We start from the raw sequence: 57,671 nt of genomic DNA, 5'->3' as shown, positions 1-57,671 counted from the left end.
GCACTTTTCTTTTTTAGTCTTGTGATGTTGGTGATGTCCTGGGAAGGGCAAATGGTCGATACCGCCGCTGCGGCGGAGTCTACAGGAGTTATTCCGCAAAATTCCATTCGCTTGCGCATTCTGGCTAACTCGGATGGGGCTAGCGATCAAGTGGTGAAGCGTCGTGTTCGCGATGCTGTTGTTGAGCAAATGAACGAATGGGTGGGCCAGCTTGAAAATCCGCAAAGCCTGGGAGAGGCTCGCCGGGTCATTCGTGAAAATATGCCAGCGATCGAGGCGCAAATTGCCAGGACGCTGGAGGATAATGGAAAGAGTTACGGTTACAAAGTAGAACTGGGGACGGTACCGTTTCCAACCAAAATGTACGGTGGTGCGGTTTACCCAGCCGGAGATTACGAGGCGCTGCGCGTCACGCTTGGGCAAGGAAAAGGAGCAAACTGGTGGTGCGTATTATTTCCGCCACTGTGCTTCATCGATGCAGGCAGCGGAGATGCGCTGACTCAGAAGGATACGGGGGTAGTTCAAGCCTCGGCAGATGCCCCCTCCGGCGCCATTCAGGCAGACCCGGAAGACGCGGAAGTACGCTTCTTTCTGTGGGACATGCTGGTGAAGCTATGGGACTGGGTAGCAGGTTTGTTTTCTTAATTAAATTGCTCGTTGGAGTGGGGGCCGAGTAGACGGCGCCTAGCGGAGCCAACAGATCGCACTGTGCGCTGGATTAACGGACGGTGCTTCGTTGCATGACGGCTGTTGGTTGAGCCACATGCTCAACACTGATAATGATATTTAGGATGATAAAAGGTAAAAGTGGTACGCGAAATGGGCAGTATATTCGTTCGAGGATATTTGTAGGTGGAAAGCGAGAAGGACTTGAACTGCACGGGGAGTTAGGCGTGGGGTGAGAAGTCCTTTTGTTTTGCTTTTTTGTCTTAAAGCTAGACACCAGTCAAATAGCTAACTCCTCAAAACCAACCGCATAACTAAACATCAATAAAATCGGATGAACTGGGAGTAATGTCCAACAAAAATGACAAGGAGATTTGGATGAGTGATGTGTATCGTGAAACATGAAACATGAAGAGGTCTTTGCGGGCTAGTGGGAAATTCTCCCGCTAATTTGCGCAAATGGGCTGATTTTTGATATTTAACTGGAAAAGCTCCCTACAAATCGTTGCTTTGGCTCCATTTCTGGGGAATGAGGCAATATTAGCTGGAGGAATTCCAGTTAATCCTGTGAAATGGGGTGAAGAGTGAATTTTAGCTGGAGGATTTCCTGTTAAATTCGTTTTGGCATCCAGTCTAGCATTGAGTAGCAGTAGCGGTAGCCGTCACGTGCAATCCGTAATATGAAATTCGCAATTCGTAATTCGCAATTCCCAAATGGTAATGTTAGTTGGTTAATTGGTAATTCAGTAATCCATATTGTAATTAATAATCCTTAGTCCTTAAACCGATATGCGCATTCCCTAACAGGGGCGCTTTCCTGGGCTTGTTCGGTTATAATAGACCATATACTTTGATGTTTGGGATGAGAAATAATGAAGATCAACGAAGATTGGCTTAAGAGTGAGGAGCAAAAGAATGATAAGGGCTTGCCGCCTTTGACAGAGGGAGAACATAAGCATACTCGTTGGTGGACGCTGGGGGTAGGCGAGTCTGTTGCTGGCATGGTGGAGGAAGTGTACTCCGCTTCGCCCGCAACTTCGGTGGAGGACGAGCGGAGCGCCTTGGCGGAAGCTGCTGGTCTTCTGGCGTCTGGCGGGACGGTGGCCTTCCCGACGGAGACGGTGTATGGGCTTGGTGCGGATGCGCGGAATACGGCGGCGGTGGAGGCGATCTTCGCCGCCAAGGGCCGACCGTCGGATAACCCGCTCATCGTGCATATTGCCGACATTAGCCAGCTAGAGGGTCTCGTCACAGAGGTGAACGAGACGGCACGGCGGCTGATGGAGGCGTTCTGGCCCGGGCCGCTGACGTTGGTGCTGCCCGTGGCCCCGGGCGCCGTCTCCCCACGGGAGCGCCTCCCGTCCTACCGCGCGGACTGCGCGCTCTCGCTCGGCCGCGAGTCCGAGCTGGAGACGGCGGCGCACCGTCTTTATGCAGCGCTCCGCCGCTTCGATGAATGCGGCGTCACTTACATTCTTGCCGAGTCCTGTCCTGAGAAAGGACTCGGCTCAGCCGTGATGAACCGGCTACTGAAAGCCGCCGGTCATCAGGTCATTGATGCCGGCGAATCATCATAGAAGCGGGGTGAGCAAGTAAGCCATGATCCAGATCGGGTTAAGCGGCTGGGGAGATCATGACGATCTATACCCTCCCCGGTTGCCCGCTAGAGATAAATTGTCGATGTACGCGCGTTATTTTTCTATGGTAGAAGTAGATAGCTCTTTTTATGCCATCCAAAATCAGACGGTGTACGAACGCTGGCTTGCCGAGACTCCAAAGAATTTTACTTTCGTGATGAAGGCCTACCAGGGGATGACTGGACATATGCGCGGGAAATCGCCATTCGCTACCCCAGGCGAGATGTTTCAGGCGTATCTTGATTCGATTCAGCCAATGGCTGACGCGGGGCGTTTGAAAGCAGTGCTGTTTCAGTTTCCGCCATGGTTCGATTGTGTACCGGAACATATTCGCCAGCTTCGTGCTGTCCGCAAATGGATGGGTGATTTGCCGCTCGCCCTGGAATTTCGTCATCAGAGCTGGTTTGCCTCCGTAACGAAAGAGCGTACCTTGGAATTCATGCGTGAGGAAGGCTGGATTCACGTTGTATGCGATGAGCCTCAAATTGGCTTGGGTTCAGTGCCTATCGTGCTGCAACCGACCTCTCCGGCATTGACGCTGGTGCGGCTACACGGCAGGAATGCCGCAGGCTGGAGCCAAGGAAGTTCCCCGCGCTGGCGGGAGCTTCGCAATCTGTACCGGTATTCGCGCGAAGAATTGTTGGAATGGCAGGAGCAATTACAGGAGTTACTTGCCAAGGGGACACGTGAGATTTGCATGGTGTTCAACAATAACTCTGGCGGGGATGCCGCAGGCAATGCGCTGGAAATGCGCGAGATTCTTGGTATGCCGCCCCGCGAGCTTCCGCCCCGGCAGATGGATCTGTTTGCAGGTTGGGAGACAGAGTAGGCATATCTCAAGTCATGATCTTGTCCTTGTCCGCATATGGTTGTACAAACTACTCGGACATGGGGGACATGGGTTATGGCGGAGGCTTATGAGCGTCTCGGGGAGCTGCTGACCATTCTGTTAATGGCGGTCGCCCTGGGGATGGATGCCTTTTCTCTGGGAATCGGCATGGGCATGAAGGGAATTCGGCGGCAAGTGGCGCTACGCATTGGATTGATGGTGGCACTGTTCCATGTGCTGATGCCGCTCCTTGGTATCGTGGCGGGACAGTATGTTGGCGTGCTCCTGGGCAACCTTGCTCAATACGTTGCAGGTGGACTTCTCTGCCTGCTGGGTGGCCATATGGTCATCAGCTCGATTCGTGGGGGAGGCGTGCAGCGGGTCAATCCTCATTCCTGGGTGGGGGTCATTTTGTTCTCGCTCAGCGTCAGCCTGGACTCATTTTCCGTGGGTGTCTCATTGGGGATGTTCCGCGGGGACTGGTTGTTTACGGTACTCGCTTTCGGCTTCTTTGGCGGAGTGATGTCGCTCGCGGGTTTGGCTATGGGCAGGGGAATGGGCCGAAGATTTGGAGAATATGGTGAAGCGGCGGGAGGAGCTATTTTATTGGCTTTTGGTCTGCTCTTCATCTTTTGATACAATACTATATAAGTTGAATCAAAGAAAAAGCATAACAAGCAAGCGAGAAAAATGATTCTGAAGAAGCGGAGCGTTCGCCTTTGTGAACGGATTTCTACCCTATAAGAATTTATTGAATAAAAGAAATCTGTGAGCAACAGCGATCGTAAGAACATTTTCTCGTCTGCTTCTTTGCGTTAAATATAAGTTCAACTTATATACTTACAGAATACAACATGGAGGTGATAGGGCATGCGCATTTTATTTGTATGCACAGGGAACACCTGCCGCAGCCCTATGGCAGAGGCGCTGCTGCGCAAGCTGGCTCATGAACGAGGGGTTAATGTGGAGGTGCGCTCTGCCGGAGTAGCGGCGGTGTCGGGCGCTTCCATATCCCGGCATGCTGAAGCGGTGCTTCGCGATCATGGGATTGCCGAAGCTTTTGCATCTACGCCGCTCCAAGCCCAATTGACGGAATGGGCGGATTTGATCTTGACATTGACTCAGGGACATAAGCGGCAGGTCGTGCAGGCTTTCCCTGGGACGGCTGAGAAAATTTACACTTTAAAGGAATATGCCGAGGATAACGCCAAAGTGTTGGCCGATCTGGAAGAGTTGCGGCGCTTGACTGCGGAATGGGAGCTGGCTCGGGCGCTTGGCCGTGAATGGACGGAGGAACAGGCGCGTCAGGTGCGTGAATTGCAGCAGCGGATGCCGGCTTATGATATCTCTGACCCGTTTGGCGGGTCGCGCCAGGATTATGACCGAACAGCAGCGGAAATTCGGCAGGCCTTGGACAAGTTGATAGACAAGCTTGAACGGGGAGAAAGCGGGCTTTGAAGAGCAGCAATGCTTGAGTAAAACATGGTTGCATTTGTCGGGTTGTTGTTTTATTCTTAAAGCAGCAAGAGTTGTTCCGATGTAACTGGCGACGAGAGTGGATCAAACCACGATGGAGCATCGGAGAATACGGCCGGTCGCCTGGGCAAAGAGCACGACACACCTGTGTGTGTTATGCTCTTTTTTTGTTGGTAGGAATGAGGCTCTGGTTGATCATGCTTATCATTTTAAGGTACGTCATGGACTGCTTTTAGGTATAATAAGGACAGGCTGTTATGACTTCTAAGCGGAAAGAGGCGTCAAGGTGATGGAGCAGGATGTACTGGGAACTATTCGGACGCAAGTGGCGGCGGTAGTGGAGGAAGTGGCACTTGCTGCCAAGCTGGGTCCGGGCAAGCTGATGGTTGTTGGAGCGAGCACAAGTGAGGTCGCAGGCAAGCGGATCGGGACCGCCGGTGCAGAACTGATCGGGGCTGAATTGTTCGCGGGCATCTGGGAGATTCGCGGCAAATATGGCTTCGATCTGGCGTTTCAGTGCTGCGAGCATCTTAATCGGGCGTTGGTGCTTGAGCGGGAAGTGCTTGAGCGCCTGTCTCTGGAAGAAGTAGCGGCTGTGCCTGTGCCGTCTGCGGGCGGATCGATGGCAGCGGCGGCCTATCGTCGGCTGGGCTCTCCTTGCCTGGCGGAAGAGGTGCAGGCTCATGCTGGTATTGATATCGGGGAAACGCTGATAGGCATGCATTTGCGACGTGTAGCCGTACCTTTTCGACCGGTAATCCGTGAGATCGGGTATGCGCGGGTAACGGCGGCCATCACTCGCCCTAAGCTGATTGGCGGAGAACGGGCGGTATATGCCTTGCCGCCACAGCAGGATTCCCACACTTGTGATTAGTGGCAGAGGTTATGTGTAGTAAAGGCAATAATTAAACAACAGCGCGGGAGTGCGAATGAGGAGGATTATGGAACATGGAAAAGTTGAGAAAGCAAGATCCGGCAGTGCTGGAGGCAATGGACCTGGAACTCAAGCGTCAACGGAATAATATTGAACTGATTGCATCAGAGAATATTGTTAGCGAAGCGGTTATGGAAGCCATGGGCTCTGTCCTGACCAACAAGTATGCAGAAGGTTATCCGGGCAAACGCTATTATGGCGGCTGTGAAAAGGTGGATATTGTAGAAGACATCGCTCGTGATCGTGCTAAAGAATTGTTTGGAGCCGAACACGCCAATGTGCAACCTCACTCTGGAGCGCAGGCCAACCTTGCGGTATACCTGGCTGCTCTCAAGCCTGGCGATACTGTACTTGGGATGAACCTGGCCCATGGCGGGCATTTGACGCACGGTAGTCCCGTGAACGCTTCTGGCTTATATTATAATTTCGTAGCTTATGGCGTACAGGAGGATACCTTCCTGATCGATTATGATGAAGTGCGCAAGACGGCGTTCAAACATCGTCCACGGATGATTGTGGCTGGTGCGAGTGCTTATCCGCGTATCATCGACTTTGAAAAGCTGGCTTCCATCGCCAACGACATAGGTGCGTTGTTCATGGTTGATATGGCTCATATTGCGGGTCTTGTTGCTGCAGGCCTACATCCTAGTCCTGTGCCTCATGCGCATTTTGTAACAACTACAACACATAAGACGCTGCGCGGTCCACGTGGTGGTATGATCTTGTGCAGACAACCTTGGGCGGCTGCTGTTGATAAAGCGGTATTTCCAGGTACACAAGGCGGTCCGCTGATGCACGTCATCGCTTCCAAAGCGGTAGCTCTTGGCGAAGCCCTTGAGCCTTCCTTCAAGACTTATGCGCAAAACGTAGTCAACAATGCTAAGGTGCTGGCCGAAACGCTGATCGGTGAAGGGCTTAACATCGTATCCGGTGGTACAGACAATCACCTGATGCTGGTGGATACACGTAACCTGAACATTACCGGTAAAGAAGCTGAGCATGTGCTGGATGCTGTCGGCATCACGGTCAACAAAAATGCGATTCCGTTTGACCCAACCAGCCCGTTCGTGACCAGTGGTATCCGTATTGGTACTCCTGCGGCTACTTCTCGCGGCATGGATGAGCAGGCTATGCGTGAAATCGGACAGATTATTGCAGTGGTATTGAAATCGACGAAGGATGAAGGGGTTCTTGATCGTGCCCGCAAGCAGGTGTCTGCGTTGACGGACCGCTATCCACTGTACCCTGAATTAAAATACTAATAAAACTTTTACCATCCTCCGGCCTGGAGGGATGCCTTAATAGGGCTTCCCTCTGGCCGGAGGTTTTGTTCTATTATCGGGATTGGTTACATGGTATAATTGCTTATATACAGGGATATGGTAACGATGGTCATATTTCTTGAAGAGCTGAATACTGGAGGTTGGCACTATTGAAATTATTAGGAGCCATTGAGGCTGGGGGGACCAAGTTCGTCTGCGGAGTTGGTCATGAGGATGGAACGATACTGGATCGTGTAAGCTTTCCGACAACGACCCCGGAAGAAACGATGAAGCAGGTCTTTTCATATTTTGAGGATAAGTCCGTGGAGGCTATCGGAGTGGGTTCATTTGGTCCGATCGATCCGATTCCGGGCAGTCCGACTTATGGATATATTACAACTACACCTAAACCGCATTGGAGCAACTTTGATATCGTGGGTGCTATCAAGCAGGTCAAGGATTGTAAAGTAGGGTTTGATACGGATGTCAACGGTGCAGCTCTTGGTGAACTGCGTTGGGGTGCGGCTCAAGGTCTCGATAACTGTCTGTATATTACGGTGGGCACTGGTATCGGTGCAGGGGCAGCGCTTGGCGGTGGCTTGATCCATGGACTCTCCCATCCCGAGATGGGGCATATTCTGGTGCGGCGTCACCCGGAAGATACGTATGAGGGAACTTGTCCATATCATGGCGATTGCCTGGAGGGGCTCGCTGCGGGTCCGGCTCTTGTGAAGCGCTGGGGTGTGAGGGGTGGTGCCGATTTGCCACCCGAGCATCCGGCTTGGGAGATGGAGGCCTACTATCTCGCGCAAGCGCTGATGAGTTATGTTCTGATTCTCTCCCCGCAAAAGATTGTGATGGGCGGCGGGGTCATGAAGCAAAGTCAACTCTTCCCGCTGATCGGGAGCAAGCTGCAAACGTTGCTGAACGGTTACATCCAGCATCCAAGCCTGCAGGAGAATATTGGCGATTATATCGTTCCGCCGGGTCTTGGCGATAATGCTGGGCTGGCAGGAGCCTTGGCTCTGGCTGAACTGGCACTCAGAAGTTAACCTTCTACCGGAGTGGTTAATTCTTAATTTGACCAAATTGCAATACGAAAGAGTCGGCACTGTCCGCCATAGTCTGGCGCGGCGCCGGTTCTTTTTTTACAAGGATAATGCGGGTGTGTATAGTGCAGATGGGATGCCAGGAGATCGAGCGTTTTGTGCACAGTCCGGGGAAAGGCGACAAGGTTCGTGGCAATCGAAAAAAGACAGTGATATAATAGATGGGATTTGTAGGACGTACGAGGCAAAAAGAAACGAACTGGCAAGTCGATACTGAGCAATAAAAGCGGAGGGACGAACGGATTATGGCAAAATTGGTGGTATGCGATCACCCCTTGATTCAACACAAGCTGACTTTTATCCGCGATATGCGGACGAACACGAAGGACTTTCGTGAGTTGGTCGATGAGGTAGCCACTTTAATGGCTTATGAAATTACGCGGGAGATCCCGCTGGAATCGATTAAAGTACAAACCCCGGTTGCTGAAGCGGAATCTAAAGTGATCTCCGGCCGAATGCTGGGACTTATTCCTATTTTGCGTGCAGGGCTAGGAATGCTGGATGGCGTGCTTAAGCTGCTCCCGGCAGCGAAGGTAGGTCATGTTGGATTGTTCCGTGACCCGGATACATTACAACCGGTTGAGTATTATATTAAACTGCCGACGGATGTGCAGGAACGTGAACTCATTGTCATCGATCCAATGCTGGCCACTGGCGGCTCTGCCATTGCGGCAATTACGGCCTTGAAGAAACGTGGCTGTACGCAGATTAAGATGATGAATCTCATCGCTGCTCCGGAAGGCGTGAAGGCCGTGCATGATGTGCACCCTGACGTGGATATTTATGTTGCCGCAATGGACAGCCATCTAAATGAGCATGGTTATATCATCCCTGGTCTTGGCGATGCCGGCGACCGTTTATACGGCACGAAATAAGCTGTATGACCGGATGAAGATTTGAAAGTTAGGTTTTCAGCGTCAAGTAGGCCCCAAACCACATCGCGCTGGGAAGCTAACTTTTAAATTACGTTGAGATGAAGATTTAAAAGTTTGGTTTTCAGCGTCGAGAAGGTTGGATGAAGCTAGGGACTGAGTAGCGGAGCGTAGATAGATCTACGTGAGCAACGGAAGGCCCGGCTGAGTTCAAGATTCGATGCCGAATTATCTTCTCCGAAGTTACATCGCGCTGGGAAGCTAACTTTTAAATTACCTCTAAAAGGAAGGAAATGAGCATGGGGAAGATTAAGGTAATGACCATCTTCGGCGTCAGACCCGAAGCGATCAAAATGGCTCCATTGATTCTTGAATTACAGAAGCATCCGGAGCAAATCGAATCGATTGTTTGCGTGACGGCACAGCATCGCGAAATGCTGGATCAGGTGCTGGACGTATTCAAGATCGTGCCGGACTATGATCTGGATGTCATGAAGCCAAATCAGAGCCTGAATGAAATTACGATTCGTGTGCTGGAAGGACTAGAGGGAGTGCTGCGTGAAGCCAAGCCGGATATCGTACTTGTGCATGGCGATACGCTGACAACGTTCCTGGCCAGTTATGCGGCATTTTTGCAGCAAATCAAGGTGGGCCATGTGGAAGCGGGACTACGCACCTGGAACAAATTGTCCCCTTATCCAGAAGAAATGAATCGTCAGTTGACTGGCGTTTTGGCGGATATACATTTTTCTCCTACCGAGTGGTCAGCAGGGAATTTAAGGAAGGAGAATAAGCAAAAGTCAACTATATATGTCACAGGCAACACAGTTACCGATGTGTTTCAATATACAGTACAGTCTGATTATCATAACCCTGTGCTGGATTGGGCCGCCGGAAAGCGGCTTATTCTAATGACGGCTCACCGCCGCGAATCGCAAGGCGAACCACACATGAACATCTTCCGTGCCGTAAGAAGAATCGCCGATGAGTTCGAGGATGTGGCCATTGTTTATCCGGTCCACCTGAGTCCTGCGGTTAAAGAACCGGCTTACAGAACTTTGGGGGATCATCCTCGAATTAAGCTTATCGACCCTTTGGATGTGGTGGATTTGCATAATTTCTATCCACACACGCATTTAATACTTACGGACTCGGGTGGTTTGCAGGAAGAAGCACCTTCTTTTGGCGTGCCTGTTTTGGTATTGCGGGATACCACGGAACGTCCGGAAGGCATCGAAGCGGGAACGTTGGAGTTGGTCGGTACAGATGAGGAGATGGTTTATGAACGGACAAAGGTGCTGCTCAGCGATTCTCAGGTCTATGAATCCATGAGTCGGGCAGCTAATCCGTACGGTGACGGTAAGGCATCGCAACGAATCGTCAATGCGATTTATCACCATTTCGGAGTTTTGGACGAGCGTCCCGAAGATTTTCACAGAAAATTCACAGGTTCAAGTGAAGAATAATTGTGTTTTTAAGCAAGATAGCATACAGTTATACTGTATGGTTTAGCGCTTTCTTTAAGATTGCGGGCCTGAAGATGCACTATTTCGCTTTACTGCTTCGTTGACAAAAAGTCGACACATTCAGTAAAATAAGTTGGGATTGCAAAGATGAGAAGAAATGATAACAATGTAAACCCTTGGTTTATGAGCGCCTATATTGGAGGCGCAGGTGTTATGCTTGCGGTTTATATCGTTGCCGGCTATTGGGGCTCAAAGTGGTTGGCGGAATGGCTTGGTGGTCCTAGGTATTGGATTGCAATCGGGACAATCACGGGGCTATTGTTAGGTATCGCCAATTTATTTATCCTCATCTATAAAGTTGTGGGGGAGAAGGATGGATGACTTGAACTCTATAGTGGCCACGGTGACGCGGACAACGCTAATGTTATTATCCGCTTTGCTGCTTGGATGGGTATTACTCCCGGAGCAAAGACCTCTGTTTGCGGGCTTGCTGCTAGGCTTGGTAGGCGGACTTTCGTACACGCGGTTTCTATCCGTCAAGGTACGCCAGTTGGCTGAAATAGCAGTTAGCACGGAGAAGAGTCGCTTCAGTTTCGGGTTGCTCACGAGGATATGTTTGGTTTTGCTGACTGTCATGGTTGCGGTTAAGCTGGAGCAAGTCTCATTGGCAGGCACGCTTATCGGTTTTTTCGTTCCGCAATTGTTGACGATTCCGACCAGCATTGTGGTCGGGCTTAGAAACAAGTCTTGAACAGCCTAACGCCAGAAGGGGGGGAGTACATACTATGCATGATGCGCCAATAATCAATCTTGGAGGATTCAACTTAGATTTATCCGCAGTGCTAATGCTCCTGGTTACGATGGGAATCGTGTTCTTGGTCTGCCGATTGGCTGTGGCTAATGTCTCTGTCGAGAACCCGACGAAAATGCAAAACTTTATGGAATGGGTTGTCGAATTCGTTCAGGGCATTATCGGGGGCACCATGGATTTGAAGAAGGGTAAACCTTACGTTTCCTTGGGACTCACACTGATTCTTTTTATTTTCGTTTCTAACTTGCTTGGATTGCCAATGGGCTTCATTACCGAAGCGCATAAGCCGGAAATGATTTTTGGTCATGTGATTGAAGCGACAAGAACATTGTCGAATGGAGCACATGCTGAAATTCTATGGTGGAAATCACCGACGGCTGATATCTCGGTTACAGCAGGACTTGCCCTCGTCGTCTTCATTCTGATGAACTATCTTGGACTGCGTAACAACCGTAAACATTATCTCAAGCATTACATTGAACCGTTCCCGATCTTTCTTCCACTTAATATTATTGAGAATTTGGCCAAGCCGATCGCGCTGGCGATCCGGTTGTTCGCCAATATCTTTGCGGGTGAGGTATTGATTACGGTCATACTGAAGATGGGATATTACGGAATTCCGTTTATGGGAATCTGGCAGGGCTTCAGTGTCTTCGTTGGTGCGTTGCAGGCATATATCTTTACCATCCTGACGATGGTGTATATCTCGCAGACGACGATTCACGAGGAAGAGCATTAATAAACTCTGGGACGGCAGTCTTTGCTGATTAGCCTATCAGAGGTCTATTATATGATTAAAAAACTATCAAACAGGTCTAGAGGAGGATAATAAAGATGGAATTTTTGGCAGCAGCTATTGCAGTAGGTTTGGGTGCGCTTGGCGCAGGTCTTGGTAACGGTATGATTGTAAAAAGTACGGTGGAATCCATTGCTCGTCAGCCAGAAGCAGCGAACAAACTACAAACCACAATGTTTATCGGTGTCGGTATCGTCGAAGTTGTTCCGCTCGCGGCAACAGTTATCGCGTTCCTGATCATGTTCTCCTAATAATAGTAACAGGTTTGGCGGGGAGGGCCGGTGCCATCCGCGCCTTCGCTTTATGAGGACATTTTCGACGGGCGAAATGCCAGTCGTGCTTAACGGAAAGGAGTGACAACGTTGACAGTACTGTGGGAAAATATTGTGATTACCATGCTTGCATTCGGTATCCTTTATTGGCTGTTGAATAAATTTGCTTTTGGCAAGCTTTTTGCAGTAATGGAGAAACGCCGTGAGTTGGTACTTGGCCAGTTGGAAGAGGCAAAGCAAACCCGGGAGCAGGCTACGGTCTTTGTGGAAGAGCAGAAAGCAGCACTTCAACAAGCTCGCCAGGAGGCTTATGGCATTATCGAGCAGTCCAAGCAAAGCAGCAGCAAGCAAGCGCATGAATTGCTGGAGCAAGCCAAGCATGATGCAACGCGCCTGAAAGAAGAAGCCATTCGCGATATCGAAAGCGAAAGAAAGAAAACATTGGATGCCCTGCGCGGCGAGATTGGCTCTTATTCCGTAAATATCGCTTCCAAGCTGATTGGGCGTGAGGTAGAGAGTAATCCGGCCGAGCAAGAGAAGCTCGTCAATCAGTATTTGAGCGAAGTGGGTACTAAATCATGAGCCGCAATACGGTTGTAGCTGGCCGATATGCTAAGGCACTGTATGAAATTGCCGCTAAAGAGGAACGTACTTTGGAAGTGGAACAAGAGCTTGGTGCTCTAGTAGCTGCGCTCCATGACGATTCTGATGTGCGGAAATTTCTGCTGAGTCCGAAGTTCTCGGAAGTAGATAAATGGAATGCCCTTCAAGGTGCATTGGAAGGGAAATTATCAGAGTCCGTTGCTTCTCTAGCTAAATTGCTGGTGGAGCGCGGCAGACTCGATATTTTGCCCGACCTTCTGGATAGCTACGTGAAGGTTGCGAGTGATGCGCTCGGATTGGCCAACGCTACCGTGTATACCGCATTTCCGCTTGGTGAGGAAGAACAGCAGGCGATTGCCAAGGAGTTCGGTGAACTGCTGAAGAAGAAATTGCGTGTTCAGGTACAGCTTGATAAGAGCCTGCTCGGCGGCATCAAAATTCGTATCGGCGATACGGTCTATGACGGAAGTCTTGCAGGCAAGTTGGAACGGCTCGAAAAGTCTTTTCGAAGACAAGCACTGTAGATAGGGGTGAAACACTTGAGTATCAGACCTGAAGAGATCAGTACACTGATTAAAAGTCAGATCGAACAATATAAATCAGAAATTGAAGTGGCCGAAGTCGGCACCGTTATTCAAGTTGGTGATGGTATCGCCCGTGTCCACGGACTAGAGAACGCCATGGCAAACGAACTGTTAGAGTTTGAGAACGGCGTTTTTGGTCTTGCTCTTAACCTGGAAGAAAGTAATGTCGGTGTCGTTATTCTTGGTCCTTACAGCGAAATTCGCGAAGGTGACGAAGTAAAACGTACAGGACAAATTATGCAGGTCCCTGTAGGGGACGCTTTGCTGGGTCGTGTTGTTAACCCACTGGGTCAGCCGGTAGACGGCAAGGGACCTGTGGAAACGACAGAATTCCGTCCAGTAGAAAACAATTCTCCTGGGGTTATCGACCGGAAATCCGTTCATGAACCGATGCAAACCGGGATTAAAGCGATCGACTCGATGGTTCCGATTGGCCGTGGCCAACGGGAACTGATCATCGGCGACCGTCAAACGGGTAAAACGGCGATTGCCATTGATACAATTATTAACCAAAAAGGTAATGGCGTGAAATGTATCTACGTCGCTATCGGCCAAAAGCAATCCACTGTTGTTAACGTAGTGGAAACATTGCGTCGTTATGGTGCACTGGACTACACGATTGTGGTTACCGCTGCAGCTTCTGACCCATCACCATTATTGTACATTGCTCCATACGCAGGTGTTGCGATGGGCGAATACTTCATGTATAAGGGCGAGCATGTACTTATTATTTATGATGACTTGTCGAAGCAAGCTGCGGCTTACCGCGAATTGTCCTTGCTGCTTCGTCGTCCACCGGGTCGTGAAGCATTCCCAGGTGATGTCTTCTACTTGCATTCCCGCTTGCTTGAACGTGCTGCAAAACTGAGTGATGAGCTTGGTGGCGGATCGATTACGGCGCTGCCTTTCATTGAAACGCAAGCTTCTGACGTATCGGCCTATATCCCGACCAACGTGATATCGATTACTGACGGACAAATCTTCCTTGAAGCTGACTTGTTCCATGCGGGTCAACGTCCGGCGGTTAACGTAGGTATCTCCGTATCTCGGGTAGGGGGTTCCGCACAAATCAAAGCCATGAAGAAGGTTGCAGGTACGTTGCGTTTGGATCTGGCTCAGTATCGGGAACTTCAAGCGTTCTCCCAATTCGGTTCCGACTTGGATAAATCGACACAAGCCCGATTGACTCGTGGATCGCGCATGATGGAAATCCTGAAGCAAGGTGTCAATCAACCGCTGGTTGTTGAACTTCAAGTTGTGAGTTTGTATACCGCAGTCAAAGGTTATCTGGATGATATCCCGTTGACTGATGTTCGCCGCTTTGAGTCAGAATTCTTGTCCTTCATTCAACATCAGCATGATGATGTACTGCAATCGATCCGCGATACCAAGGATCTGACGGCAGACAACGAAGCGAAGTTGAAGGAAGTCATTGAGCAATTTAAACGCGGTTTCGCGACGCTGGCATAATATGAGCTGCATAAACCGGCTTTGGCCATAGAGCAAAATGCCGGTCTGCAGTTGTATAAAAAGATAGCTTTGGCACAATGATGTTTTGCCAAAGTTCTGAGGTGGTGAAATCATGGCAAAAGGGATGCGCGAGATCAAGCGTCAAATCAAGAGCGTTCAGAATACCCGGCAAATCACCAAGGCGATGGAAATGGTAGCTTCGGCGAAGCTGCGGAAGGCTCAGGAGAGAGCGCAAGCTTCCCGGCCTTATGCAGATAAGCTGAAGGAAGTGGTTTCCAGCATTGCGGCAGGGACCCAAGAGGTTACCCATCCGATGCTTGAGTCGCGTCCGGTGAAGAGAACGGCTTACATTGTAATTACCTCGGATGGTGGACTTGTAGGCGGTTATAATGCCAATATCCTGCGAAGAGTGACGGACTTGATCCAAAGCCGGCATTCATCCAAATCCGAATACGATTTGTTTGTCATTGGACGCAAAGGTCGCGATTACTTGAACCGCCGTAATTATCCGGTAATTCATGAAGTGACTGAGCTCTCTGATGCGCCAAAATTTGCGGATATCAAATCTCTGACTTATGCAGCGGTCCAAGGCTTTGAAGCTGGACAGTTTGACGAGATCTATATCTGTTATAACCGTTTCGTAAATGCCATTACGCAATTACCGACGGTAGAGCGCTTGTTGCCATTCGATTCCGTTGAGCATGACGGACCAACCAGCAGCTATGAGTATGAGCCTTCAGCGGAGGGTGTATTGGGAGTATTGCTTCCGAAATATGCCGAGACGCTTATTTTTGGCGCGTTGCTTGATGGCAAAGCCGGCGAGTTGGCTGCAAAGATGACGGCAATGGGTAGTGCAACAAAGAACGCAAGCAAAATGATCGGGGAATTGACCTTGACTTATAACCGTGCGCGTCAAGCGGCGATTACGCAGGAAATTACGGAGATTGTTGCTGGGGCGAATGCGCAAGGCTGATCGTACCGGGTAGCACTATTAGGAGGGAAACGAAGATGAACAAAGGACGCGTTGTCAGCGTAATGGGTCCGGTTGTCGACATCGAGTTCGAACGTGGTCAACTGCCGGAAATCTTCAACGCAATAAAAATCGAGAAACCAGACGGTGAAGCGGCATTGATGCTGGAAGCTTCCAATCATCTCGGCGACAACTTGGTTCGTTGTATTGCCATGGCATCAACGGATGGTCTGGTTCGCGGAACGGGAGCGTTCGACTTGGGCGCGCCAATCTCGGTTCCGGTTGGAGAAGCAACGCTTAGCCGCGTATTTAACGTGCTTGGCGAAACGATTGATAACAAGGGAGCAGCCAATACGGAGCTTAGATTCCCGATTCACCGGGAACCGCCAAAATTCGAGGACTTGTCCACGCAAGCAGAAATGCTGGAAACCGGGATTAAAGTTATCGACCTTCTGGCGCCTTATGCCAAGGGTGGTAAGATCGGCCTATTCGGTGGTGCCGGTGTAGGTAAAACGGTAACCATTCAGGAACTTATCCGGAACATTGCCCATGAACATGGCGGGATTTCCGTATTTGCCGGTGTAGGGGAACGTACTCGTGAGGGTAATGACCTTTATATGGAAATGACAGAGTCTGGCGTTATTGAAAAAACGGCAATGGTGTTCGGACAAATGAACGAACCTCCAGGTGCTCGCTTGCGCGTAGCCTTGACCGGTTTGACGATGGCCGAATATTTCCGTGATGAAGAAGGCCGCGACGTGCTGCTCTTCATCGACAATATCTTCCGCTTTACCCAAGCGGGTTCTGAAGTATCGGCCTTGCTGGGCCGTATGCCTTCCGCAGTAGGTTACCAACCAACGCTGGCAACGGAAATGGGTCAATTGCAAGAACGGATTACCTCCACCAAGAAGGGGTCTGTTACTTCAATTCAAGCCATCTACGTACCTGCCGATGACTATACTGACCCTGCGCCAGCAACGACGTTTGCTCACCTTGACGCAACGACCAACCTGGAACGGAAAATTTCCGAAAAAGGGATTTTCCCGGCCGTAGATCCGCTGGCTTCCAGCTCCCGGATTTTGACGCCAGAAATCGTAGGCGAAGAGCATTACGCTGTAGCTCAAGGCGTTAAGCAAATTTTGGCTCGTTACAAGGAGCTTCAAGATATCATTGCCATCCTTGGTATGGATGAGTTGTCGGATGATGACAAAACGCTCGTAGCTCGCGCACGGAAGATTGAACGCTTCTTGTCGCAGCCTTTCAACGTGGCCGAGCAATTTACCGGTATTTCGGGTAAATACGTACCGATTACTGAGACGGTTCGGAGCTTCAAGGAAATTCTGGAAGGCAAGCATGATAACCTGCCGGAAGCCGCGTTCCTGTTCGTAGGAACCATTGAAGAAGCTGTTGAGAAAGCTAAGACGCTGTAATACCGCGCCGTGAATGCGGATGTTTCAGAAATGAACGGTCCCGCGAACAGGAGGGATAAACTTGAGCACCTTATTATTGGAAATTGTTACGCCGGAGCATGTGGTGTTCTCTAAAGAGGTGGACAGTCTGACTGTCCGCGGTATTGAAGGGGAACTCGGTGTTCTGCCAGGGCATATCCCATTGGTAACACCGCTTCAGGTTGCCCCAGTGGTAGCCAAGAAGGGGAATGAAACAACGACGATTGCGGTGCATGGTGGCTTCGTTGAAATACAGGGCGATAAGGTCATTGTATTGGCCGAAAGTGCCGAGCTTCCAGAAGAGATCGACATTGAGCGGGCTATTGCAGCGCGCGAACGTGCCGAACGTCGTCTGGCAGCGCGCAGCAACCAGGACCGAATTGATCATCGTCGGGCTGAATTAGCGTTGCAAAGAGCAGTTACCCGGATCACCGTATCCAGCCACGATAAACCGTAAGGCTGCAGGAATCCGGCTTTCTTAACGGGTACCTCATGGGGTGCCCGTTTTTTTATCCCAGGAATAGTTCGTTAGTCTGATTTTTATAGGCTAGAGCAAAATGAAAACCCTTGCACAGGAAAGAAAAGCTGGATTATTTGCGTGGTGGCAAGTATGATATAAAGGGTCTATATTTTTACATGTTTGTGACCGATATATATTAACAGATTGTGAAATTTAACTCAAAAGGTTATAATTGGCGGATTAACCGATTAGAGGCTTGCAGCATAAATATAGAACGTGATGGGGGATTAGATTATGAATCCGATCGACCTGGCATCTGCTTCGGTCGGCGCGGGTGGCCTGACGGCTATCCTGGTATCACTGGCCTGTGTCGCCGCTTCATGGTGGGCGCTGCAAAACTTAAAGCTGGATTTATTTATTCGAAATCCCAAGGGGCCGCAGGGAAAGTTGCTGCAGCTTCTGCTGGCCGTCGTGCTAGGGCGCTATGTCGCTTTATTTGTATTGGATTATTGGGGGTACACCCAGATGCTGAGATATATGTTCTGAATGAAGCTTAGCAGAGAAAATGTCGAATAACATCGATTCATTGTGTCAACAATGGTGAATAGGAACTACAACTCGAAAGCAGGTCCATTTACGGGACTGACGGCGGATTCTGAGCCAAAACACGCTTTTTCGACAGGATTAGAGCCTTGTGTGCCTTAAATGACCGGTGATATGATGAAATTTAGGGAATGAACGGGTTAATCTTTTTCCATATCGGGAAAAAAGTGAAAATGAACGCGCGGAGGGAAACATGATGAGCAAATTTATCGTCCGCGGTGGCAATGTTTTGGCCGGGAACGTGAAAGTCAGCGGAGCTAAAAATTCAGTGCTGCCGATTATTGCAGCGTCTTTATTGGGTGAAGAAGGGGTTAGCATCATTCGCGATGCCCCTCCATTAGACGATGTGATGACCATTAATAAAGTGTTGGAATCACTTGGGGCGAGTGTTACATATGACCGTGAAGTGATAACGGTTGATGCACGCAAAATCGCTTCATGTGAAGCGCCTTATGAGTGGGTGCGAAAAATGCGGGCATCTTTTCTTGTCATGGGCCCGCTATTGACACGGACGGGATTTACTCGTATCTCCTTACCGGGAGGATGCGCGATCGGTACAAGACCGATTGACCAGCATCTCAAGGGCTTTGAGGCGATGGGCGCCGAAATTAACCTCGGTCACGGGTTTATAGAAGCGAAATCAAATGGCCGCCTCCGCGGCGCAAAAATATATTTGGACGTTGCCAGTGTAGGTGCTACGGAAAATATCATGATGGCAGCGACGCTTGCTGAAGGAACCACATTGATTGAGAATGCGGCTAAGGAGCCGGAAATTGTGGACCTGGCCAATTATTTGAACAGCATGGGAGCCGTTGTGCGTGGTGCCGGTACGGGAATGATTCGCATCGAAGGTGTGGAGAAGCTGCGTGGTTGCGAGCACACCGTTATTCCTGACCGAATTGAAGCGGGGACATTTATGGTTGCCGCTGCAATCACAGGCGGAAATGTGTTTGTGGAAGGGGCTATTGCCGACCATTTGGGTCCAGTGATTGCCAAGCTGGAGGAAATGGGCGTTAAAGTGGAAGCCAAGGAAAATGGCGTCCGCGTCATCGCAGATAAGCCACTAAAGTCAGTGGATGTGAAGACTTTGCCTTATCCTGGGTTCCCAACCGACATGCAATCGCAGATGATGGCTTTGCTATTAGTATCAGAGGGCAGCAGTATCATCACCGAGACCGTATTTGAGAACCGCTTCATGCATGTGGATCAATTCCGGTTAATGAACGCTGATATTAAGGTAGAAGGACGCAGTTCGATTCTGGGCGGTAAAGCCAAGCTGAGTGGGGCTAAGGTCTGCGCGACGGATTTGCGTGCGGGAGCAGCCCTCATTATTGCTGGTCTTGTGGCTGACGGAACGACAGAAGTAAGTGGCACACATCATATTGATCGTGGCTATGTGGACCTGGCGGAGAAACTGACGGGTCTGGGTGCGGACATATGGCGTATTTCAGCAGAGGAAGCTGTGGTGGAGGCCGATAAGGTAACGGCTAACGTCAAGGAAGAAACTCCAATATTGAAAATTCAGCCGTCTTGGGCTTAAATTACTTATACGTTTGTCTATATTCGGGAGAAGAAGTTCCTTCACGGTGTATGTGTGGGAGCTTCTTTTTTTACATAAATGGAGAAGGTTGTGTATCTCAAGGATATCTCCTAAAATGAAGAGTACGAACTTAAAAGCATGTAGATTGCATTTATATACTATTAGAAGGGGAGAGTGACATGGCGAGTCGTGTCAACGGAGATGAGACCCATTTCAGAGGGGATGGCTGTCCTGTAGAATTTACACTGCATATTATTGGTGGCAAGTGGAAGGGGTTATTGCTCTATCATTTGATGGACGGGCCGGTTCGATTCAACGAATTTCGGAGGATTTGTCCAACCATTACCCAGCGGATGCTGACCTTGCAGCTTCGTGAATTGGAGCAGGATGGTATTGTGCATCGTGAGGTGTACCGTCAGGTACCGCCCAAGGTAGAATACTCATTAACTGAATTTGGTACTACGCTAGTACCGATCATTGAAAGAATGAAGGAATGGGGAGAGCTGTACAAGAAAGAGGCTCCACATCGAAACAAAGATCAAGTAGAAGTATAATTGGCTTGGAGCGAACGATTCGGTATTTCCGGGTCGTTTTTTTTGTGCGCAAAAATGAACTGATCCTGGGAAGCCTGTGTTTGAGAGGGCGCATTTATTGAGAGACTGGGATGAAGTCGGGTTCTAGCATCTGCGACAAACTCATATCTATAAGTATAGCGGGGAAAAGGTATAAGAGAGAAGACGCAGGGGAGTGCAGTGGGAATGATGCAGCAGCATAGACTGACCGATGAGCAGAAGAGGAAAGGAACGACAGATTCTTTGAAAATAAATGTAATGCCTAGAGTGGCACAATCAGCAGGTAGTGAACAGGAGGCCAAGAAGGAGCAAGTAAGACACAGCGCGCAAGCGCCGGAGGGTACCGGGATTGGAAGGGAAACGAAGAAGCCTGTAGGGCGAGGACTCGTGGCCGTGGCCGATGCTAAGAACGGCCCGGTTGTAGGGATGGGGCAGCCTGGCCAAGCATTAACGGGCCCTCAGCTAAGAGGAGGGCCCATGGTGGGGGCGGCACGGGAGGGTCCAGGCCGAGCTGTTCGGCCTGGGCTGCCCGCTGCTCCGCCAGCGCCCCCTGCGGGTGCGGAGCTGGCGGAGGGGGTGCCGGTGCGCGTCCATCTTACACGCACCGGCAAGATCGAGACCGTGCCGCTCGAACAATACGTCACTGGCGTGCTCGCCGCGGAGATGCCGGCAGACTTTGAACTTGCGGCCCTGAAGGCGCAGGCCATTGCCGCGCGTACCTATATCGTCCGGCGCCTGGCTAGGGACGAGACGGGGGATATGGCCGGGCGGGCTGCCGACGTCAATGATACGACGGCCCACCAGGCGTATTTATCCCGCGCGGTTCTGTTGGCCTGGCCGGAGCAAGGCAAGGCGGCTCAGCTTGCCAAGCTGCAGGAAGCGGTACGTCAGACCGAGGGGATTGTGATGACGTTTCGCGGGCAACCTATTACGGCGGTCTTCTTCTCATCCAGTGGAGGGTATACCGAAAATTCAGAGGAATATTGGTCGCTGAAGGTACCCTATTTACGTAGCGTCGCTAGTCCATGGGATGCTCAGATTCACCCGGAAAGCAAGGAGACAATAGAGTTGCCACTTACGCAGCTTTACCGCAAACTGGGTCAGCCCGTTCCCAAGACGGTTCAGTCGGCCATTGCTGTTTTTGCTCAGGAAGAGGGCAAGAAGGAAATGAAGCTGAAGGTCGATAAACTCTTTCAAATACTTTCCTGGACGACTGGCAGAAGAGTGAAAGAAATCCGCATCGGAGAGAAGACCTATAGTGGACGAGAATTACGAGAGAAGCTGGAGCTTCGATCCAGCCAGTTCACCTTGGCTCTCAGTGGTGACAAGGTAAAGATTACAACCTATGGATACGGGCATGGCGTCGGGATGAGCCAGTGGGGCGCCAACGGTATGGCGAAGCAGGGATTCACGACCACACAGATTCTCAAACACTACTATACAGGGATCGATTTTGAGCAGGCCTCTTCCTTTTTGAAAAAAATTTAATATAAACGAAGTATAAAAGAGTTGACCCCGGTAACACTGGTTACTGAGGTGATGAACAAATGAATGAAAATCAGAACAAACAACCCCACGAGGAATCTTCTAAAAATGGATTGGGAGAGCCGGTAGCCCCGGTATCCGCGTGGAAGAGACTATTGTCCAAGAGATGGGTTTACCCGGCAGCATATGTGGCGGCAGCGGCAATTATACTAACCTTAGTGTGGGTCTACCAGGATGCGAGCAACAAGCCGATGGATTCGACCCCCGCCAGCGTGACCGATGCCGTCGACCTGTCCGGCGAGGAAGCTGGGACACAACAAGGGATGAACGGGGAAGAAGCGACGGAAGTGATTGCGTCTGCCGAAGACCTGGCCTGGCCGGTAGCTAACAGTGCTGAAGTATCTGTCGTCAAGCCTTTCTATGAGAAAGAAGGTACGGCAGAACAGCATCAAGCCGCTTTGGTTCAGTACAATGATACGTTTACGCCGAATACAGGGATTGACCTGGCGCGTGAAGATCGCAAGCCATTTGAAGTGACCGCCGCGATGAGCGGTAAGGTAACTCGCGTGGAAGAAGTACCGCTGCTGGGGTATGTGGTGGAAATTACACATGCCAGCAATCTAAAGACTTTGTATGAAAGCCTGTCGGAAGTCACGGTGAAGCAGGATATTGAAGTCAAGCAAGGTGATGTCATCGGAAGTAGCGGGCGCAATGAAATCGAGAAGGATCTCGATAACCATTTGCACTTCGCCATTTACGAAAACGACCAATTGGTCAATCCGGAAACGGTGCTTCCGAAGAACTGAGTTAAACCCATCTAACCTATAAGGCAGGCGCGTATTTTTGAAGCAAGAATACGTTAATGCTGCCCACGGAGAGCGAAAGCTCTCCTTTTTTTGCGTAGTTATTCACCACGCTCTCCAAGGTTGTCCGTAAAATAAATGGCCTCGCCCAGGCTTGTCAGGCTTGGAAACAAAGAATATATAGGCCCGCCCCTCATATAATGTACCAAACTATCTCGAGTTGAGGGAGGCGGGAGCGTGCACGATTACATCAAGGAACGGACGATTAAAATAGGGCGGTGCATCGTGGAGACGCGGCATACGGTTCGGACGATCGCCAAAGAGTTTGGCGTATCAAAAAGCACGGTGCACAAGGATTTAACGGAACGCTTGCCGGAGATTAATCCGGATTTAGCCGATCAGGTCAAGCACATTCTCGAATACCACAAATCCATTCGCCATCTACGCGGAGGAGAAGCGACGAAGATTAAGTACAAAAAAAAAGGGGAACCTAAACGAGAGGTGATCAGCTCCTTAAATTAGTGGTGTGTATGGCAGCGTTCTATCGGACGATTATCATTGAATACATCCCCTAAAGTATGGTATTTTTAAATATGGTATAAGATTATGTGGATTTTCATCCAATTATCCCGAAAATCAACGATTTGCATCGACTTTTGTCGAATTTCAACTTCTGCGCTAAGGGACACTTTTACCATATGGCATGGAAATAGGCAGCACTTCCTTTCCGTGATCTACAAAAATACGCTTTGGGGGATCAAATGATGAGCAAGGATATTGGTATTGATTTGGGCACAGCCAATGTGCTGATTCATGTCAAAGGAAAGGGAGTCGTTCTTGACGAGCCTTCTGTTGTTGCGATCGATAGCGACGGGAGACGAGTGCTGGCCGTAGGTGAAGAGGCGAGACGCATGGTAGGCCGCACGCCTGGAAATATCATTGCGATTCGTCCCTTGCGCGATGGGGTTATTGCCGATTTTGAAGTTACGGAAACGATGCTGAAATATTTTATAGATCGGGTAGGGGGCCGAAGCTGGTACAGCCACCCGCGAATTTTGATCTGTGCTCCAACGAATATTACATCTGTTGAGCAAAAATCAATTCGGGAAGCTGCTGAGCATAGCGGTGCCAAGGAAGTATTTCTGGAAGAAGAGCCAAAGGCCGCTGCCATCGGCGCTGGCATGGATATCTATGAGCCTAGCGGCAACATGGTTGTCGATATCGGCGGTGGGACGACGGACGTGGCGGTGCTCTCTATGGGAGATATCGTCACGGCCTCGTCTATTAAAATAGCGGGGGACAAGTTCGACTCGTCCATTATCAAATATATCAAAACCAAATATAAGCTGTTGATCGGGGAACGTACCGCAGAGGACATCAAGATTGGAATTGGGACGGTATATCCGAACGGACGCGTGGCCGAAATGGATATTCGTGGTCGCGACATGGTATCCGGACTTCCGCTAACGATTACAATTACGGCTAATGAGATACAAGAGGCGTTAGCTGATCCAATCTCCTCTATTGTATCTGCGGCAAAATCGGTGCTCGAGCGCACTCCGCCGGAATTATCCGCTGACATTATTGATCGAGGTGTCATCCTGACAGGGGGAGGCGCTCTGCTGAATGGATTGGACGAGCTACTTGCCGAAGAGCTGCGGGTTCCTGTATTGATTGCCGAAGACCCCATGCATTGCGTTGTGAAGGGGACGGGCATCATGCTTGATAATTTGGACAAGGTGCTTAAGAAAAAGTTCTGATCCGCCGATATATAAAGAAGGAATGAATCGCCTCTTAGGGGCGCTGAATATATAGATAGTTTGGAGGGAAGGCCATGTTAAGAGGTCTCTATACCGCAGCCTCCGGCATGATAGCGGAGCAGCGGCGTCACGATACGGTGACGCAGAATATTGCTAATTTGAACACCCCGGGTTATAAGCAGGTGAACACGGTAGCCCATTCTTTTCCCGAAATGTTGATTTCTTTGGTGGGCGATAAGCAGACGGGTGGCAAGCTTGCGATCGGGAAGCTCATGAACGGAGTGTTTGCGGAAGAGAGCATGGCCTCGTTTGCGCAAGGAGATCTGAAGGAGACCGGTAAACTGACCGATTTCGCATTAATCTCTAGCCTTGGTCTGGTTGATCCAGCTACTGGGGAAGCGATCCCTTTTGATGCCTCCGGGAAGTTTATAACGGAGGATGGCGAAGTGCTCTATCAGCCACAGGCCTTTTTTGCTGTGGAAGATCAGGAAGGCAACGTCCGCTATACGCGGGACGGCAGCTTTCGGGTAAATACCGAAGGCGAACTGAGAACTTCTGCTGGTCATCAGGTGCTTGATGTGGATGGTGACCCTGTTATTTTACCTGTGGGTGTAGCAGTTGATACTTTGATTAGTGACAACGCAGGAAATTTGACAGGAATCGACGCTGCCGGAGAACAGGTGGACATTGCTACCTTGGGCATTACCGTTGTGGAGCAGCCCCATCAGATGATCCGGGATGGCCACGGGGTCTACCGCATCGACAATGAGCAAGCAGCGGGCGTTCGGGCTTTGGCCGCAGGTGATGCAGCCGAGGTACGGCAAAGATATCTGGAAGTATCCAACGTGGATACGGCCCAATCAATGGTGGATCTCATGACGGCCCAACGGGCTTATGAATCGAACCAAAAGGTCATCCAATATTACGATAGAAGCCTGGATAAAGCGGTTAATGAAATTGGCCGTGTATAATGTAAGGGCTGCTTAAAACAGGAGGTGCGACATGAATAACTCTGTCATCGGCGCGATGGTAACCATGAGTGGGATACAGCAACGGCTGGATCTGCTTGCTGACAATATAGCCAATGTGAATACAGTAGGATATAAGCGCAAGGAAGCCAGCTTTGAGGATACTTTAACCCGAGTGCAGCAGCATACTTCGGATTTGTCCTTGCCTGGGCGGGCAACTCCTTCGGGCTTTAACCTTGGATTTGGTTCGAGAATGTCTCATATAGGTTTGAGCTTTGAGCAAGGCTCATTCAAGGAAACAGGTAACTTTACGGATCTGGCCATTGAAGGGAATGCTTTGTTTAGTGCTCTGACTCCTGATGGCACAGTGGTCTACACTCGTGCGGGGGATTTTCATGTCCAGCCTGATCCGGATGATGAGGAAGCCGCTTTTCTGGTGAATAATCAAGGTTATGTCCTGCTCAATGCGGAGGGTGATCCGATCACCTTTTCTGCGAATGCAGCACTAAGCATTGATGAACAGGGAAACATTCTGGCTACAGAGGGAGAAGAGACCACTGCTCTCGGGCGGATTGCCTTGCTTACTCCTGAACGGCCTGAAGCCCTGCAGCAAAGAGGAGATAACTTGTTTGTTTTGGCTGAAGGTGTAGATCCAGCGGCGGCTTTGGTGGATACGCTAACTTTGCCGCAGAATCGTCAAGCGCGTGTACGTCAAGGGATGTTGGAAGAATCTAACGTGAATTTAACAGATGAAATGGCTGAGATGGTGCAAGTGCAGCGCGCGTACCAACTGGCGGCCCGGGCATTGACTTCTGGTGAGACGATGATGGGCCTGGCCAACAACTTGCGCGGATAGGTGGTAATTTGCATGAGTAAGGAGAATGAACCGGTGGTAAGACGTGCGGCATGGGTCTCAATCCTGCGCATTGTCATTATATTGCTAATTCTTGTGCTGGCATTGGCCGGAGGTACGGTCGTCGGCTACGTTGTATTTGGTAAGCAGGACCCGTCGGAGATTTGGAATTGGTCTACATGGCGTCATGTATTTGATCTCGTATTCGCACCTTGAGCAGGAGCGAGCGCCGAAGGTAAATCCAGCGTATATAAGCGCATATATAATAGAAGAAACAGAATAAATGAACCAGAAATATCCACAAACTCTCGGCGAACGGGAGTTTTCTTTTTGTGTGCGGAAACTGTATAATGATGGGGGACTGTATGTAAAAAAAGGGCTTCATCCGTAAACGACATGTAGTCGCTTGCGGATAAGCCCCTTATCTTAACCTTCGCTTCTGCAGAGGCGAAGGATAACTACAGTGTGACCGGAACCCGCTGTTTTTATTCACTCGAAGGTAGTTCAAAAAGTCATCTTTTGATCACGAAGGAACTCAGGAAGTGGACTCGACGTCGAATCTTGAATCCAAATATAATGAACCGAAAGGAGATATACATATGTTAAATACAAATGAAATTCAGGAGATTTTGCCTCATCGTCCTCCCTTCTTGCTAGTGGACCGGATTATTGAATTGGAGGAAGGAAAGCGTGCCGTCGGAATCAAGAACGTAACGATTAACGAGCCTTTCTTTACCGGACATTTCCCTGGCTATCCTGTAATGCCTGGCGTCCTGATTACTGAGGCACTTGCTCAAGTTGGAGCCGTAGCTATATTGAATGTGGAGAGCAACCGGGGGAAGATTGGTTTCTTAGCTGGACTCGACGGCTTCCGCTTCCGTGGACAGGTTGTCCCGGGGGATACGTTGCGTCTGGAGGTTGATGTCATTCGTATGAAGGGCTCAATTGGCAAAGGACGGGCCGTAGCTAAGGTAGAAGATAAGATTGTCGCCGAAGGCGAAATTATGTTTGCTTTGTCTTAAGATGTTAAGGAGGAGAAACAGCCATGACTGAAATCAGCCAAGCCGTTCTGGAAAAAGTAAAAGGATGGTTGCAAGACCCGTCTATTGATGAAGGCACCAAACAGGAATTGCGTGATTTAGAGAAGACTAACCCCGTAGAACTAGAGGATCGGTTCTATCGGGATTTGGAATTTGGTACAGGTGGATTGCGTGGTGTGATCGGTGCAGGCAGCAACCGGATGAATCGTTATACGGTAGCCCGGGCTTCCCAGGGATTTGCGGAGTATATCTTGAAGGCGCATGCAGGCAAGGCAGGCCAACCTTCGGTTGTCATTGCTCATGATTGCCGTCACTTCTCGCCGGAGTTTGCGCTTGAAGCTGCTTTGGTATTGGCCGGTAACGGCATTGTAGCCAAGTTATTCCTATCGTTGCGTCCAACGCCGCAATTGTCCTTCAGTGTGCGTGATCTTGGTGCTACCGGTGGTATTGTTGTTACAGCAAGCCATAACCCACCTGAATACAATGGATACAAAGTATACAATGCTACGGGGGGACAGTTGGTTCCGCATGAAGCGGAGGAGGTCATTGACCGGATTCAGGCTATCTCATCATTTGCGCAAGTGAAACGTCTTAGCCGTGAGGAAGCTGAAGCCCAAGGGTTGCTTGTTTGGCTGGGAGAAGCTGAAGACGAAGCATTTGCGGAAGTGGTGGCAAATACTAGCGTGAACCGTGAACTAATGGCCGCAGGGGCTGCCAAGGATGTGGTCGTGGTCTTCACTCCACTGCATGGAACTGGGAATTTGCCGGTGCGACGCGTACTTACGAAAATCGGTTTTACCCAGGTTCATATTGTGAAGGAGCAAGAACTGCCTGACGGCGATTTCCCTACCGTGAAGTCTCCGAACCCGGAAGAACGGGAAGCTTTTAAAATGGCTATTGAACTTGGCAAGCAGGTGGGGGCTGATCTGCTTATTGGTACAGACCCTGATGCGGACCGGATGGGAGCCGTGGTAAGAACGGCTGATGGAGAATATGAAATTTTGACAGGTAACCAATCCGGCTCTTTGCTCGTTCACTATGTACTTAGCCAAATGAAGGAAGCCGGAACGCTGCCGAAGAATGGTGCTGTAGTAAAAACGATTGTAACTAGTGAGCTAGGGGCTGTAATCGCCTGCCACTACGGAGCAGAGGTATTTAATACGCTGACGGGCTTCAAATATATTGGCGAGAAGATGAACGAATTTGAAGCCAGCGGAGATTATACTTATTTATTCGGTTATGAGGAAAGCTATGGTTATCTGGCGGGAAATTATGCCCGGGACAAAGATGCTATCGTAGCCTCCACGCTGTTCTGTGAAGCGGCAGCTTATTACAAGCGTCAAGGAAAAACGCTGTTGGATGTTTTGGAGGAACTGTATGCCCAGTTTGGCTACTACCGGGAGACTTTGGCTTCCCGTACGCTCAAGGGCAAAGACGGTTTGGCCCAAATCAACGCACTGATGGAGGAGTTCCGTTCTGCACCGCCGCAGGAGGTTGCGGGTGTAGGGGTTGCAGATGTGCTTGATTACACGCTTGGCCTTGATGGACTGCCGAAGGGCGATGTTTTGAAATTTTTGCTGACGGATGGTTCATGGTTCTGCTTGCGTCCTTCCGGCACGGAGCCGAAAATTAAATTCTATTTCGGTGTACGTGGAACCTCAAATGAGGATGCTAAGGCCCGATTGGAAGCGATGCAGCAGGAAGTGCTTGCCCGGGTAGATCGTTAGGAGATATTTTGAGGAGGTACCGAAGTGATTCAGAGTTGGCAACGATGGAATAACGTCTCCCGCAAATGGTTGTGGGTTTTAGTAATCGTGGGAATTTTGGCATCCTTGCCGATAATCGTACAACGGGTGCAGACGGAATCTTCTGCAAATAAAGTGGAGTTTGTCTTTAATTATCGGGCGTTGGTGGATATCGCGTCCTATCAAGCGGCTCCGGCAACCTATATGGATGAGCAACTGGATCGGTTAAAAGAAGCCGGCGTGACAACGATGGCGATGTTTGAGAGCACGCTGGATGAATTGTCGAAGACGCGTCGGATTATGGTCTTCAGTTCATTGGAAGCCGCTAAGCTGAACCAGAGTGTCATATCGCCTGATGGCAATTACACTTATATTGCTTTCACAAGTCAGGCGAATGAAGAACAATTGAGTTCATTAATTAGAGAAGCATTTGGTCAACTGGACGTGACGGTGGCTAACTGGAGCTATCAAAATCAGGCTGGACTGGCTATCGGTATGGGTATGGAGGAAGCACTCATGAAGCCGTTGCCGCTGGACCCAATCGCATTCTCTATGCTTCAGGATAAGGGTTTTCATATTCTCCCCCGTTTGTCGGACAACGTGCCGTACGATCAAGAGGCACTGGATGAACAATTAGGCTTTTTTGCCGAGCATGGGGTTACGCGTATTTTGTTTGACGGTGAATCTGTGAAGGGCTTCAATGAGGATGAGTCGAAGAACAGCTTGCAGGCTTTTGCTAATTTGCTGAATGAACATGAGCTTGGTATTGCGGTTATTGAGGGGCTGAAGGCACCGCAAAAAGGTTTTAATACCCTCGCTTATCTCACTGACTACAACGTGGTTCGTCTTCATTCACTGACGGACGGCGAAGCGGTTCAAAGTCCGGAAACGTTAGCAGATCGATTTGCGCTTGCGACAAAGGACCGGAACATTCGAATGATTTATCTTAACGCTTCCGCTTCCAAGGATGCTGCCAAGGCAGCGATTACGAACCCGATAGATAATTTGGTCCGGTCGTTGCAAGCTCCCGGGAATGCGGTTCAGCGTATTGAAAATAACGGCTTTGAGTTTGCTCCTGCGGAAGCCTTTAAGGTATACGATGCAAGCTGGCAAACTTATCTGAAAGCATTAGTTGTACTAGGGAGCGTAGCTTTTATTGCGTTATTAGTATCGTGTTTCCTACCTTCGTTAACCTTGGCTTCCTTTGTTCTAGGGTGGGTTGGCTCCGGCGGACTATATGTATTGCGCCCGGCTCTGCTCGAGCAGTCGCTCGCGCTATTTGCTGCAATTAGTGCACCAACGATTGCTGTGGTGCTGGCTATTCGTAAAGTAGAAGAGCTACGGGAGAAGCATCCCGACATGACAGGAGCACGTAGGCTGACTCATACCATCGTTTTGTATCTGAAAACCTCGGTATTGTCGCTCGCTGCGGTACCTTTTGTGATTGCTCTGCTGAATAACATTACTTATAGTCTGGTGCTGAATCAATTCCGTGGTGTTAGTCTGCTGCATCTGGCTCCGATATTGCTTATTGCCATTTATGTGTTCCTGTACCGTGGTAATTCCGTGGCCGAGGAGCTTCGCAACTGGTTGCGGATGCCGATTACAGTATTATGGGTTGCGATCGCTGCGGTTCTGGGTGTAGCTGCCTTGTATTATCTCTCTCGTACCGGAAATGCGGGAACGCTGTTGCCTGGGGAAGCTGCTTTCCGATCTTTCCTGGAAAATGCCTTTGGCGTACGTCCGCGCAATAAAGAATTTTTACTGGCGCATCCGTTATTTATCGTGGGCATCTTTGCTGCCTGTCGTTATCGTTGGCCGCTGTTCGCCATGATTTTGGCTGTGATGGGACAACTATCAATGGTGGATACGTTCGCGCATATTCATACACCGGCTGTCCTTTCCTTGATTCGCGGCGTGTTGGGATTAGGATTGGGCTTAGTAGTAGGGTTGATTGCCGTACTGGCTTGGCAAATCATTGAAAGGTGCTGGAGCAAATGGTCGCCACGACTGCTAAAACCATAGTTCTGTCGGGGTATTACGGGTTTCGTAACAGCGGGGATGAGGCGGTGCTTCAGTCCATTCTGTTAGCCTTGGAGGAAGAGGGCTTAACATCCGGTGTGGACATCAAGCCTGTAGTTCTGTCCATTGATCCGGAATGGACGAGCCGCACCTATGGGGTGGAATCTGTACACCGGATGAAACTCGGTGAGGTAAGGAAGGCTATAAAGAACAGCGATGGTCTGATCAGCGGTGGAGGCAGCTTGCTTCAGGATGCGACTGGATTGAAGTCAATCCCTTATTATTTGGGTATTATTAAGTTAGCACAATGGCTGGGCAAGCCCACCTTTGTCTATGCTCAAGGGATTGGGCCGGTGCACCGGAAGATGTTCCGCCCGCTCATCGCATCGGTCTTCCGCCGCTGCGACTATATCTCCGTGCGTGATACAGAATCGGCTGGATTGCTTCGTGAGATGGGACTCCGCGAGAAGGATGCCGTTAAGGTCGTCCCTGATCCGGTGATGGGGCTGACTCTGGAGGGGGCAGTTCCTGAGGCGCCAACTCCAGGAGCGTTGCCGATTGTGGGAGTGTCCGTTCGTTTCTGGAATGGAGAACGAACGGATCTGACGCAGCTCGCCGAAGGGCTTGCGCTGCTCTGCCGCCGCAGACCGGTGCATATCCGCTTTCTTCCTTTTCATTTTCCCGGCGACGACGAAGCTTCCCGCTTCGTAATGGAGCGGCTTGGAAATGTGGAAGAACGCGGCTGCACCGTGAGCATTGCGTCAGAAGCAGAGCACCCGCGGGAGATGCTGCGGGAAGTGAGCCGGTGCAGCCTGCTGGTGGGAATGCGGCTGCACAGCTTGATATACGCCGCCTCGCAGCAAATTCCATTGCTCGGCATCTCTTATGATCCGAAGATTGATCATTTTCTTGGACGGATCAGCAGTGTTCCGGTGGGAACCACGGAGGACCTGGACCCGAGAATTCTGGCAGCGGAGGGCGAACGTCTTCTGCAGGAAGCTGAAGCCTGGCGTAAGACTCGCGCAGTGCAGATCCATGAATTGAAGCGAGAGGCGCGGGTGCCGGCAGGGCAGATTGCCGAATTTCTAAGAAAGTAATGGGGGAGCACGAGGATGACCAAGATGAATCAAGGCATTCCTACAGTTTCGGTGTTTGGTGTTGCTGTAAGTAAATGGGGGATGAACGAGACGGTTGCTTATTTAACGGAAGCCATCTCTGCTAGGCAGCCACATCATATTATTACGGCTAACCCCATTATGATGATGGCAGCCCTCGAGAACCCCGAATATAAAGCGATGATGCAAACGGCGGAGTTGATTGTTCCAGACGGCAACGGCTTGGTATGGGCCGCTCGCAAAGGTGGCGATCCCGTAAAAGAACGAGTTCCCGGTTATGAACTGCTTCATGAATTAATGAAGCAAGGGGAACGGTTGGGGTGGAAGGTGTACCTGGTGGGCGCAGCTCCGGATGTGATTAAGGAGACTGCTCGCCGCTTGGCCTTGCAGTATCCTGGAACGGAAATTGTTGGTTATCGGGATGGGTATTTCTCCACTGAGGAGGACCGAGAGGTGATTGCCGGGATCATCAAGGCAGCGCCAGATTTATTGTTCGTGGCCCGTGGTGCAGATACGCAGGAGCCCTGGATTGCCAAATATAAGGATGAACTGCAAGTGCCGGTAATGATGGGGGTAGGCGGAAGCTTTGACGTTATCTCGGGACGAGCCAAGCGGGCGCCGATGATGTTCCGCAAGCTTCGGCTGGAGTGGTTATATCGTTTGCTGAAGGAGCCTACTCGATTCCCCAGAATGCTTGCGCTGCCGAAATTCGCTGTGCGTGTAATGCGCGAGAAAGAAAACCTAACGAAAATGGGCTAAAACGCTCGATTTCTATGGATTTGAGCGGTTTTTTGCACAAAAACGAGGTTGGAGTTTCTTTCTAAACAGAGTATAATTCATTCCGGCAGAACAATTGGAGGTCGAAATGCATGTTGATGATTTACATCATCGGGTTTATTGTTTCTCTTGGCTTGGCTTTGGGCCTAACGCCGCTCGTTAAGAAATTTGCTATTAAGGTCGGCGCTGTGGATGTTCCCAATGCACGCAAAGTGCATACGCGAATCATGCCGAGACTCGGTGGTTTAGGAATCTTCTTATCCTTTGTCATTACGCTCTTCTTGTTGCTTCCGTTTCTTCCGGATATTTTCACGGTACGCGAAGTGAACTTTATTAAGGCCTTCCTGGTAGGGGGCACATTAACGATATTGCTGGGGGCGCTGGATGATCGCTTTGATTTACCGGCAAAGCTTAAATTTTTAGTCCAGATTGCCACAGCTTGTGTAGTTGTGTTCGTCTTTGATATTCGTTTGGAATTTGCTAACATTCCGTTCCATACCTATGGTGCGGTGGAAACCTGGGTAGCTATTCCGTTCACAATTTTGTGGATCGTTGGCGTAACCAATGCCATTAACTTGATTGACGGCTTGGACGGTCTTGCTGCGGGTGTTTCGGCGATTGCGATTGGTACGATTGCCGTGATGGCTTTCCTGATGGGCAACATCGTGGTTGCGTTAATTTGTCTGCTGTTGCTCGGCAGCATCATCGGGTTTTTATATTTTAACTTTCATCCTGCGAAAATATTTATGGGTGACTCCGGGGCTCTGTTCCTGGGCTTTAGTTTATCGCTGTTATCGTTGCTCGGCTTCAAGCAGGTGGCCATTGTATCGTTCCTGACGCCACTCATTCTGATTGGTGTACCGCTGTCGGATACGATGTTTGCTATTGTACGGCGCTGGATGCAGAAGAAGCCAATCTTCTCGCCTGATAAGGGGCATCTACATCATTGCCTGCGCGAATTGGGCTTTAGTCACCGTCAGACGGTATTGATTATTTATGGTATTGCCGCGTTCTTTGGTGTGTTGGCAATTATTCAATCTTCGGCTGCCATGTACAACGCAAACTGGGTTACTTTTGTCGTTATCTGTGTCATGGTCTTCTTCTTGCAAATCGGTGCCGAGGTTATTGGGCTGATTGGTAAGACGAAGCGACCTGTGCTTGATTTTCTAGCTCGTCTACGGATGAAGGCAGGAGCAGAGCGTACGGGGACGAAGTAACGAAGCAGGGGCTTAATATGTTTTTGAATTGAGACGGATTTATCTAATAACATGACTGTTGAACCTCAACCCGTTGGTAACAGCGGGTTTTTTCTTTGAATCCAATTTTAATGGATTCTTCTTCATGTTTTTCCTAAATTTCTTCCACTTTTCGACCGATAACAAAGGTAAGTGACGTTTTTGGGGCCGCTTCCCGAGAGCCATTGTCGGGAGCATCACACACTACATATCAAAGGAGAGATTTATACCATGCAACGCTTGAAAAAGCCGTTTATCTGGCTGACTTTGCTTTCTCTGGTCATTACCCTGTTGCCGGCCTCGTTTACGCCGGTGGCGAAGGCAGCACTGTCTTCAACTACCTACTTCAGTCCTGATATTTTGGACATTCGTAAGACAGTAGGTCTGAAAACGAGCGGAACTGATAATTTAATAAGTAGAGATAATGTATACGTTGTAACCAGTCCTACATTGACGATTAACGGTACCTATTCCAAGGTATCGGGCACAAGCCTGAAGGCACAAATCGATCAATTGGTATGGGATGAGGCTAAAAAGGAATGGGTTGTTGATGGTTTGCGTACGGTGCCAGGCACCGTGATGCAGGATACAACAGACCCGGACAAGCGTTTTGTGGCTAGAGACCTGACTTTATTCGCTGGTATGAACAAGATTACGTTTACCGGGACGGTAGGGAATTCAGAAGGTTCTGAATCCTTCTACGTGCTCTACGACGCAATTCCTTACGTTTCTGAGTTAAGAATCGTAGGCGGTGGGCCTGCGGCAATTAATTTAAATGAAGGAACTAAAGTGGTTGTAACTAACCCAACCATCTCTCTGGAGGGGATCGTTAACAACATCACGAAAGTAGCGGTATCTGTTAATGACGGTACGCCACTTTCAACGGATGTATATAACGACCAGTTGTATTCTCCACCATTAACATTGGCTCCCGGTCTGAATAAGCTGAAGATTGTGCTCTCCAGTTCAGCCGACTCAGTGACAATCCTGCGAGATGTATATTATTTTGATGAGAACAATCCGTTCACGGATATGTATTTTGTGGATGCTAGTGGTACGCCACAAAAGGCATTTGGCACCAAACCGACGATTACTACTACTTTACCTGGCACGGTAAATATGATCATGCAGGTGCTGGTACCATATGCTTCATCGGAACTCGATTTCTCAGATGCTGATACGACGATTACTATAAACGGTAATACTCCCCCATACAGTGGCGAAGATATTGTATTGTTAAATACTGATTTAAGTGATGGTGGACAGGAAATTATCATTCCTGGTGCAGATGGAATAACGCCAACATACCGCCTTGTGACCTTCCGAGTAGACGGAATTCCGCTGGAAGAAGACACGAACGGCAATATTAAAGCAACACAAACGGCACAGATAACGTTGGAATATGGTAATTATACGGCTTCCTATACTGATGCTAAGTATGGACGCGCTACCTTCTCCTATCTTCCGGGGCAAGTTGTAATTACGGATATGTACTATCTTCCGGATTATGATGGGACTGCAACGGATATTAGCGATTTTAATATGCTTCCATTAAATGGCGCTGAAGTGAGTGATTCGAGCTTTTATATTATGGTTAAGGCAAATGGTACGCCAGGAACACTGACAGCCGACTACCTGCCATTAGGGGCAAAAAGCTTGAGTTTAGGGAGTCCTGTGGCAAGCAATGTTATAAGGGGTGGGCAGCCATTACCTAACACCCAAATCTACAAAGTAACTAACTTTGCTAATGGCCAGCAGCAAGTACAGTTCAGGTATTCAGCTTCTGCGCCGTACAATGTCAATATTTCTTATGCTTCAAAGAGTTATATCTATATTGATAATCTGATTGATGGACAAACCTATACCTTTAACTCAAAAGTGACGAATACCTTAAAAATCTCTGGTCGATATGTTGGCTTTGAGAATATTGACAGTGTTCAATATACGGTCAATGGTATTAGTGGGACTAATTTGAACCAGGGGACCGGAGAAAATGGCGATGGTCCGACGGTTGAGTTGGATCTTGGTGATGGAAATGCATTCTCACTCGAACTTAACATCAAAACTACAGGTCCTTTGATCTACGGAGAAAACAGACTGGTATTTACCGGGATTTCTCTAGATGCAGCAGGTAATGAGAAGCTTGTCCGTAAAGACCTGCGGATCTATATTATTGATGAAAATGTATCTAATATTAATAAATTTCAGCCTGCCAGCATCCCAGACCCTGAATCATCACGCGTGGTCTTCCCAACGGCTGATGAATTCGGAAATGACACCGATGCCTTAAGTGAAGCCATTGCTAATATCTTCAAGCTGTCGACGGAGTTCACCTTCGTTGATCCAGGTTATGAAACCTCTGAGAAGGAATACGATTTGCTCATTCGCGGAGGAGGAGCAAGATTTGTTAATGTCTACATGGGTACCGAGAAAATATTCAGCAAGGAAGGCATTACTGAAACAATAGCGGCTGAAGTTGGCGCAAGCAATAGCAACAGCAAATACACCTATGATTTTGTGGGGAATGAAAGTGACTTTATTTTGCGGATTCGTGGTCTGAAATTCGATGCTCCTGGAACACAGGTATATAACCTTGAGCTAATTAATAATACGGGGGCACGGACTAACCAACGCTTGGAGATTACTCGTGTGCTTGATGCACTCCGCTTGTTAGCTCCTGTGCCTACGGTGGGCGATAAATTTGTGGTCAACAAGAACTTTATTCGATTTGATATCGAAGCAGAAGGAGCGGACTCTGTAGTCATCGGCAAGGGTGAAGCTATTCGTCGTCCCGATTTAGGTCCGGATCGCTTCGTTTATGACTATGTGGGCCTCAAACCTAACAAATCAACCAAAATAACGGTTGAGGCTGTTCGGGGAGGCGCGACTTCCGAGAAAACCATTGAAGTGTACTACACCAGTGAGATCGCTATCGATTCGCAGTACATGGCTGAAAAGGTAGGGACAAAATATAGTGCGTTCAATAAGACGCTGGAGTTATCCTTCCCTAAAGGAACGATTCTTCAATCCGCTGCACTTGATGCCAACCGAATCACGAAATTTTACCCTGACAATAAAATTTTGTTTGGGATTGCGGATCCTAAAGATGGTGTAGTTGAACGGAGAAATGATTACGGTGCTTTCATTAACCGTGGTAGTGAATATAATAATGTAGTTATTCCTGATAACCTGGTCTACAATTTCAACTACAACGGGACTACCATTAACTTTACGCGTGTGTCCCAAATCATGTGGGTAAATGGTGGAGTAGGCGAGTTCGGAAATAGGGGAGATAGCGGGTACCTGCCATCCACTAACGGGCTGGCTCCTTACTCGACAGAAGGTTACTTTACACGCTTCGATACTCTGCGCAAGCTTGTTCCTTCCCAACGGGGAGAGATCACGATTAAATTTGATACCAATGTAGTGGATGATGCGGGTACAACCGTAACTATGTTCCGTTATGTTGACAAGGGTGGTCAAGGCGTATGGGAGAATATTGGCGGTGAGGTAGACACCAAGAGCAACACGATCACGGCTCCGTTTGACGAGTTTGGATATTATACAGTCATGAAGCTGAACAAGAGCTACAGTGACGTCACTAATCACCCGTGGGCAAGAAATATTTTAACTGCCTTGTATTCGAAGGGAATTATGAACCGCTTGCGTGTAGACGCCTTTGGAGCGGATGATCAAACGACCCGCGGTGAGTTTGCTGCACTGCTGGTGAAAGGATTAAGCTTGCCTCTGAATTATGAAGGTACGCCAACATTCTTTGATGTGGGTTCGACTTCGGGGACGACAACCTGGGATTATAAATACATTGAAACGGCAGCCAGAGCAGGGATTATCACAGGTAGAACCGAAGGCTTCTTCTCACCAAACGTTCCGATTACGAGACAGGATGCTGCGGTTATGATTGCCCGTGCAGCAGATTTGAAGTTGGCTATCAATGATGATAAATTGAAGACGAACGTAACCAAATCCTTCTTGGATGGCGGTAGTATTGACCGTTATGCGCTTCCGGCTGTACAAGCTGTTACGAAGGCTAAAATCATGTCAGGTAGCCCAGTGACACTGGAAGGAGCCAAGAAGCCTTCTTATAACTTCAACCCAACCAGCAATATGACCCGTGCTGAAGCCGGCAAAATTGCGGTAGAGCTGTTTAAGAAGAGCACAAGCTTGTTCCCTAAAAACTTGAGCTAGATTGTTTTCAAATTAGAAATAGGCCTCTGAACTGTGACCCGCAAGAAGGACGCTTTGTAAGAAGCTGTCCTTTTGCGGGTCCCTTATTGTATTACCAATTACATCTTTTTGTAATTTGGGGAGCTTTGCGATACAATAGGCAGAGTAATAGACATTATGCAAAAGGGTGAACTTGAACAGATGAAACCGATTTTATCTAAACCTCAACTAGGTTACTCCAAGGCAAAGCGTAAATTTGAGGATAAATCCAAAGTGTTGGAGAAGAAAATTGAAGAGACGGCTAAATTGCAAGAGGTAACCCAGGAGGTTATGGAAGGGCTTGTAGTTGAAACCGGTTTTCATGAGGCATTTACAGCGCTGCGTGCGGCTGAGAATGAATTGATTGAGTGGTCCCGCATCACGATGACGCATGAGAAGACATACAAGGACAATAAAGAAGCAGTTGATAGCATGTACGAGAAATTGAATAGTGATCCGCAGATGCGAGCTCGTATCATCCAGTTGGCCATGAGAGTCAGATGATTTGCCGAACGATTGTTACGAGTGTTGTCCATAGGACGTCCTAAAAAAGGACGTCTTATTTGTCATGTCTGTACATATATTAAGGATAGTGCGAATTGGGAAAAGTTGCTTAATGACTGACATATTTCGGCATGATATACTAATTTCCGTCAGTAGGTAGTGAAGTAAAAAAGATCAAATTGAGGGTATTCCTAGAAAAGTTACAATCTCGCAATTTTTTTTCGAAATCCCCGCAACTTTTTGAAATCTGCTGCGTTTAAGTTGTAGAGCATGACAATGACGACCAATTTAGACATGGCAATACGTTCCTCATAGGGAAACTTGTCTATCTATTAGAAAAATTAGCTTTACGGCACTTGGGACTCATTGTATAATGTTTAGGTAGGATTAGGAAACTAGTCTATTTCTACATTCTACTAATTGAATTGGTTTACAAGTTTCTGCGATTTTATCGCAGACCTAATTTATAGGAAACCTGCTCAGGCTCTGGAAAGGGGGTGCAATGGCTAATGAGTAACACGAGCTATTCATTTAAAGAAAATTCTCATTTGTTAGTTAATCAAGGAGGAGAAAAAAAGGTTATGAAGAAAATTTTATCCGTAGCTCTGTCTACAGCAATGGCATTCTCTATGTTTGCTTCTGTAGCTTTCGGCGCCGAAGCTAATTTGTCGCCTGAACAACAATTTAACGCTTTGAAAGAAGCTGGTATCGTTACTGGCTACCCAGATGGTTTGTCCCACCTGGAAAGAACTTTGACTCGTGCTGAACTGGCTAAAATCGTTGTTAACGCAATCGCTTTGGAACCAGTAACAGGCGTGGCTACTTACAAAGACCAAAACTACAGTGCTTCCCACTGGGCAGCTCCTTACATTGAAGCAGCTACTGCAGCTGGTATCCTTCAAGGTAAAGACACTGTAAAAGGTTTGTTCGATCCATCGGGTAACGTAACAGTTCAAGAACTGGCTAAAGTTCTGGTAACTGCTTTGGAACTTGAAGTTCCTGCTGATGCTGAAAACACTGCATCTCCATGGGCTAAAGGTTATGTAGCAGCAGCAGTTGAAGCTGGCTTCATTGCTGAAGGTATCAACTACCAAGCAGCAGCTACTCGTTCCCAAGCTGTAGTTGCAGCTTATGCAATCTACGAAAACGCTCAAGTACCTTCCGTAGCTTCCTACACAGTTTCCGAAGGTGGTAAAGTTGTTGAATTCAAACTTTCCAACGACGAAGTTGTAAAAGTTGAATTGGAAACTGCTTTGGTACCAAACAAAGAAACTGAAGTTAAATTCACTCACAACGGAACTGAGTACACTGCAAAAGTAACTTATGTTACTACAGCAGCACAAAAGGTATCCACTGTTGCAGCAGGTAGCCTGAAAGAAGTTGTAGTAACTTTTGACGGTACTGTAGATGCAGTTACTGCAGAAAATGAAGATAACTATTCTATTGATGATGTAACTATCGATAGCGCTACATTGTCTGAAGATGGAACGCAAGTAACGCTCTTGCTGACTGAGGACAGCGATGCATTGGAGAACAAAGAAGAATATACTTTGTCCGTTAAAGATGTTCAAAACTCTGATGCTACTGTAACGTTTGATTCCGAAGTTAAATTCACTCCAGTTGATGTGACTGCACCAACAGTTTCTGAGGTAGTAAGCTTGGGGACAAGTGCTTTCAAAATCAAATTCAGCGAGCCGATTAACCCGGATGATGCTCAGGATCCTTCCAACTACTCCATCGATGGAGGAACAATTGCTGGATCGATTGAATATTCTTATCCAAATACAGTAATCGTGAATGCTAACCTTTCTGTTGGTGAACACACTATTGCTGTGAGCAAAGTGAAGGATTTCTCCGGTCTTGTAATTGCTCCAGTAGAGCAATCATTTGATGTGGTTGAAGATACAGCTGCTCCTGAAGTAGAATCGATCAAGTCTAACGACCTTAAGGAACTGGTTATTACATTTGACGAAACTATCAAGAACATTGATGAAGTTTACGCAAATGTTACATCTAACGATGCTGCTTCAATTAAAATTAATGACAATGTAGTTACTGTTAAGCTGGATAGCGCAATGAGCTATACTGCTAATACAATCTACATTAAAGGTGTTACAGACTACAGTGGTAACTCTGCAGATCGTACTGCGACAGTTACACCTACTATTGATGTTGTTCGTCCTGTTATCGTAAATAGCGATGTTGAAAAAGATGGTGATGACTACATCGTTTGGTTGAAGTTTAACAAAACGATCGATCAAACAGATGCTGTTGACGCTAGCAACTATGTCCTGAAGGATGCTGATGGTGATGTTGCTGATACAGCCTACACTGATGCTGATGGCAATCCTCAATTGGCAATTGAATTTGATCTTGATTCTGAGAAGGAAGTAAAAGTTAACCTGGGTAGCGACTTGGATGCAGCTAAATATACCTTGACTGTATCGGGTATTGTTGATACTGCTGTTATCTCCAACACCATGTTGCCACAAACAATCAGCTTTGACTTGTCAACATTGGCTGACAACAGCCTTGATAAGGCATGGGTGACTGGTGACTATCTGTACTTGAACTTCTCTAGCTCAGTAGCTACATCGGGTAATGGTACAGCTCTTGATAAAGCTAAATATTACATTGATGGTGGTAATTACTACGATGGTACTGTGCGTTTGTATAACTCAGATACAGTACGCTTGGCACTGAAAGATTTCAAAACTCCGGTTTCTTCAGTTGCAACAGTCTACGCAAGCTATATTAAGAATGCTGATGGTGAGTACTTCACTAAGGGATCTTCTTACTTGCTTGATGTAGCAGTGACTAACGTTGCAGCAGATATTAAAGATTCTTCTGTAGTGAGTACAACGAAGGTTACTGTTGAATTTGACAGCAAGCTTGCTAGTGTCAATAAAAACGACTTCACAGTTAATGGTGTACAACCAAGCAATGCTTCGTTGTCCAGTGACAAAAAGACTGTAACATTGACGTTCTCTGGTAATAACGTTCTGTCCAAAGCAGATAGTGTGTTCGCACTGGACATTGCTGCAGACTCAAAAACTAGAGACGTTTATGGAAATTCAATTCTTCCGCAAACTGGATATTCACTTAATGACGACATCGCTCCAGAAGTAACATCAACTAACTTTGCTACTCCTGTAGCAAATGTTACTAATGCAACCTACGAATTCAAGTATACTGTTAGCGAGAATATCGAAGATAAATCTCAAACTGGCACTAAATACACTCAACTGTATGTGAAAGACCTGTTTGATATTAGTCTTGACGGTGCAGATGACTTAGAAGCTGCTAACTATACGATTTCTGTAGAAGCAGATGCAAATGGTAATGATCGTGTACTGGTAATTGCTATTGACCAAGCCGAACTTAGTGGTGTTAAAACTGTTTCCATCAGCTTTGCTGGCGGAAAAGGTGCAATCACTGACGATGCTGGTAACGATCTGAAGTCCTTCTCAACTGTAAAAAGATATACTGTTTCTCCATTCTAATTGAATTTTCAAATCAAAAAGGCGGACCCTCACGGGGTTCGTCTTTTTGATTTGAAATTATATTTATTGGTAGGCTAAGTGTTTTTAAGAATTTTCAGCAATATTTCAGCCTTCTCTGTTAAACTTTTTTTAGTTTGGCGCGTATATAGTATATAGGACTAAAAAGTAGGAGGACTGAAATTGAATAGAACCAGGATATTTGTAGCTTCGATGGCGGTTACCGCTCTGCTTGGCCAAGCTGTTGCGGGCCCTGTAGATGTTGCTGCTGCCGCTGCTAAGAAAACAACGACTTCTCAGAAGCAACCTGCAGTGAAGACACTTAGTCAATTGAAGGCCGTGAGTATTGGTGCCAGGAGTACGGTTAAGCTAACCAACGTTAATATTTTGTCTCAAGATGGCGAAAATATATTGACGTATACTTTGACTTATCAAAATGGGGGGAGTTCTGCTCTATCCTTACTTGATTATTGGTCTAAAGTTAAGACGAAATCCGGAACGGTCTATAGTGTGTCCGCCATCAGTGCTGACAAAGACAAAAAGACAGTTGTTCCAGGAGCTTCTGTTAATGTCACTTATACGGCCAAGATTGCTAAGGGCCTAAAGTATAGTGATTTGAACTTCCAAGTGATTAAATGGAATTTTAGTGTTGCCGGGTATGAACAATTACTCGGAAGTATAAGCGTGCCAGCTTCTTATGTGGTTGCTACTCCTGTGAACACAACAGGAAAGCTTGTTTTTGGTGAGAATTCAGCCAATGCTAAAGTAACTTCAGTAAATGTAATTGGGCTAGGAAGCTATAATTATGTAGGGGTTGCCTTGCAATTACATAATTCGGGCTCCAGAACGATCGAGAACCCCAATTTGAAATATATATTACAAACCCCTAGTGGTACCCCATTTGCTTTAACTGCAGATGCGTCTAGTACAAATTATCAAATCTATCCTCAGGAAATCAAAACACTTAACTTAATTGCCAAATTGCCAAAAACAGTGAATACGGCTAATTTACAACTTCTAGTAGCTCAGAATGATGAAACCACTAAGGCCGATCTACCTTTGGCTACTATGGACTTGGGGACGAAAAAAGGGCAACAGTCTGTTACTGCGGTGGATAAGGAACGCATTCTGAATGTGAGCAATAATCGAATTGCAACAAGAATAGATAGCGTGTCACGAAATCAAAGCTTTGGGGAAAGTAGCCTGTCTGTACAGTTTGCTTTGAGTAATAAAGGCGATCAGACAGTAACTTTGCCTAATTATGCTTTTGAAATTCAGGCAGGTGCCAAATCTTACACTTTATCAGCTAGTGGACTGGAAGGAATTACGTTGGGGCCTGGTGAGGAACAATTGATTACTGTTGATGGTACGATTCCTGTCATTGTTAACTCAGATGAACTTGAACTGATACTTAAAACACCAGCGGGAACCTCAGGCTCTGGAGAGGGAGCTACGCCTGAAACAGCTAGTACTTATCCTCTAGCAGCGTATAGCTTACCTAATTATACCGAAATGCAGAGCTCGGTGGGGCAAGAGAGAATTGTTAAGAATAATGATGGAACATTTGGTGTTACACTGGATGCTGTTCAGAAGCTTCCTTGGAATGATGGGAACCTGTTGGCAACTAAGGTTACCATTGCTAATAAAGGTACCAAAGCAGCAAAATTACCGGAGTTGGCTGGGGCCTATAAGCTTGATTTAACTACGCTAAGCAACGATGTGCAATTGATTAGTAGTAATACGACTCAAATACTGGGTGCTGGTGAAAAGACGAGTGTTTATGTGGTCGCGAATGTTCCAAGTAGTCTCACATTCTCCCAGTTGCAGGTTCAACTACTTCAAAAAGTAGGTGCTGATAAGACAAGCAATTGGACGATGTTCTCTAACTATGGGAAAACAAGTGATTTGAAGGAAATTGCAGATGGTTCATACTTCAATTTGGATACAGCAGGTAAGAAATCTGATTTACAAGCACGTAAGACATATATGTATAAGGGCAGCAGTAACGATATCATCTACTCTGAATTAATTATGAAGAACCGGGAGACCAAACAAGTAACTCCAAGCCAACTTACAGGTTACTTCTTAACGGATAAAGGACAATACTACAAAGCCGAAGCCAATCAAGTAACTCATTCGGTTGGACCCGATGCGGCAAGCATAGTCTCCTTCTCTGCCAAGGTTCCTAAAGGGACAGTTGTATCCAACTGGCAGTTAATTGTTGGCGAAAGTATTAAGGACAATCAATTTGCTCAAGGAGAAGATGTGAGCACGGGCTATGTAAATGCAGCGACCATGGAGCTTAATCTGGACAGTCGAAGTGTTCAAAGAGGTCTCAAAAATGTACAACTCTTCCCGTATACACTGGATGTAACGACTATTGAGGGGCGTACCAATTCTTCTGGACTTGAAATAAACTTAGAGTATGATCTTAGTCGTGACTTAAGCTTTGAGATGGGAGAATTTGAGCATAAGTTCATGCTTGAAGTTATAGATTCTAGTGGTGCTCGTTTCCAAAAAGAAATTGAATTGGAAAAGGATTTTGTCATTGGTAATAGAAAAGAATTGTCGTACCAGATTACCGATCCTATTTTTGCAACCTTGAAATCAGGCTCATTCCAATTCAATATTTATGATGTTTATCAAGGAGAAAAAACAATCATTGCAACACAGGCATCATACTTCATTAATGATGATCTATATAATTAAAATACTTTACTCACAAGCCCAAATCCATCCCGGATTTGGGCTTGTTTCACTCTATTAAAACCTCTATCATAGACAGTAGCAGATTCATAGAGGAGGAGCATAATGAAGTCAGTTTGGAAAGTTACGGCTGCGGTAGTTCTGATTGGCGGTAGTGTATGGGCGGGATCTTTATTGAATATGCAAGCAGAGGGAGCAGAGGCCACGCCAGGAACCGCTAACGACCCTGTTGTGACGAAGAGCTATGTGGACCAGGCTATTCGTCAGGCTTTGGGGGGCGGGGGCTCATCTGAACCATCCAAGGAGACTCCGGTGACAAGCCCTGGTAGTTCAGGCAACTCAGGCGGCAGCTCTAGTGAAGAAGCGATTAGCATTGTTGAGGTGAAGCCTGGGAAGATTCTTATTGCTTCCGCAGGAGCTGAATTCATCGTTCGTTCCGGCAAAGCTGTAATCTATAGCGCAGATTCAAATGGTGTTGCTGATCTTACGGATGGTAAGGATATTGCCAATGGTGGAACAGTAGTGAATAATCATTTGTTATCTTTCCCTCGTGAAGGACGGGGTATTCAAGTTGTGGACGGAGACACCCATAACTTAATTGTGATGGTACGTGGCGGATATAAAGTTCAGTAATAGCATATAAATTCCATGATCTTGCATAAGTAACAACCATTGATCCGTGTAAATTAGAGCCGTTAACACATAATACTCCTGAAGATATTATTTTCTTAGGAGGTGTCTACAATCATGGCAAGAAATAATCGTAAAATTGTACCGGAAAGCCGTCATGTGCTACAGCAATGGAAATATGAAATTGCCGCCGAATTCGGGTTACCCGTAGGTTATGGAGCGGAAGGCGTAGCAGATACAGAATTCGCTGGCGAATTAGGCGCTACGAGTAGTGGCGGACATATACACCGCGGTGGCTGGGGACATTTAACGTCTTGTGAAAACGGATCAATTGGTGGAGAAATCACCAAACGATTGGTTGCCCATGCGGAGCGGGATTTTTCTTTATAACATAATTCCGACAAAAAAACATGAATTTATTTTGACACGACCTGTCAAATGCGATAATATTTCATTTGAGGATTGTCGATCAAACCTTTTCCAATGTGGAAAAGGTTCATTTTTTGATTATCAACCGCATTACTGCGATCCTTACATAAAATATTATCTCCATACGCTGGGGAGGAGGTTCCATTTATGTCTATACAAGGAAGACACTTATTTACTTCTGAGTCTGTTACCGAAGGACATCCTGATAAAATTTGTGATCAGATTTCAGATGCAGTACTTGATGCCTTTCTGGAAAATGATCCTTATGCCAGAGTAGCGTGCGAAGTATCGGTTGCTACAGGTCTTGTGCTAGTCATTGGTGAGATCAGCACCAAATCGGAATATGTAGATATTCCGGCTATTGTACGGAAGACGGTTAAGGAAATTGGATATACTCGCGCCAAATACGGCTTTGATTCCGATACCTGTGCAGTGCTTACCTCGTTGAACGAGCAGTCTGCAGATATAGCTCAAGGCGTTAATGCAGCTCTGGAAAATCGCGACCCGGAACAAATGGATAAAGAAACAGCCAATATTGGTGCCGGTGACCAAGGCTTGATGTTTGGTTTTGCGACCAATGAAACCCCTGAGTATATGCCTTTGCCGATTGCTTTGTCGCATCGTATTGCTCGTCGCCTTGCTGAGGTTCGCAAGGATGGTTCACTGACTTACCTGCGCCCTGATGGAAAAACACAGGTAACGATTGAATACTTGGACGGTAAGCCAAAACGTGTGGATACGATTGTAGTATCTACCCAACATGCGGAAGATATTACGTTGGAGCAAATCCAACGGGATATTAAAGAACAGGTCATTCTTCCAGTGGTTCCTGCTGAACTGCTCGATGAGGAAACCAAATACTTTATTAACCCTACAGGTCGGTTTGTTATTGGGGGGCCTCAAGGGGATGCCGGACTTACTGGCCGGAAAATTATAGTAGATACTTATGGTGGGTATGCTCGTCATGGTGGGGGAGCCTTCTCCGGGAAGGATCCGACTAAGGTGGACCGTTCTGCGGCATATGCAGCTCGTTATGTAGCTAAGAACCTGGTAGCTGCGGGCTTGGCAGATAAAGTGGAAATTCAGCTTGCTTATGCCATCGGAGTTGCTAACCCCGTGTCCATTAATGTGGATACTTATGGGACAGGGAAGGTGCCTGAGGCCAAGCTAGTTGAGCTTGTTCGTGACAACTTTGATCTCCGTCCTGCAGGCATTATTCGCATGCTGGATCTTCGTCGCCCCATCTATCGCCAGACGGCGGCTTATGGACACTTCGGACGTACAGACCTCGACTTGCCTTGGGAAAGAGTGGACAAGGCAGATGCTTTGAAGCAGCAAGCGGGTCTTTAATCAACCAACGCTAGTTTAAAGAACAAACGGGCCTTTTTCCTAAACGGAAGAAGGTCCGTTTTTTTGGCAAAATTGTTCCTTACCCAGTTTGATATCGGTTCTGAACGTTTGAATGCTGTCTAAACTTATAGACTCAATTTGCCGTTAATAGATATAGGTGTGTGTCGGTTTAGAGACTGTCTACATAGATTATTTTGCTAGAGAGGGGAACAAGGAAAATGAAAAGGAAAGTATTCACCATACTTGCTATGTTATTGATCTTTTGTATGTTGGTCCAGCCTGCATCGTTGGCTGCGGCCTCCAGCACAGTAGCTCAAGGAAATGTAATAGGACAGTATACTGGTGAAGAAGCGAACCAGGTGTTGTTCCGTAGTTTGGAGAGTGATAGTCAGATTGCGAAGAGACAGATGGCAGCAGTTTCAGTCTCGGCCACGCAGGACACATATTTAAATTACAAAAATTTGTATCCCAGCGCGGGAAGCACCAACGTTAGTCTCAATACAGATTTAGAAATCGCTTTTGATGCTAATTATACAATTACTGCTGATGTGGATAAAAGTGGAATCCGTCTTCGAGATAGTGGCAACGATTCAGTAGATTTTAGTGTTCATCGAAGTAGTAATACATTGGTCATCTCTCCAGACACCGGGGATTCGGATTGGCATGCAGGAGATAAGTACACGGTGGTGATTGATCGAGGAGCAATTACTCTTAAACGTAGCACGGGTACTCAAGTATTTTATAATAACGGCATTAGTTGGACTTTTACAACGGCCGGAACAATAAATGATACGACGGCCCCCCTACTGGAGGGTGTAGAAATGTACAATAATAGGACGATCCGTCTCAATTATAATGAACGGCTTAATTCAGACGACCCGCGGACTTCTTATTTTACAGTGACGGTGAACGGGGACTCTCGTTCTATAAGTAATGCATATGTATCTGGTAGCAGTGTTTATGTTGTTCTAGAAGTAGGGGTAGCTATCGGGCAGAATGTCCGTATTAGCTATAGCGGTAGTGATAGCTACAGAGCCATTCAGGATCGTTCGGGTAACCTGGCTGCTGCCTTCTCTGCTAAAGACGTAACGAACGGCGTAGATTCAGTCATGCCGAAGCCAAGAGATGGTCATATCTCCGGGAGTACGCTGACGTTGTCTTTCAATGAAAGCTTAAAGTCGGTATCGACCTACGCTTACCAGCAATTTACGGTTACCGCCGACGGTTCAGTGAAGTCGATAGATCGTCTGAGCCAAAGTGGTTCAACGGTTACCCTTTATTTATCCAGTGCCGTAACGAATGGACAGGTAGTTAAAGTATCGTATACTCCAGGCTCTTATCCGCTCAAAAATAGCCGAGATTTGGATATTTCAGCATTTAGTGATTTTCTGGTGCGAAATTATAACGATACTAAGCCTCCGGAGCTAGTGGGGGTAGAAGGTTCTGAAAATAAGATTACGATGAAATATAATGAGGCGCTAAGAACCTCGATTACGCCGCCGAAGAGTTATTTTTCGGTGCTGGTCAACAACTCTCCGGTCTATGTTACCAAGGTAGAGGTGGAGTCCGATCAAGTTACACTTACCCTGGCCTCATCTTTCAACAAGGATCAGAATGTGACTTTGTCTTATGTATCTGGGGTGGATGGAATTGCCGATTTAAACGGGAATCTGGCCGGATATATCAACTTGAAGGCGGTTGGGTATGGAGCTGTAGCGGATGGAGTTCAGTCGGCTGCGGTAAACGGTGATATTTTATCCATTGTGTACAATAAATCTTTACGAACCGTGTCCAATTTGCCAACAGGTCAGTTCTCAGTGCTAGTCAATCAGGTTAGCCGGGGGGTTCAGGCTGGTGAAGTCAGTGGAGATACCGTGCTGCTTAAGTTGACCTCTCCCGTTACGGCTGGGCAGACAGTTGTATTAACGTATTACACGGGAACCAATCCACTATATGATGGCCAAGGAAACATGTTAAAGAGCTTCAGCAATATGCCTGTACAAAATTTGACCGGTGGTGGTTCCGGGGCAACGCAACTGGATTACTTGAATACCGTGGCGGCGGGTGAACTAGGTAGTGGCGGGTATTTGCTCAATATGAAAGCTGCCACAACTTCTTCCAGCCAGTCCAGACGTGGACAAGCAATCAAGCGCTATGTGCTGGATAATACTAAGCTAAGAGATGCATTACAATTCCTGGATAGCAGCAAGGCAACATCCCAAAAGCTGATATTTGAAGTGCCTGCTACAGAGAAGGCTGCTGAGCTAGTTGTGCCGATTGGTGCGCTCATTGATTATTATAGTATGGGAAGAACAGGTACCATTGCACTGAAATATAAAGATGTGATGTATGAACTACCATTGGAAAAAATTCCATACAACAGCATTTCACGTCATTTTGATAATACTAATCTGATTAGCGCCTTTGTGAGAATTCAATTGGAGCCTGTTTCCAGAATGGAGTTATCCACTCCTTACGCTCCTACGACTAATATCACTCCGCTCGTAGATCCTGTGGAGGTGCAGGTATCAGCTTACAACGGCTTGATGGCTAGCAACTCACTGGATTTGGACATGACAGGTAAGCTGTACTTCAAGACGCCAATGCTTCAATCAGGCTATGGGACGGTCTTCCTAAGTGCCTATGATAGAGCGACGGGGGCAATTACCTACATTCCTTCTAGCAAATCTGGCAGTGGAAGCGGAGCAGTGCTGACAGGAGTGCTGAATGGCAACTTCATCGTGGGCCCAGCCGAGGGATACAGCTATTTTTCGGACGTTTCCAAGCATTGGGCCAAAAATGATATTGCAGAGCTGTCAAATCGCTTGATTATTTCAGCACGTTCTTCGGATAATAGCAAATTCCAGCCTAATGAAAATATAACCCGTGCGGAATTTGCCGAGTTTATTGTCAAAGGTCTTGGACTTGTAGGAGATGAAGAAGGTGTGCGTCGCTTCCCTGATGTGTCTGCGGGCGTGATGGGGGCCTATATCGGGGCTGCGGCAAAGGCCGGGATTATTAACGGCAACTCTGACGGAACGTTCAAACCGAATAGTTATATTACGCGCGAGCAGATGGCGCTAATGATGGTTAGGGCAATGGATTATGCGGGGTATGATATGTCGATGAATGGAGCGAGTGCTGCTACATTAACGCGCTTCAAGGACGTAGCCAAGATTCAGTCCAAGGATACGGTGGCTAAAGCCGTGAAGGAAGGGATTATCCAAGGGGTATCGGTGAACACCTTCCAGCCGCAAGGTAATGCAACACGGGCGCAGGCGGCAGTAATGCTCAAGCGAGTCCTGGATAAGCTGAACTATTTATAGAGTTGTGAATCATCCCGGTGCGGGGATACCCTGCATCGGGATTTTTTATGTTGATAAATGCTTATACACAAGTTATCCACCAAACTCACAAAATCCACAGGGGTTTCATCCTTAAAAAAAGAATGTGCAGATAGTTACCCACAATATCCACAAAACTTATCAACAAAATCCACATTATCCACATCGAATAAGAGAAAGAGAGATTTTTTAGTGAAAGAAATCTGCAAATTGTGGATAGTTTTGCTAGATTTCTTTAACAATCTCGCTTTTTTTCGTAACTTTTCTGTGTAAATACAGTCTATAAATAGAGTACTAGTTCGGAGGTGGGGAGTATCCCGTATCCGGCATAGATTTTGTTTAAACAGATGGGAGAGTCGTTATCTAAAATGGTAGTCAAACAAGAGGAAACTGGAAGAGTTGTCGTCAAATCGGAAGCTGCCCGTCCTAACTCAAAATTTACCCGGCTGGTCGTTAGCCATGGCAAGAAGTTGGCATTGGTTACGCTGGCGGGATTAATATGGATTCAACCTGTCATTGGGCTTGGCCCGCTAGGAGGTTCTGCATTAACCGCCGAGGCAGCTGCTAGTCAGACGGTGAAGCGTGGGGAAGAAATTCTAACCTCTGGAGCAAGGCTCGTCAAATATGAATATACGGTCACCCGTTCAGGTAAGCCGGTGAAGGTATTGGCCGATGTAATTGAAGTGGATTTAACCAATCCCTATGTTCAGCTCGATGTGATGACTGGCAAGGGGGGACAAGTCACAACTAGACAAACGGTTGAAAACATGGCGAAAGAAAATGGAGCCGTGGCTGGTGTTAATGGGGATTTCTTTGCGACTAAAGGACAGGGAGTTCCCATGGGAGGGGCCGTTTCTCAAGGCACCATGGTGACTAGTCCAACGCAGTTACAGGGGATGTATGCCTTTGTCGTGCGTAATGATGGAACTCCGATGATTGATCGGTTCAGCTTTAACGGTACCGTATTTGCCGAGGATGGGTCTACCTTTGCTCTTAGTGGAATCAACCAGGAAGCCTACATGACAGAACCGGAGAAGGCCTATAGCCATGCCGGGAAAATGTACATTTATACCAGTGCGTGGAAGGCGGAAGCGCGGCCAGCAGACAGCTCAACGACGCCTACGGAGGTCATGGTGCAAGGGGGCGTGGTCACGCAAGTTTCCTTGCAGTCGGCCATCCCAGGAGCGGTGCCGCCGGACGGTTATATTCTGCGTGCCCATGGGGCTGCTGCGGAATATGTGGCCTCACATCTTACGGTGGGAACGCGAGTCGATACTAGTTATGAGCTGCGCTCGCAAACCGATGGACAAATTATTAATCCGGCCGAGCTGAAAATGATGATTGGCGGACATACCCTGCTGGTGGATCAAGGTAAGGCTTCGGCATTTACTCGTTCTACTACATCTATTAGTGGTGGAAGTGCAGTGGCCCGGACGGCTGTTGGTTACTCCAAGGACGGAAAGAAAGCTTATATCATTACCGCCGAGAAGAATGGCAGCAGTAGTGGTATGACATTAAAAGAATTGCAAAGCTTTATGACAGGAATTGGCGTCTGGAAGGGTGTAAACCTGGATGGTGGCGGCTCTACGACGATGGTGACGCGGCCGCTCGCTGAAACGAATGCCCAGTTAACATTTACTACCTCCAATGGCTCGGCAGGTCAACGTGCGGTTGCTAATGGCTTGGGTGTATTTAGTACGGCGCCGCAAGGAGCACTGAAGGGTCTGAAGGTGAGTGGTGCCATGGCGCTGCTTATTGGACAAACCGTCCCTTACTCTTTGAAGGGCTATGATACTTACTATAATCCGATCGATACGGGAAGCATTCAGGCTTCATGGAAAGCCAGCAATGGCAATGTAGTATGGACCGAGGGTGGGTTTAAAGGTGTGAAGGCGGGAACCGCCAAAATTACGGCATCCAGCGGAGAAGCTAACACCAGTATGGATGTGAAGGTGCTGGGAGGCTCGGATCTGGAGAGCTTAACGCCAGGTACCACCTTTGCCCCACTGGAGGCGGGAGCTAGCGTGACGGTTGCCGTTACGGCGCAAATCAAAAATGGAGCTGCGGTGGAAGTGCCTTCTGAATCCGTAAAATGGACTTTTAGTGGCATGAAGGCGAATGTGCAAAATGGTGTCTTGACCGTCCAGTCCATTAATGATGGGGCAAAGTTTGCCTATGCAACACCTTCTTATGACGGATTTACCGGTACACCGGTCGTACTCGCAGCTTCCTTGGAGACAATCTGGGAAAGCTTCGAGAATATCACCTACCCTATTTCCTTTACCGGGCTTCCGGTGGGAGTGACCGGATCGGCAACGATCGTGCCAGGCAGCGGCGAGCGTGCCAATTCTCAGGTACTGCAGCTTGATTATGATCTGACAGGTGGAAGTGGTGGCAAGTTTGCTTATGCAGAGTTTAACGGGGGAAGCGGTCGAGCAATTCCGGACAATGCTACGGCATTAACAGTGGATGTACTTGGCGATGCCAGTCTGAACTGGGTACGGGCTGAGTTGTCCGATGCCGATGGGAAGCCGGTATACGTGGATCTGGCACGTCCGATGGATTTCAGCGGTTGGAAGACCGTGACCGCCGACTTGACAGCAAATACAATTAAATACCCGGCCAAACTCAAACGGCTGTATGTCGTGAACGTAGAAGAAGGTCAGGATGAGCGAGCGTTGACAGGAAGCGTATCTTTTGACAATGTACGCTTCACAGCACCGGCCCTTGAGGGAGATACAGGCTTCCCGAGTGCCAAGGCTGTGATGGTGCTGGGTCAGAAAACAATGACGGTCAATGGGAAGAAGCAAAGCCTGGAAGCAGCACCGTTGTTGCAGAACAACACTACCTACGTGCCGATAAAATATGTATTGGATGCTTTTGGTGGTAATGCAGCATGGAATAGTGCGGCTAAAAAAATTACGGTTACCCGGGGAGCGACCACGTTAGAACTGACCGTGGGGAAGAAGGAATTCCTGCTGAATGGGGCCGCGAATAAAGCAGAGGTTTCACCAATAATTGTAAATGGTAGGACTTTAGTCCCGCTTCGAATGGTATCTGAACAGCTTGGGATTGGCGTAAATTGGGAACAGAAAACCAAATCCATTACTCTCGAATCATGATATGATTAGTCTGGAACTATATGGACTAAAGAACGGAGAAGGATAAGTGGATTTCCAAGCCGATGCCATTGATCGCGTCATTAACAATGCTGTAAACGTAATGGAAAATAGCAAGCTGCAAATCCTTGAAATACTGGACTCGGCGCGTAATGAGCTGAAGACTCTCAACAACGAACTGCAAAATGTCATGAAGGAAACGGCAGAAACGGTAGAGAAGGTAGATCAACTTGAAGTGAATTATCGTCTTTCCCGCATCCGGCTGACGGAAGTCAGCCGGGATTTTGTGCGGTACAATGAGGAAGATATCAAGCAAGCCTATGAGAAGGCGACGCAGCTTCAACTTGATTTGCTGATTTATCGGGAGAAAGAGATGTACCTGAAGGCTCGTCGCGACGAGCTCCAGAAACGGTCTCGGGATGTGGAGAAATCGGCTGAACGTGCAGAGACGATTAGTACACAGATGGGGGTTGTGCTGGAATATTTCTCAGGCGAGTTAGGTCAGGTGACCCGTATTCTGGAATCAGCGAAGAACCGGCAAATCATCGGGCTAAAGATTATTTTGGCTCAAGAAGAGGAACGCAAGCGGATATCTCGTGAAATTCATGATGGGCCTGCACAACTACTTGCCAATCTAGTGCTTAGGACGGAAATTGTAGAAAGAATGCTCGCTAAGCAGGAATTTAAGATGGTACAGGACGAAATAGTAGATTTGAAGGCTCAGGTACGTTCGAGTCTGGAAGAGATGCGTAAGGTTATTTTCAATTTGCGTCCAATGGCTTTGGATGACCTAGGTCTCATTCCAACCTTGCGCAAATATGTGCATGACTATGAAGAGAAAACAAAGATTCGGGCTACCTTTGAGACCAGAGGTAAGGAACATCGGCTATCCTCTTCCATGGAGGCGGCGATTTTCCGTCTGGTACAGGAAGCGCTCACCAATGCGGCTAAGCATGCTTATCCCACTTATGTGAGCGTTGAAATAACCTATCAGGTGCAGATGCTGCGTATTATGGTAAAGGATAACGGGTTAGGTTTCAAGGTGGAGCAGTTGGAGCAAAAAACAAATGGACACACTCATTTTGGCTTGATCGGCATGAGGGAGAGAGTGGAACTGCTGGAAGGCAGAATGGAAATTGAATCCACAGCGAATTTGGGAACCCAAATCGTCATCCACATCCCGACCAACACAGAGAAGAGAAAGGAGTACGAGGATGGATAATGTTATAAATGACAGCAGAAGAGCAATACGAGTTCTCTTGGCTGACGATCACCAATTGTTTCGTGAGGGTCTTAAACGGATTTTGAATATGGAGGAAGATATTGAGGTTGTCGGCGAATGCGCGGATGGAGCGCAAGTGCTGGAGGGCTGCCGTCAATATCAGCCTGAAATTGTCTTGATGGATATCAACATGCCGCAACTGAACGGGGTTGATGCAACAGCCGAGCTTCGCGAGGCTTTGCCAGAAGTGAAGGTCATCATTTTGTCGATTCATGACGATGAAAGCTATGTGTTTGAGACGCTTCGTAAGGGGGCAACCGGTTACCTGTTAAAGGATATGGAGGCTGAGTCTTTGATCAACGCTATTCGGACTGTAGCTGAGGGCAATGCCTTTATTCACCCTAAGGTTACCGGGAAGCTGATTCAGCAGTTGCGCCGTATGGAGTATCTGAGTGAAACCGGAGCTATCGCCGAGGATAACGCGATACGTGAAGCAGGCGTCAAGTTTGTGGCGGGGGATGACAATCCGCTGACACGCCGTGAGGCCGAAGTGCTTCGCCTGATGGCTGAAGGACGCAGTAACAAGATGATTGGTGAGCATCTGTTCATCAGTGAGAAGACGGTTAAGAACCATGTAAGTAGCATTCTGCAAAAAATGGACGTGGATGATCGGACACAGGCCGTTATTAATGCCATCAAATTTGGCTGGGTTACTTTATAGAGAGGTAGTCCAAAAAGTCATCTTTTGATCACGAAGCGTATTCACGAAGCAGATTCGGCGTCGAATCTTGAATTCAGCCGGGCCTTCCGATGCTCACGTACCCACTACGTACGCTCCGCTTCTCAGTCCCTAGCTTCATCCAAGCTTCTTGGTGCTGAAAACCTGACTTTTTGTACTCATACCTTTTGTTCATAGTTATAATAAATTAAAAGAGGATCATTAGGTACATATCGACTGGGTAGTAGATCAATAAATTTAATCTGGTAGATTCTCTGGAAAGCTACGCAAGGAGCCCAGTAACCGACCTCTAAGTGGCGGCATATATTGTCGCTATAGGGAGGTGAGTCCTGTGGTTCCTTACATGGGTTGGGTACTGCTGGGTTACGGGCTGGCTGCAGCACTCGTGCATGTATTTCATGGCTTGCATTTGCGGAAAGGGCCCAGGGAAAATCCGGTTCTTCATTATATTTTGGTGACAAGCAATCATGGACAGCAAATGGAATGGTATTTAAGGGCTTTATCATGGTATGCCCGTTTGCGTGGTATGCCACTTAAGGTAACGGTGCTGGATGCCGGGTCCGACGATGATACGGTAGCGATTGCATGGAGATTCCACGCGCAAGGGGAAATGGAATTGACCGTAATTGGGCTGCCTGTGGTACAAAGGGAGGATATGGAGGGCCGGGCCACAGATTCAGTGGAGGGATCGCCCATTTATATTGACCTTCGTATTCCGCAAGAGGCGGGCAAAATTCCTTATGTCCATGTGTAAATGGTGCAATGAACAACAGCATAGGAATAGACTGGCGCATAGGCATGCGCAGTACAAAGTGTGAAGCACACTCTCATGAATGGCGATAAGCCGGAGAGTGTGCTTTTTTGCGTTCAGGGACATTTAGAAGCGTGGAACGGCAGATGTGGACCTTTTCGAAAGGAGGTGGTTTATACGGGATAACACGACTCATAAAAGGTGAAAGAAGGATGAGTAAACCTATGCGTTCAGGGAGTAAGAGTTAATTATGTAAAGTCATGGGAACCCGCGTTGCAAAAGGATTTTCTCAAAAAGAGGAATTATCTCAAAACTGTTGAAATATGCTTAAACTTGCTATATTTTAGGGGGATTTGCAAGTGAAACTAGGCCTATATGCCATTAGGATGATACATGGCTGGGAATTACGCGTGAGCTTGGATATACGAATGGATTGCATATGGTGGAACAGTGGGGAGAGAGTCACCCCTTCTACTATGTATTTATTGGCCGCTGAACTGCCTTTGGGATGGGCAATAGCCGCCAGGGACCGCTTTGTCCCAAACGAGGAAATGGAGCGCTGGGACGGGCATAATTGGGATCGCTACTTGCAAGAGATGCTGCGGGAAGAACGGGCTGCTGAGGTGACTTTGAGAGAGGGACAAGCAGGAGAAGCCTGGGAAAGGCTCAAAGGGTCGTCGGGGTGGGTGTGGGGGCAAACGGGGGGATTGCCGAAGGGAGAGATGCTGGTGCAGGGAATGATGACTCACCAACTTACTCATGATGAAGAGACAGTACGGCGTCTGGCGGCCTTACTTGAAGGCCGCTCGCTGCTGGAGGCGGAGCTGCAGCAGCTACTCGCGGAACGCTTGCCAAGCGCAGCGGAGGCCTGGCGCTCCGTGGTTCAGCACGCGCATCTGCAAGGGCGCGTGGAACTGACGGCGGGCGTGGAGCGTCTAGCCCGCCGCTCCGGCTCGGGCCTGCGCATGCG

Annotated in this window: 48 protein-coding genes, 1 pseudogene and 1 riboswitch (1 of these 50 only partly in view); all 49 genes and pseudogenes read left to right on the top strand. The window is 47.9% G+C overall.

The window, feature by feature from the left end; translation table 11 throughout:
- A protein-coding gene (gene spoIIR / locus BN3279_RS07815; protein WP_059050074.1) for a stage II sporulation protein R crosses the window boundary here: on the top strand, positions 1-645 show its 3' portion. The gene continues 33 nt to the left of window position 1, outside the view; the window shows 645 of its 678 coding nt (coding positions 34-678); its start codon lies beyond the left edge, outside the window; it ends in the stop codon at positions 643-645.
- An 893-nt stretch (positions 646-1,538) separates the two neighbouring features.
- Entirely contained in the window at positions 1,539-2,243 is a 705-nt protein-coding gene (locus BN3279_RS07810; RefSeq protein WP_059050073.1) for an L-threonylcarbamoyladenylate synthase, read from the top strand.
- A gap of 22 nt (positions 2,244-2,265) precedes the next feature.
- A complete protein-coding gene (locus BN3279_RS07805) occupies positions 2,266-3,132 on the top strand; it encodes a DUF72 domain-containing protein (protein ID WP_059050072.1) in 867 nt (288 codons plus the stop codon).
- A gap of 75 nt (positions 3,133-3,207) precedes the next feature.
- Positions 3,208-3,768: a manganese efflux pump MntP gene (locus BN3279_RS07800; RefSeq protein ID WP_059050071.1), complete on the top strand. Its 561-nt coding sequence runs from the start codon at positions 3,208-3,210 to the stop codon at positions 3,766-3,768.
- Between the two features lie 234 nt (positions 3,769-4,002).
- Positions 4,003-4,590 carry a low molecular weight protein arginine phosphatase gene (locus BN3279_RS07795; protein WP_059050070.1) on the top strand — a complete coding sequence of 196 codons (588 nt, stop codon included), beginning with the start codon at positions 4,003-4,005 and terminating at the stop codon, positions 4,588-4,590.
- A gap of 71 nt (positions 4,591-4,661) precedes the next feature.
- A riboswitch (ZMP/ZTP riboswitch) is annotated at positions 4,662-4,744 on the top strand.
- Positions 4,745-4,897: 153 nt separating this feature from the next.
- Positions 4,898-5,482 carry a TIGR01440 family protein gene (locus BN3279_RS07790; RefSeq protein ID WP_059050069.1) on the top strand — a complete coding sequence of 195 codons (585 nt, stop codon included), beginning with the start codon at positions 4,898-4,900 and terminating at the stop codon, positions 5,480-5,482.
- A gap of 74 nt (positions 5,483-5,556) precedes the next feature.
- Positions 5,557-6,804, top strand: a complete 1,248-nt coding sequence (locus BN3279_RS07785) for a serine hydroxymethyltransferase (RefSeq protein WP_059050068.1) — start codon at positions 5,557-5,559, stop codon at positions 6,802-6,804.
- A gap of 170 nt (positions 6,805-6,974) precedes the next feature.
- A complete protein-coding gene (locus tag BN3279_RS07780; RefSeq protein WP_059050067.1) occupies positions 6,975-7,856 on the top strand; it encodes an ROK family protein in 882 nt (293 codons plus the stop codon).
- Positions 7,857-8,158: 302 nt separating this feature from the next.
- Positions 8,159-8,788, top strand: a complete 630-nt coding sequence (upp, locus tag BN3279_RS07775; protein ID WP_059050066.1) for a uracil phosphoribosyltransferase — start codon at positions 8,159-8,161, stop codon at positions 8,786-8,788.
- A 296-nt stretch (positions 8,789-9,084) separates the two neighbouring features.
- Positions 9,085-10,251, top strand: a complete 1,167-nt coding sequence (gene wecB, locus BN3279_RS07770) for a non-hydrolyzing UDP-N-acetylglucosamine 2-epimerase (RefSeq protein ID WP_059050065.1) — start codon at positions 9,085-9,087, stop codon at positions 10,249-10,251.
- A gap of 183 nt (positions 10,252-10,434) precedes the next feature.
- The gene (locus BN3279_RS07765; RefSeq protein ID WP_187377771.1) at positions 10,435-10,632 is read left to right on the top strand and encodes an AtpZ/AtpI family protein; all 198 of its coding nucleotides are present in this window, start codon (positions 10,435-10,437) and stop codon (positions 10,630-10,632) included.
- Complete coding sequence (locus BN3279_RS07760) at positions 10,625-11,002, top strand: ATP synthase subunit I (protein ID WP_059050063.1); 378 nt, start codon at positions 10,625-10,627, stop codon at positions 11,000-11,002. Before BN3279_RS07765 ends, BN3279_RS07760 begins: the two co-directional genes overlap by 8 nt.
- Positions 11,003-11,036: 34 nt before the next feature.
- Positions 11,037-11,801, top strand: coding sequence for a F0F1 ATP synthase subunit A (atpB, locus tag BN3279_RS07755; RefSeq protein ID WP_059050062.1), 765 nt, complete (start codon positions 11,037-11,039; stop codon positions 11,799-11,801).
- A 95-nt stretch (positions 11,802-11,896) separates the two neighbouring features.
- Positions 11,897-12,109, top strand: a complete 213-nt coding sequence (gene atpE, locus BN3279_RS07750) for a F0F1 ATP synthase subunit C (protein ID WP_059050061.1) — start codon at positions 11,897-11,899, stop codon at positions 12,107-12,109.
- Positions 12,110-12,220: 111 nt separating this feature from the next.
- Entirely contained in the window at positions 12,221-12,712 is a 492-nt protein-coding gene (atpF, locus tag BN3279_RS07745; RefSeq protein WP_059050060.1) for a F0F1 ATP synthase subunit B, read from the top strand.
- Entirely contained in the window at positions 12,709-13,257 is a 549-nt protein-coding gene (locus BN3279_RS07740; RefSeq protein WP_059050059.1) for a F0F1 ATP synthase subunit delta, read from the top strand. The genes atpF and BN3279_RS07740 overlap by 4 nt, the downstream gene beginning before the upstream one ends.
- Positions 13,258-13,272: 15 nt before the next feature.
- On the top strand, positions 13,273-14,787 hold the full coding sequence (gene atpA / locus BN3279_RS07735; protein ID WP_059050058.1) for a F0F1 ATP synthase subunit alpha: 1,515 nt from the start codon (positions 13,273-13,275) through the stop codon (positions 14,785-14,787).
- 112 nt (positions 14,788-14,899) lie between these two features.
- Positions 14,900-15,760 carry an ATP synthase F1 subunit gamma gene (atpG, locus tag BN3279_RS07730; RefSeq protein WP_059050057.1) on the top strand — a complete coding sequence of 287 codons (861 nt, stop codon included), beginning with the start codon at positions 14,900-14,902 and terminating at the stop codon, positions 15,758-15,760.
- 35 nt (positions 15,761-15,795) lie between these two features.
- Entirely contained in the window at positions 15,796-17,187 is a 1,392-nt protein-coding gene (gene atpD / locus BN3279_RS07725) for a F0F1 ATP synthase subunit beta (protein WP_059050056.1), read from the top strand.
- Between the two features lie 61 nt (positions 17,188-17,248).
- Positions 17,249-17,662 (top strand): F0F1 ATP synthase subunit epsilon, encoded by a 414-nt coding sequence (locus tag BN3279_RS07720; protein WP_059050055.1) that lies wholly within the window; start codon positions 17,249-17,251, stop codon positions 17,660-17,662.
- Positions 17,663-17,959: 297 nt separating this feature from the next.
- On the top strand, positions 17,960-18,211 hold the full coding sequence (locus BN3279_RS07715; protein ID WP_059050054.1) for a DUF1146 family protein: 252 nt from the start codon (positions 17,960-17,962) through the stop codon (positions 18,209-18,211).
- A gap of 253 nt (positions 18,212-18,464) precedes the next feature.
- Positions 18,465-19,808 carry a UDP-N-acetylglucosamine 1-carboxyvinyltransferase gene (gene murA, locus BN3279_RS07710; protein WP_059050053.1) on the top strand — a complete coding sequence of 448 codons (1,344 nt, stop codon included), beginning with the start codon at positions 18,465-18,467 and terminating at the stop codon, positions 19,806-19,808.
- 179 nt (positions 19,809-19,987) lie between these two features.
- A complete protein-coding gene (locus BN3279_RS07705) occupies positions 19,988-20,362 on the top strand; it encodes a winged helix-turn-helix transcriptional regulator (protein WP_059050052.1) in 375 nt (124 codons plus the stop codon).
- Between the two features lie 204 nt (positions 20,363-20,566).
- The gene (gene spoIID, locus BN3279_RS07700; protein ID WP_232436782.1) at positions 20,567-21,868 is read left to right on the top strand and encodes a stage II sporulation protein D; all 1,302 of its coding nucleotides are present in this window, start codon (positions 20,567-20,569) and stop codon (positions 21,866-21,868) included.
- Between the two features lie 59 nt (positions 21,869-21,927).
- Entirely contained in the window at positions 21,928-22,671 is a 744-nt protein-coding gene (locus BN3279_RS07695) for a M23 family metallopeptidase (RefSeq protein WP_059050051.1), read from the top strand.
- A 234-nt stretch (positions 22,672-22,905) separates the two neighbouring features.
- Positions 22,906-23,190 (top strand): sporulation transcriptional regulator SpoIIID, encoded by a 285-nt coding sequence (gene spoIIID, locus BN3279_RS07690; RefSeq protein WP_018750018.1) that lies wholly within the window; start codon positions 22,906-22,908, stop codon positions 23,188-23,190.
- A 239-nt stretch (positions 23,191-23,429) separates the two neighbouring features.
- Positions 23,430-24,428, top strand: a complete 999-nt coding sequence (gene mreB / locus BN3279_RS07685; protein ID WP_059050050.1) for a rod shape-determining protein — start codon at positions 23,430-23,432, stop codon at positions 24,426-24,428.
- Between the two features lie 74 nt (positions 24,429-24,502).
- Positions 24,503-25,399 (top strand): flagellar hook-basal body protein, encoded by an 897-nt coding sequence (locus tag BN3279_RS07680; protein WP_059050049.1) that lies wholly within the window; start codon positions 24,503-24,505, stop codon positions 25,397-25,399.
- A 31-nt stretch (positions 25,400-25,430) separates the two neighbouring features.
- Positions 25,431-26,252: a flagellar hook-basal body protein gene (locus BN3279_RS07675; RefSeq protein WP_059050048.1), complete on the top strand. Its 822-nt coding sequence runs from the start codon at positions 25,431-25,433 to the stop codon at positions 26,250-26,252.
- A 12-nt stretch (positions 26,253-26,264) separates the two neighbouring features.
- Positions 26,265-26,465 (top strand): DNA-directed RNA polymerase subunit beta, encoded by a 201-nt coding sequence (locus BN3279_RS07670; RefSeq protein ID WP_059050047.1) that lies wholly within the window; start codon positions 26,265-26,267, stop codon positions 26,463-26,465.
- 383 nt (positions 26,466-26,848) lie between these two features.
- Positions 26,849-27,271, top strand: a complete 423-nt coding sequence (gene fabZ, locus BN3279_RS07665; RefSeq protein WP_059050046.1) for a 3-hydroxyacyl-ACP dehydratase FabZ — start codon at positions 26,849-26,851, stop codon at positions 27,269-27,271.
- Positions 27,272-27,294: 23 nt separating this feature from the next.
- A complete protein-coding gene (locus tag BN3279_RS07660; protein ID WP_059050045.1) occupies positions 27,295-29,016 on the top strand; it encodes a phospho-sugar mutase in 1,722 nt (573 codons plus the stop codon).
- A gap of 24 nt (positions 29,017-29,040) precedes the next feature.
- The gene (locus BN3279_RS07655; protein ID WP_059050044.1) at positions 29,041-31,059 is read left to right on the top strand and encodes a DUF5693 family protein; all 2,019 of its coding nucleotides are present in this window, start codon (positions 29,041-29,043) and stop codon (positions 31,057-31,059) included.
- Positions 31,032-32,153: a polysaccharide pyruvyl transferase CsaB gene (gene csaB / locus BN3279_RS07650; protein ID WP_059050043.1), complete on the top strand. Its 1,122-nt coding sequence runs from the start codon at positions 31,032-31,034 to the stop codon at positions 32,151-32,153. The genes BN3279_RS07655 and csaB overlap by 28 nt, the downstream gene beginning before the upstream one ends.
- 15 nt (positions 32,154-32,168) lie before the next feature.
- A complete protein-coding gene (locus BN3279_RS07645) occupies positions 32,169-32,930 on the top strand; it encodes a WecB/TagA/CpsF family glycosyltransferase (protein ID WP_059050042.1) in 762 nt (253 codons plus the stop codon).
- A 110-nt stretch (positions 32,931-33,040) separates the two neighbouring features.
- Positions 33,041-34,165 (top strand): glycosyltransferase family 4 protein, encoded by a 1,125-nt coding sequence (locus tag BN3279_RS07640; protein ID WP_059050041.1) that lies wholly within the window; start codon positions 33,041-33,043, stop codon positions 34,163-34,165.
- A 249-nt stretch (positions 34,166-34,414) separates the two neighbouring features.
- Positions 34,415-38,389: an S-layer homology domain-containing protein gene (locus tag BN3279_RS07635; RefSeq protein WP_059050040.1), complete on the top strand. Its 3,975-nt coding sequence runs from the start codon at positions 34,415-34,417 to the stop codon at positions 38,387-38,389.
- 180 nt (positions 38,390-38,569) lie between these two features.
- The gene (locus tag BN3279_RS07630) at positions 38,570-38,911 is read left to right on the top strand and encodes a hypothetical protein (protein ID WP_059050481.1); all 342 of its coding nucleotides are present in this window, start codon (positions 38,570-38,572) and stop codon (positions 38,909-38,911) included.
- 509 nt (positions 38,912-39,420) lie between these two features.
- Complete coding sequence (locus BN3279_RS07625; RefSeq protein WP_059050039.1) at positions 39,421-42,414, top strand: S-layer homology domain-containing protein; 2,994 nt, start codon at positions 39,421-39,423, stop codon at positions 42,412-42,414.
- A gap of 180 nt (positions 42,415-42,594) precedes the next feature.
- Complete coding sequence (locus tag BN3279_RS07620) at positions 42,595-45,120, top strand: hypothetical protein (RefSeq protein ID WP_059050038.1); 2,526 nt, start codon at positions 42,595-42,597, stop codon at positions 45,118-45,120.
- A 102-nt stretch (positions 45,121-45,222) separates the two neighbouring features.
- Positions 45,223-45,750: a hypothetical protein gene (locus BN3279_RS07615; protein ID WP_059050037.1), complete on the top strand. Its 528-nt coding sequence runs from the start codon at positions 45,223-45,225 to the stop codon at positions 45,748-45,750.
- A 114-nt stretch (positions 45,751-45,864) separates the two neighbouring features.
- Positions 45,865-46,137, top strand: a complete 273-nt coding sequence (locus BN3279_RS07610) for an alpha/beta-type small acid-soluble spore protein (RefSeq protein ID WP_059050036.1) — start codon at positions 45,865-45,867, stop codon at positions 46,135-46,137.
- A 186-nt stretch (positions 46,138-46,323) separates the two neighbouring features.
- Positions 46,324-47,526, top strand: a complete 1,203-nt coding sequence (gene metK / locus BN3279_RS07605; RefSeq protein WP_059050035.1) for a methionine adenosyltransferase — start codon at positions 46,324-46,326, stop codon at positions 47,524-47,526.
- A gap of 218 nt (positions 47,527-47,744) precedes the next feature.
- The gene (locus BN3279_RS07600; RefSeq protein ID WP_059050034.1) at positions 47,745-50,852 is read left to right on the top strand and encodes a SwmB domain-containing protein; all 3,108 of its coding nucleotides are present in this window, start codon (positions 47,745-47,747) and stop codon (positions 50,850-50,852) included.
- 365 nt (positions 50,853-51,217) lie between these two features.
- Positions 51,218-53,992 carry a stalk domain-containing protein gene (locus tag BN3279_RS07595; RefSeq protein WP_187377764.1) on the top strand — a complete coding sequence of 925 codons (2,775 nt, stop codon included), beginning with the start codon at positions 51,218-51,220 and terminating at the stop codon, positions 53,990-53,992.
- Between the two features lie 46 nt (positions 53,993-54,038).
- On the top strand, positions 54,039-55,211 hold the full coding sequence (locus BN3279_RS07590) for a sensor histidine kinase (RefSeq protein WP_059050033.1): 1,173 nt from the start codon (positions 54,039-54,041) through the stop codon (positions 55,209-55,211).
- A complete protein-coding gene (locus BN3279_RS07585; protein WP_059050032.1) occupies positions 55,204-55,932 on the top strand; it encodes a response regulator in 729 nt (242 codons plus the stop codon). Before BN3279_RS07590 ends, BN3279_RS07585 begins: the two co-directional genes overlap by 8 nt.
- A gap of 349 nt (positions 55,933-56,281) precedes the next feature.
- Positions 56,282-56,704: a hypothetical protein gene (locus BN3279_RS07580; RefSeq protein ID WP_059050031.1), complete on the top strand. Its 423-nt coding sequence runs from the start codon at positions 56,282-56,284 to the stop codon at positions 56,702-56,704.
- Between the two features lie 383 nt (positions 56,705-57,087).
- Positions 57,088-57,671: pseudogene (locus tag BN3279_RS23960) on the top strand (hypothetical protein); the annotation flags it as partial.

Source organism: Paenibacillus senegalimassiliensis (genome assembly GCF_001486585.1).
GTDB lineage: Bacteria > Bacillota > Bacilli > Paenibacillales > Paenibacillaceae > Fontibacillus > Fontibacillus senegalimassiliensis.
Note: the sequence above shows the minus strand (reverse complement) of the source record. Positions and strands in the feature narration are given on the sequence as shown.

What these genes read in the sequence shown, in the direction of transcription:
- BN3279_RS07635 (WP_059050040.1), top strand. Translation starts at nt 34,415, where the DNA reads ATGCAACGCTTGAAAAAGCCGTTTATCTGGCTGACTTTGCTTTCTCTG.
- BN3279_RS07630 (WP_059050481.1), top strand. Translation starts at nt 38,570, where the DNA reads ATGAAACCGATTTTATCTAAACCTCAACTAGGTTACTCCAAGGCAAAG.
- BN3279_RS07645 (WP_059050042.1), top strand. Translation starts at nt 32,169, where the DNA reads ATGACCAAGATGAATCAAGGCATTCCTACAGTTTCGGTGTTTGGTGTT.
- BN3279_RS07610 (WP_059050036.1), top strand. Translation starts at nt 45,865, where the DNA reads ATGGCAAGAAATAATCGTAAAATTGTACCGGAAAGCCGTCATGTGCTA.
- BN3279_RS07705 (WP_059050052.1), top strand. Translation starts at nt 19,988, where the DNA reads ATGGCGAGTCGTGTCAACGGAGATGAGACCCATTTCAGAGGGGATGGC.
- spoIID (WP_232436782.1), top strand. Translation starts at nt 20,567, where the DNA reads ATGATGCAGCAGCATAGACTGACCGATGAGCAGAAGAGGAAAGGAACG.
- BN3279_RS07790 (WP_059050069.1), top strand. Translation starts at nt 4,898, where the DNA reads ATGGAGCAGGATGTACTGGGAACTATTCGGACGCAAGTGGCGGCGGTA.
- BN3279_RS07680 (WP_059050049.1), top strand. Translation starts at nt 24,503, where the DNA reads ATGTTAAGAGGTCTCTATACCGCAGCCTCCGGCATGATAGCGGAGCAG.
- atpB (WP_059050062.1), top strand. Translation starts at nt 11,037, where the DNA reads ATGCATGATGCGCCAATAATCAATCTTGGAGGATTCAACTTAGATTTA.
- BN3279_RS07625 (WP_059050039.1), top strand. Translation starts at nt 39,421, where the DNA reads ATGAGTAACACGAGCTATTCATTTAAAGAAAATTCTCATTTGTTAGTT.
- csaB (WP_059050043.1), top strand. Translation starts at nt 31,032, where the DNA reads ATGGTCGCCACGACTGCTAAAACCATAGTTCTGTCGGGGTATTACGGG.
- BN3279_RS07765 (WP_187377771.1), top strand. Translation starts at nt 10,435, where the DNA reads ATGAGCGCCTATATTGGAGGCGCAGGTGTTATGCTTGCGGTTTATATC.
- BN3279_RS07585 (WP_059050032.1), top strand. Translation starts at nt 55,204, where the DNA reads ATGGATAATGTTATAAATGACAGCAGAAGAGCAATACGAGTTCTCTTG.
- atpG (WP_059050057.1), top strand. Translation starts at nt 14,900, where the DNA reads ATGGCAAAAGGGATGCGCGAGATCAAGCGTCAAATCAAGAGCGTTCAG.
- upp (WP_059050066.1), top strand. Translation starts at nt 8,159, where the DNA reads ATGGCAAAATTGGTGGTATGCGATCACCCCTTGATTCAACACAAGCTG.
- mreB (WP_059050050.1), top strand. Translation starts at nt 23,430, where the DNA reads ATGATGAGCAAGGATATTGGTATTGATTTGGGCACAGCCAATGTGCTG.
- metK (WP_059050035.1), top strand. Translation starts at nt 46,324, where the DNA reads ATGTCTATACAAGGAAGACACTTATTTACTTCTGAGTCTGTTACCGAA.
- BN3279_RS07800 (WP_059050071.1), top strand. Translation starts at nt 3,208, where the DNA reads ATGGCGGAGGCTTATGAGCGTCTCGGGGAGCTGCTGACCATTCTGTTA.
- BN3279_RS07785 (WP_059050068.1), top strand. Translation starts at nt 5,557, where the DNA reads ATGGAAAAGTTGAGAAAGCAAGATCCGGCAGTGCTGGAGGCAATGGAC.
- murA (WP_059050053.1), top strand. Translation starts at nt 18,465, where the DNA reads ATGAGCAAATTTATCGTCCGCGGTGGCAATGTTTTGGCCGGGAACGTG.
- fabZ (WP_059050046.1), top strand. Translation starts at nt 26,849, where the DNA reads ATGTTAAATACAAATGAAATTCAGGAGATTTTGCCTCATCGTCCTCCC.
- BN3279_RS07715 (WP_059050054.1), top strand. Translation starts at nt 17,960, where the DNA reads ATGAATCCGATCGACCTGGCATCTGCTTCGGTCGGCGCGGGTGGCCTG.
- BN3279_RS07595 (WP_187377764.1), top strand. Translation starts at nt 51,218, where the DNA reads ATGGGAGAGTCGTTATCTAAAATGGTAGTCAAACAAGAGGAAACTGGA.
- BN3279_RS07740 (WP_059050059.1), top strand. Translation starts at nt 12,709, where the DNA reads ATGAGCCGCAATACGGTTGTAGCTGGCCGATATGCTAAGGCACTGTAT.
- BN3279_RS07695 (WP_059050051.1), top strand. Translation starts at nt 21,928, where the DNA reads ATGAATGAAAATCAGAACAAACAACCCCACGAGGAATCTTCTAAAAAT.
- BN3279_RS07615 (WP_059050037.1), top strand. Translation starts at nt 45,223, where the DNA reads ATGAAGTCAGTTTGGAAAGTTACGGCTGCGGTAGTTCTGATTGGCGGT.
- BN3279_RS07660 (WP_059050045.1), top strand. Translation starts at nt 27,295, where the DNA reads ATGACTGAAATCAGCCAAGCCGTTCTGGAAAAAGTAAAAGGATGGTTG.
- BN3279_RS07760 (WP_059050063.1), top strand. Translation starts at nt 10,625, where the DNA reads ATGGATGACTTGAACTCTATAGTGGCCACGGTGACGCGGACAACGCTA.
- atpD (WP_059050056.1), top strand. Translation starts at nt 15,796, where the DNA reads ATGAACAAAGGACGCGTTGTCAGCGTAATGGGTCCGGTTGTCGACATC.
- BN3279_RS07640 (WP_059050041.1), top strand. Translation starts at nt 33,041, where the DNA reads ATGTTGATGATTTACATCATCGGGTTTATTGTTTCTCTTGGCTTGGCT.
- BN3279_RS07810 (WP_059050073.1), top strand. Translation starts at nt 1,539, where the DNA reads ATGAAGATCAACGAAGATTGGCTTAAGAGTGAGGAGCAAAAGAATGAT.
- BN3279_RS07600 (WP_059050034.1), top strand. Translation starts at nt 47,745, where the DNA reads ATGAAAAGGAAAGTATTCACCATACTTGCTATGTTATTGATCTTTTGT.
- BN3279_RS07805 (WP_059050072.1), top strand. Translation starts at nt 2,266, where the DNA reads ATGATCCAGATCGGGTTAAGCGGCTGGGGAGATCATGACGATCTATAC.
- atpE (WP_059050061.1), top strand. Translation starts at nt 11,897, where the DNA reads ATGGAATTTTTGGCAGCAGCTATTGCAGTAGGTTTGGGTGCGCTTGGC.
- BN3279_RS07670 (WP_059050047.1), top strand. Translation starts at nt 26,265, where the DNA reads ATGAGTAAGGAGAATGAACCGGTGGTAAGACGTGCGGCATGGGTCTCA.
- BN3279_RS07795 (WP_059050070.1), top strand. Translation starts at nt 4,003, where the DNA reads ATGCGCATTTTATTTGTATGCACAGGGAACACCTGCCGCAGCCCTATG.
- wecB (WP_059050065.1), top strand. Translation starts at nt 9,085, where the DNA reads ATGGGGAAGATTAAGGTAATGACCATCTTCGGCGTCAGACCCGAAGCG.
- BN3279_RS07675 (WP_059050048.1), top strand. Translation starts at nt 25,431, where the DNA reads ATGAATAACTCTGTCATCGGCGCGATGGTAACCATGAGTGGGATACAG.